This window comes from Allobosea sp. RIT-PG3_2 (assembly GCF_057321085.1).
In genome coordinates, this window is record NZ_JBXWCA010000002.1 from 228,726 (window position 1) to 285,256 (window position 56,531).

At 67.8% G+C, this 56,531-nt stretch carries 50 protein-coding genes and 1 riboswitch (2 of these 51 cut by a window edge); of the genes, 31 read left to right on the top strand and 19 right to left on the bottom strand.

Annotated elements, in window-relative coordinates:
- From AC2FAN_RS06830 to AC2FAN_RS06860, 7 genes are all read right to left on the bottom strand, one after another.
- A protein-coding gene (locus AC2FAN_RS06830; protein WP_265051617.1) for a Na/Pi cotransporter family protein crosses the window boundary here: on the bottom strand, positions 1 to 248 show its beginning. The gene continues 1,480 nt to the left of window position 1, outside the view; only the first 248 of its 1,728 coding nucleotides appear in the window; the start codon lies at positions 246 to 248; its stop codon lies off the left edge, out of view.
- Positions 249 to 411: 163 nt separating this feature from the next.
- Positions 412 to 1,479: an ABC transporter ATP-binding protein gene (locus tag AC2FAN_RS06835; protein WP_485173179.1), complete on the bottom strand. Its 1,068-nt coding sequence runs from the start codon at positions 1,477 to 1,479 to the stop codon at positions 412 to 414.
- Positions 1,476 to 3,692 carry an ABC transporter permease gene (locus tag AC2FAN_RS06840; RefSeq protein ID WP_485173180.1) on the bottom strand — a complete coding sequence of 739 codons (2,217 nt, stop codon included), beginning with the start codon at positions 3,690 to 3,692 and terminating at the stop codon, positions 1,476 to 1,478. Before AC2FAN_RS06840 ends, AC2FAN_RS06835 begins: the two co-directional genes overlap by 4 nt.
- A gap of 213 nt (positions 3,693 to 3,905) precedes the next feature.
- Positions 3,906 to 4,943 (bottom strand): ABC transporter substrate-binding protein, encoded by a 1,038-nt coding sequence (locus AC2FAN_RS06845; RefSeq protein WP_442864882.1) that lies wholly within the window; start codon positions 4,941 to 4,943, stop codon positions 3,906 to 3,908.
- An 89-nt stretch (positions 4,944 to 5,032) separates the two neighbouring features.
- Complete coding sequence (locus AC2FAN_RS06850) at positions 5,033 to 5,830, bottom strand: inositol monophosphatase family protein (protein ID WP_485173181.1); 798 nt, start codon at positions 5,828 to 5,830, stop codon at positions 5,033 to 5,035.
- Positions 5,830 to 6,852 (bottom strand): inositol 2-dehydrogenase, encoded by a 1,023-nt coding sequence (gene iolG, locus AC2FAN_RS06855; protein WP_485173182.1) that lies wholly within the window; start codon positions 6,850 to 6,852, stop codon positions 5,830 to 5,832. Before iolG ends, AC2FAN_RS06850 begins: the two co-directional genes overlap by 1 nt.
- A gap of 37 nt (positions 6,853 to 6,889) precedes the next feature.
- Positions 6,890 to 7,690, bottom strand: a complete 801-nt coding sequence (locus AC2FAN_RS06860; protein ID WP_485173183.1) for an SDR family oxidoreductase — start codon at positions 7,688 to 7,690, stop codon at positions 6,890 to 6,892.
- 355 nt (positions 7,691 to 8,045) lie between these two features.
- On the opposite strand from AC2FAN_RS06860, the gene purU reads away from it, so the two are divergent.
- The 7 genes from purU (at position 8,046) to AC2FAN_RS06895 (ending at position 17,344) form a co-directional block, all read left to right on the top strand.
- The gene (gene purU / locus AC2FAN_RS06865; RefSeq protein ID WP_265051611.1) at positions 8,046 to 8,909 is read left to right on the top strand and encodes a formyltetrahydrofolate deformylase; all 864 of its coding nucleotides are present in this window, start codon (positions 8,046 to 8,048) and stop codon (positions 8,907 to 8,909) included.
- A 209-nt stretch (positions 8,910 to 9,118) separates the two neighbouring features.
- On the top strand, positions 9,119 to 10,906 hold the full coding sequence (locus AC2FAN_RS06870; RefSeq protein ID WP_265051610.1) for a peptide ABC transporter substrate-binding protein: 1,788 nt from the start codon (positions 9,119 to 9,121) through the stop codon (positions 10,904 to 10,906).
- 154 nt (positions 10,907 to 11,060) lie between these two features.
- The gene (locus AC2FAN_RS06875) at positions 11,061 to 12,020 is read left to right on the top strand and encodes an ABC transporter permease (protein ID WP_265051609.1); all 960 of its coding nucleotides are present in this window, start codon (positions 11,061 to 11,063) and stop codon (positions 12,018 to 12,020) included.
- Entirely contained in the window at positions 11,986 to 12,927 is a 942-nt protein-coding gene (locus AC2FAN_RS06880) for an ABC transporter permease (protein ID WP_265051608.1), read from the top strand. Before AC2FAN_RS06875 ends, AC2FAN_RS06880 begins: the two co-directional genes overlap by 35 nt.
- An 18-nt stretch (positions 12,928 to 12,945) precedes the next feature.
- The gene (locus AC2FAN_RS06885; protein WP_485173184.1) at positions 12,946 to 14,796 is read left to right on the top strand and encodes an ABC transporter ATP-binding protein; all 1,851 of its coding nucleotides are present in this window, start codon (positions 12,946 to 12,948) and stop codon (positions 14,794 to 14,796) included.
- Between the two features lie 789 nt (positions 14,797 to 15,585).
- Positions 15,586 to 16,443: a flagellar motor stator protein MotA gene (motA, locus tag AC2FAN_RS06890; RefSeq protein ID WP_265051604.1), complete on the top strand. Its 858-nt coding sequence runs from the start codon at positions 15,586 to 15,588 to the stop codon at positions 16,441 to 16,443.
- 28 nt (positions 16,444 to 16,471) lie between these two features.
- Positions 16,472 to 17,344 (top strand): flagellar motor protein MotB, encoded by an 873-nt coding sequence (locus tag AC2FAN_RS06895; RefSeq protein ID WP_485173185.1) that lies wholly within the window; start codon positions 16,472 to 16,474, stop codon positions 17,342 to 17,344.
- 141 nt (positions 17,345 to 17,485) lie between these two features.
- Here the strand turns inward: AC2FAN_RS06895 and AC2FAN_RS06900 are convergent, their stop codons facing one another.
- The gene (locus tag AC2FAN_RS06900; protein ID WP_485173186.1) at positions 17,486 to 19,525 is read right to left on the bottom strand and encodes an NAD(+) synthase; all 2,040 of its coding nucleotides are present in this window, start codon (positions 19,523 to 19,525) and stop codon (positions 17,486 to 17,488) included.
- A 261-nt stretch (positions 19,526 to 19,786) separates the two neighbouring features.
- On the opposite strand from AC2FAN_RS06900, the gene AC2FAN_RS06905 reads away from it, so the two are divergent.
- Positions 19,787 to 21,451, top strand: a complete 1,665-nt coding sequence (locus AC2FAN_RS06905; RefSeq protein WP_485173187.1) for a GMC family oxidoreductase — start codon at positions 19,787 to 19,789, stop codon at positions 21,449 to 21,451.
- A 71-nt stretch (positions 21,452 to 21,522) separates the two neighbouring features.
- Positions 21,523 to 22,035 carry a hypothetical protein gene (locus tag AC2FAN_RS06910; protein ID WP_485173188.1) on the top strand — a complete coding sequence of 171 codons (513 nt, stop codon included), beginning with the start codon at positions 21,523 to 21,525 and terminating at the stop codon, positions 22,033 to 22,035.
- A 4-nt stretch (positions 22,036 to 22,039) separates the two neighbouring features.
- On the opposite strand, the gene AC2FAN_RS06915 is transcribed toward AC2FAN_RS06910, so the two are convergent.
- From AC2FAN_RS06915 to cobD, 3 genes are all read right to left on the bottom strand, one after another.
- The gene (locus AC2FAN_RS06915; protein WP_485173189.1) at positions 22,040 to 23,257 is read right to left on the bottom strand and encodes an MFS transporter; all 1,218 of its coding nucleotides are present in this window, start codon (positions 23,255 to 23,257) and stop codon (positions 22,040 to 22,042) included.
- Positions 23,258 to 23,275: 18 nt separating this feature from the next.
- Positions 23,276 to 24,247: a D-2-hydroxyacid dehydrogenase gene (locus AC2FAN_RS06920; RefSeq protein ID WP_485173190.1), complete on the bottom strand. Its 972-nt coding sequence runs from the start codon at positions 24,245 to 24,247 to the stop codon at positions 23,276 to 23,278.
- 79 nt (positions 24,248 to 24,326) lie between these two features.
- Positions 24,327 to 25,358, bottom strand: a complete 1,032-nt coding sequence (cobD, locus tag AC2FAN_RS06925) for a threonine-phosphate decarboxylase CobD (RefSeq protein WP_485173191.1) — start codon at positions 25,356 to 25,358, stop codon at positions 24,327 to 24,329.
- Here cobD and cbiB point away from each other — a divergent pair.
- Entirely contained in the window at positions 25,357 to 26,334 is a 978-nt protein-coding gene (cbiB, locus tag AC2FAN_RS06930; protein ID WP_485173192.1) for an adenosylcobinamide-phosphate synthase CbiB, read from the top strand. The genes cobD and cbiB overlap by 2 nt on opposite strands.
- 230 nt (positions 26,335 to 26,564) lie before the next feature.
- Here cbiB and AC2FAN_RS06935 read toward each other — a convergent pair whose 3' ends face one another.
- The 4 genes from AC2FAN_RS06935 to cobU all read right to left on the bottom strand — a co-directional run bounded on the left by AC2FAN_RS06935 (position 26,565) and on the right by cobU (position 30,321).
- Entirely contained in the window at positions 26,565 to 28,220 is a 1,656-nt protein-coding gene (locus AC2FAN_RS06935; protein ID WP_485173193.1) for an acyl-CoA dehydrogenase family protein, read from the bottom strand.
- Positions 28,217 to 28,837, bottom strand: coding sequence for a TetR/AcrR family transcriptional regulator (locus tag AC2FAN_RS06940; RefSeq protein WP_265051594.1), 621 nt, complete (start codon positions 28,835 to 28,837; stop codon positions 28,217 to 28,219). The genes AC2FAN_RS06935 and AC2FAN_RS06940 overlap by 4 nt, the downstream gene beginning before the upstream one ends.
- 344 nt (positions 28,838 to 29,181) lie before the next feature.
- Positions 29,182 to 29,799 carry a cob(I)yrinic acid a,c-diamide adenosyltransferase gene (gene cobO, locus AC2FAN_RS06945; protein ID WP_265051593.1) on the bottom strand — a complete coding sequence of 206 codons (618 nt, stop codon included), beginning with the start codon at positions 29,797 to 29,799 and terminating at the stop codon, positions 29,182 to 29,184.
- A gap of 9 nt (positions 29,800 to 29,808) precedes the next feature.
- Positions 29,809 to 30,321 (bottom strand): bifunctional adenosylcobinamide kinase/adenosylcobinamide-phosphate guanylyltransferase, encoded by a 513-nt coding sequence (gene cobU / locus AC2FAN_RS06950; RefSeq protein ID WP_485173194.1) that lies wholly within the window; start codon positions 30,319 to 30,321, stop codon positions 29,809 to 29,811.
- A 165-nt stretch (positions 30,322 to 30,486) separates the two neighbouring features.
- Positions 30,487 to 30,686, top strand: a riboswitch (cobalamin riboswitch).
- Positions 30,687 to 30,722: 36 nt separating this feature from the next.
- Here cobU and AC2FAN_RS06955 point away from each other — a divergent pair.
- The 9 genes from AC2FAN_RS06955 to cobJ all read left to right on the top strand — a co-directional run bounded on the left by AC2FAN_RS06955 (position 30,723) and on the right by cobJ (position 40,383).
- A complete protein-coding gene (locus tag AC2FAN_RS06955; protein ID WP_485173195.1) occupies positions 30,723 to 30,899 on the top strand; it encodes a CbtB domain-containing protein in 177 nt (58 codons plus the stop codon).
- A 12-nt stretch (positions 30,900 to 30,911) separates the two neighbouring features.
- On the top strand, positions 30,912 to 31,652 hold the full coding sequence (locus AC2FAN_RS06960; protein WP_485173196.1) for a CbtA family protein: 741 nt from the start codon (positions 30,912 to 30,914) through the stop codon (positions 31,650 to 31,652).
- A gap of 41 nt (positions 31,653 to 31,693) precedes the next feature.
- A complete protein-coding gene (locus AC2FAN_RS06965; RefSeq protein WP_265051589.1) occupies positions 31,694 to 32,083 on the top strand; it encodes a DUF1636 domain-containing protein in 390 nt (129 codons plus the stop codon).
- 4 nt (positions 32,084 to 32,087) lie between these two features.
- Entirely contained in the window at positions 32,088 to 33,143 is a 1,056-nt protein-coding gene (gene cobW / locus AC2FAN_RS06970) for a cobalamin biosynthesis protein CobW (RefSeq protein ID WP_485173197.1), read from the top strand.
- Positions 33,144 to 33,152: 9 nt separating this feature from the next.
- Complete coding sequence (locus tag AC2FAN_RS06975; protein WP_485173198.1) at positions 33,153 to 36,668, top strand: cobaltochelatase subunit CobN; 3,516 nt, start codon at positions 33,153 to 33,155, stop codon at positions 36,666 to 36,668.
- Positions 36,665 to 38,101, top strand: coding sequence for a hypothetical protein (locus tag AC2FAN_RS06980; RefSeq protein ID WP_485173199.1), 1,437 nt, complete (start codon positions 36,665 to 36,667; stop codon positions 38,099 to 38,101). The genes AC2FAN_RS06975 and AC2FAN_RS06980 overlap by 4 nt, the downstream gene beginning before the upstream one ends.
- Entirely contained in the window at positions 38,098 to 38,730 is a 633-nt protein-coding gene (locus AC2FAN_RS06985; RefSeq protein WP_485173200.1) for a precorrin-8X methylmutase, read from the top strand. The genes AC2FAN_RS06980 and AC2FAN_RS06985 overlap by 4 nt, the downstream gene beginning before the upstream one ends.
- Positions 38,705 to 39,475, top strand: coding sequence for a precorrin-2 C(20)-methyltransferase (locus AC2FAN_RS06990; protein ID WP_485173201.1), 771 nt, complete (start codon positions 38,705 to 38,707; stop codon positions 39,473 to 39,475). The genes AC2FAN_RS06985 and AC2FAN_RS06990 overlap by 26 nt, the downstream gene beginning before the upstream one ends.
- A 134-nt stretch (positions 39,476 to 39,609) precedes the next feature.
- Positions 39,610 to 40,383 (top strand): precorrin-3B C(17)-methyltransferase, encoded by a 774-nt coding sequence (gene cobJ, locus AC2FAN_RS06995; RefSeq protein WP_485173726.1) that lies wholly within the window; start codon positions 39,610 to 39,612, stop codon positions 40,381 to 40,383.
- Here the strand turns inward: cobJ and AC2FAN_RS07000 are convergent.
- Positions 40,326 to 41,090, bottom strand: coding sequence for a cobalt-precorrin-6A reductase (locus tag AC2FAN_RS07000; RefSeq protein ID WP_265051583.1), 765 nt, complete (start codon positions 41,088 to 41,090; stop codon positions 40,326 to 40,328). The two genes, cobJ and AC2FAN_RS07000, sit on opposite strands and share 58 nt — an antisense overlap.
- On the opposite strand from AC2FAN_RS07000, the gene cbiE reads away from it, so the two are divergent.
- Genes cbiE through bluB form a run of 5 tightly spaced genes read left to right on the top strand, consistent with a single transcriptional unit; the run spans position 41,089 to position 45,416 of the window.
- Entirely contained in the window at positions 41,089 to 42,339 is a 1,251-nt protein-coding gene (gene cbiE, locus AC2FAN_RS07005; protein ID WP_485173202.1) for a precorrin-6y C5,15-methyltransferase (decarboxylating) subunit CbiE, read from the top strand. The genes AC2FAN_RS07000 and cbiE overlap by 2 nt on opposite strands.
- The gene (locus AC2FAN_RS07010) at positions 42,336 to 42,728 is read left to right on the top strand and encodes a cobalamin biosynthesis protein (protein ID WP_485173203.1); all 393 of its coding nucleotides are present in this window, start codon (positions 42,336 to 42,338) and stop codon (positions 42,726 to 42,728) included. The genes cbiE and AC2FAN_RS07010 overlap by 4 nt, the downstream gene beginning before the upstream one ends.
- Entirely contained in the window at positions 42,725 to 43,489 is a 765-nt protein-coding gene (cobM, locus tag AC2FAN_RS07015; protein WP_485173204.1) for a precorrin-4 C(11)-methyltransferase, read from the top strand. Before AC2FAN_RS07010 ends, cobM begins: the two co-directional genes overlap by 4 nt.
- The gene (locus AC2FAN_RS07020; RefSeq protein WP_485173205.1) at positions 43,486 to 44,808 is read left to right on the top strand and encodes a cobyrinic acid a,c-diamide synthase CobB; all 1,323 of its coding nucleotides are present in this window, start codon (positions 43,486 to 43,488) and stop codon (positions 44,806 to 44,808) included. Before cobM ends, AC2FAN_RS07020 begins: the two co-directional genes overlap by 4 nt.
- Complete coding sequence (gene bluB / locus AC2FAN_RS07025; protein ID WP_485173206.1) at positions 44,805 to 45,416, top strand: 5,6-dimethylbenzimidazole synthase; 612 nt, start codon at positions 44,805 to 44,807, stop codon at positions 45,414 to 45,416. The genes AC2FAN_RS07020 and bluB overlap by 4 nt, the downstream gene beginning before the upstream one ends.
- Positions 45,417 to 45,419: 3 nt before the next feature.
- Here the strand turns inward: bluB and AC2FAN_RS07030 are convergent, their stop codons facing one another.
- The gene (locus AC2FAN_RS07030; RefSeq protein ID WP_485173207.1) at positions 45,420 to 46,661 is read right to left on the bottom strand and encodes an MFS transporter; all 1,242 of its coding nucleotides are present in this window, start codon (positions 46,659 to 46,661) and stop codon (positions 45,420 to 45,422) included.
- Between the two features lie 98 nt (positions 46,662 to 46,759).
- Here AC2FAN_RS07030 and AC2FAN_RS07035 point away from each other — a divergent pair, with 98 nt between their 5' ends.
- Positions 46,760 to 47,665, top strand: a complete 906-nt coding sequence (locus AC2FAN_RS07035; RefSeq protein WP_485173208.1) for a LysR family transcriptional regulator — start codon at positions 46,760 to 46,762, stop codon at positions 47,663 to 47,665.
- Positions 47,666 to 47,749: 84 nt separating this feature from the next.
- Here the strand turns inward: AC2FAN_RS07035 and AC2FAN_RS07040 are convergent, their stop codons facing one another.
- Positions 47,750 to 49,393 carry a caspase family protein gene (locus tag AC2FAN_RS07040; RefSeq protein WP_485173209.1) on the bottom strand — a complete coding sequence of 548 codons (1,644 nt, stop codon included), beginning with the start codon at positions 49,391 to 49,393 and terminating at the stop codon, positions 47,750 to 47,752.
- A gap of 408 nt (positions 49,394 to 49,801) precedes the next feature.
- On the opposite strand from AC2FAN_RS07040, the gene AC2FAN_RS07045 reads away from it, so the two are divergent.
- From AC2FAN_RS07045 to AC2FAN_RS07065, 5 genes are all read left to right on the top strand, one after another.
- Positions 49,802 to 50,569, top strand: coding sequence for an ABC transporter ATP-binding protein (locus tag AC2FAN_RS07045; protein ID WP_476805183.1), 768 nt, complete (start codon positions 49,802 to 49,804; stop codon positions 50,567 to 50,569).
- A complete protein-coding gene (locus tag AC2FAN_RS07050; RefSeq protein ID WP_485173210.1) occupies positions 50,556 to 51,302 on the top strand; it encodes an ABC transporter ATP-binding protein in 747 nt (248 codons plus the stop codon). Before AC2FAN_RS07045 ends, AC2FAN_RS07050 begins: the two co-directional genes overlap by 14 nt.
- 79 nt (positions 51,303 to 51,381) lie before the next feature.
- Complete coding sequence (locus tag AC2FAN_RS07055) at positions 51,382 to 52,587, top strand: ABC transporter substrate-binding protein (protein WP_485173211.1); 1,206 nt, start codon at positions 51,382 to 51,384, stop codon at positions 52,585 to 52,587.
- Positions 52,588 to 52,754: 167 nt separating this feature from the next.
- Positions 52,755 to 53,642 carry a branched-chain amino acid ABC transporter permease gene (locus AC2FAN_RS07060; protein ID WP_265051571.1) on the top strand — a complete coding sequence of 296 codons (888 nt, stop codon included), beginning with the start codon at positions 52,755 to 52,757 and terminating at the stop codon, positions 53,640 to 53,642.
- Between the two features lie 21 nt (positions 53,643 to 53,663).
- The gene (locus tag AC2FAN_RS07065; RefSeq protein WP_476805186.1) at positions 53,664 to 54,653 is read left to right on the top strand and encodes a branched-chain amino acid ABC transporter permease; all 990 of its coding nucleotides are present in this window, start codon (positions 53,664 to 53,666) and stop codon (positions 54,651 to 54,653) included.
- A gap of 16 nt (positions 54,654 to 54,669) precedes the next feature.
- Here the strand turns inward: AC2FAN_RS07065 and AC2FAN_RS07070 are convergent, their stop codons facing one another.
- Positions 54,670 to 55,200: an isochorismatase family protein gene (locus tag AC2FAN_RS07070; protein WP_485173212.1), complete on the bottom strand. Its 531-nt coding sequence runs from the start codon at positions 55,198 to 55,200 to the stop codon at positions 54,670 to 54,672.
- A 192-nt stretch (positions 55,201 to 55,392) separates the two neighbouring features.
- Between AC2FAN_RS07070 and AC2FAN_RS07075 the strand changes: the two genes are divergently transcribed.
- Positions 55,393 to 56,531, top strand: the 5' portion of a protein-coding gene (locus AC2FAN_RS07075; RefSeq protein ID WP_485173213.1) for an MDR family MFS transporter. The gene runs 355 nt beyond the window's last position; only the first 1,139 of its 1,494 coding nucleotides appear in the window; the start codon lies at positions 55,393 to 55,395; its stop codon lies off the right edge, out of view.

Below are 56,531 nucleotides of genomic sequence, written 5' to 3' on the forward strand. Positions count from 1 at the left end.
AAGGCCTGACCGGCGAAGGAGGAGACCAGCAGAGTCGTCGCCGTGGAACTCTGCAGCACCATGGTGACGACGATGCCGCTGCCGAAAGCGGCGAAACGATTGCGGGTGAAACTCTGCAGCGCATGCCTGAGCTGGGAGCCGAAGGCGCGCATCGCGCCCGTTCGGACCAGCCTGACCGCCCAGATCAGCAGCGCGACGCCGCCGGCGAGGTGGAGCAGGATGTTGGTAGCGCTTTCGCCCGTGGCCATTTCAGTGCGGTCTTTCCCCGTTTTGGGTGATCATGTGTCAGCAGAATCTATCATTTTTTGATTAGCCAACTCAACAGAAATAACGCCTGAAAGTGCCGAGAATGCGGCAGAACGCCCATTCGGATGGCATACGAACGTTGATTTTTATCGATCTTCGCCCGGCTCAGTTGGGCGGAATCAGCGTCACGCCCGATTTCGCAAAGGAAACCGCGACCGGCGCGCCCTGCTCCAGCAGATCGCGGGCGCCGTATTGCACCACGAAGAGCTCGCCGACCTCGGTTTCGACCATGATGTCGAGATGGTTGCCGAGATAGGCGCATTTGCGGATCGTGCCGGGCAGCGAGCCAGCCAGACCGGCCTCGCCGAGCAGCAGGGATTCAGGCCGGATCGCGACCTTGGCCGGGCCCGGTCCCAGTCCGCGCGCCGGCAGCGAGACGGTGGTCGAGCCGATGCCGACATCGGCGCGGCCATCGGCCACGGCCTTCACGGTGACATCCACCAGATTGGCGTCGCCAATGAAGTCGGCGACGAAGGCGTTGGAGGGCTGCTCGTAGAGGTCCCGCGGCGCGCCCTCCTGCGCGATCCGCGAATTCGACATCACGATGATGCGGTCGGAGACGGCCAGCGCTTCCTCCTGGTCATGGGTGACGTAGGCCACGGTCAGGTTGAGATCCTGCTGCAATTCGCGGATTTCCTCGCGGACGCGGCGGCGCAGCTTGGCGTCGAGGTTGGAGAGCGGCTCGTCGAAGAGCAGCACCTGCGGTTCCAGCACGAGGGCGCGCGCCACGGCGACGCGCTGCTGCTGGCCGCCGGAGAGCTCGGAGGGGTAGCGACTCTCGAAGCCCTTGAGGCCGACCAGCGCCAGCTTCTCCAGCGCCATCTGCTTCGCCTGCTCCTTGCCGAGCCCTTTCACTGTGGGGCCGTAGGCCGCGTTCTCCAGCACGCTCATATGCGGGAAGAGCGCATAGGACTGGAAGACCATGGAGACGTCGCGGTCGGCAGCGGACAGCTTGGTCACGTCATTGCCGCCGATCAGAATCTGGCCCTCACTGGCGATCTCGAGGCCGGCGATCATGCGCAAAGTCGTGGTCTTGCCGCAGCCGGAGGGCCCGAGCAGCGTGACGAGCTTGCCGGCTTCGATGGTGAAATTGACGTTGTCGACCGCCGTCACCGCGCCGTAGCGCATGGAGACGTTACGGAACTCGACAGAAGCGGGACCGGCCTTCGTCAACTTGTTGCTCCCTGGGTGATTGGGTCGGAGACCGAGCTGGATAGTGCCACGACCTTGCGGCGGCCGAGCTTGCGCTCGCCGACGCCGAACTGGATGAGGCCGATGCCGAGCGCCATGAAGACGATCAGCACAGAGGAATAGGCGATGGCGAGGCCGAACTCGCCGGCCTCCACACGGCCGACGATATAGGCGGTCGACAGGTTGTACTCGGCCGAGACCAGGAAGATCACGGCGCTGACCGCCGTCATCGAGCGCACGAAGGAATAGACCAGCGCCGAGACCAGCGCGGGCTTCAAGAGCGGCAGCACGACGCGCCAGAGCGTGGTGAAGCTGCGGGCGCGCAGCGTCGTCGAGGCCTCGTCCAGGCTCTTGTCGATCTGCGACAGGCCGGCGATGCCGGAGCGCACGCCGACCGGCATGTTGCGGAAGACGAAGGCGATGATGAGGATCAGCCCCGTGCCGGTGATCTCGACCGGCGGCACGTTGAAGGCGAGGATATAGGCGACGCCGAGCACCGTGCCGGGAATGGCGAAGGAGAGCATCGTCGCGAATTCCAGCCCGCCGCGGCCGCGGAAGCGCTGGCGGGTCAGCAGATAGGCGGTCAGCAGGCCGATGATCGCCGTCAGCGGCGCCGAGATCGCCGCGACCTTGATGGTGGTGAAGAAGGACGGCCAGGCCGAGCCCTGGAAATAGATGCCGTTGCTGAAGTCGATGGCGAACCCGGTCGTGTAATGCTGCAGGGTCGGCGTGAAATCCCGGCCCATGTTGCGGACGAAGCCGCCGACCAGGATGACGACGTAGATCACCAGCGTCAGCGCGACCCAGGGCACGATCACGGCCGCCGACAGCCAGGTGATGCGGCGCGGCAGCGGCGTCGGCAGGCCGGCATCGCCCTTGCCGGTCACGGTCGTATAGGATTTGCCGCCGAGCCAGCGCTGCTGCACCCAGAAGGCGCCGAGCGTGAAGGCGAGCAGCACGATGGCGAGCACCGCCGCCTGCCCCTGATTGTAGGAAGCGCCGACCACCGCGAAGAAGATCTTGGTGGAGAGCACCTCGAAATTGCCGCCGAGCACCAGCGGATTGCCGAAATCGGCCATGCTCTCGACGAAACCGAGCAGGAAGGCGTTGGCGATGCCGGGCTTGAGCAGCGGCCATGTCACGGTGCGGAAGGTCTGCCAGCGCTTGGCGCCGAGCGTCTGCGAGGCTTCCTCCAGGCTTGGGCTGATGCCCTGCACCACGCCGATCAGCACGAGGAAGGCGATCGGCGCGAAGGCGAGCACCTGGGCCAGCAGCACGCCCGGCAGGCCGTAGAGCCAGCGCGAGCGTGGGATGGCGAACCATTCGTAGAGCAGCGTCGAGATCGCGCCAGCGCGGCCGAAGAGCAGGATCAGCGCCAGGCCGATGACGAAGGGCGGCGTGATGATCGGCAGCACCGTCAGCGCGCGCATGATGCGCTTGCCCGGCATGCCGGTGCGCAGGATGAGAAGCGCGCAGGCAAGGCCAAGCAGGGTGGTGATGACGCCGCAGAGCACGGCGAGGACCAGCGTGTTCCAGGCGACGCCGCAATTGGTGTTGCTGGTGACGCAGCCCAGCCCCCAGATCGAGGAATCGAGGAAGCGCGCGATGAAGGCCGAGGGCGCGAAGGCGCCACTCTGGTCGACCAGGGCGCTCTTCAGGATGATCGCCACCGGGAAGAAGATGAAGATGCCGATCAGCAGGACGACGAGGCCGATCGTCGAGACGGTGAAGAGGTCGCCCCGGCAGACGCCGCGATAGGCGAGGCCGTGGCAGAGCAGGAAGAGCAGCGACAGCAGCGTCACGAAGGCGCCGCCGCCGATGCCGCGCTGGGCGGCGCCGGCCCCGCCGAGCAGCGCCGCGAGCCATGGAATGCCCTGGTCCTGCAGGACGATGGAGAAGGCCTGGGCGAAGAACAGGACCATGCCGAGCAGGCCCGCCCAGACCAGCACGCGGGCCGTGCGCTGCCGGTCATGGCTACCGACGAAGGCCGTCGCCGCTGCCAGCGCAATGCCGACCGGCAGGAGCCAGGGCGTCTGGCCCGAAAGAGCCAGCGCCAGCGCGCTGCCGGCCTTGCCGAACGGGTACTCGCCGAGCCAGCCCCAGCTCGTCAGGCTCATGCCCTCGACGAGATACCAGGGCATCAGCGCATAGCCGAGCCAGCCGATCAGCAGCACGAGTCGCGTCGCTGGCGCCATGGTTGCCCTGTCCCCTCACCTTGATTGCAGTCTGGCCAGTTGTTCTGGCCTAGTGACTGCGGAGCTTGTTCTGCATGGAACCGTCGCCGTCATCCCGGGCTCGGCCCGGGATCCATCGGAGGGCCGAAAGCTCTACGATGGATCCCGGATCTTCGCTTCGCTACGTCCGGGATGACGGCGTGGTTCAGGATGAAAGCCGTGCAGGCCTTCGCCTTACTTCGGCAGCGCCTTCACTTCCTTGTCCCACTTGGCGAGCAGGCGGTTGCGCTCGGCCGAGGAGCCGTATTTCACGAAGTCGTAGTTGATCAGCTTCATCTGATCCATCTTCGGCGACTGCGCCGGCACCGGCGAAGCCTTGTTCGACGGCACCTGATAGGACTTGGCCGGGGCGGCCAGCGCCTGGGCGGCCGGGGTCAGGGCCCAGTCGTAGAACTTCTTGGCGTTGTCGAGATTGCGCGCGCCCTTGACGATCGACATCGAGCCGATCTCGTAGCCCGTGCCCTCGCAGGGCGCGACCGGCTTGATCGGGTCGCCCTGCACGGCGAAGACCACCGCGTCATGGATGAAGACGATGCCGACGGCGGTCTCGCCGAGGCTCGCCGCCTTGGCCGGAGCGGCGCCCGACTTGGTGTACTGGCTGATGTTCTTGTGCAGGGCCTTGAGATACTCGAAGCCCTTCTCCTCGCCCATCAGCTGCACGACGGTGGCGAGCAGGTTGTAGGCGGTGCCGGACGAGTTGGGATCGGCGACCTGGACGTCGTCCTTGAGCTTGGCGTTGAGCAGGTCGGCCCAGCATTTCGGCTCGGGGATGCCCTTGGCCTTGATCTGCTCGGTGTTGAAGCCGAAGCCGAGCGCGCCGGCATAGATGCCGATGGAACGCTGCTTGGCGGCCTTCCACTGGTCTAGCGCCCAGCTGTTCAGCTCAGCGTTCTTGGGCGATTCATATTCGAGGGTCAGCCCCTCCTCCGCCGCCTGCAGATGCGGATCGCCGGTGCCGCCCCACCAGATGTCGCCGCGCGGATTGGAGGATTCGGCCTTGAGCTGGGCGTAGATCTCGCCCGCCGATTTGCGGGTCATCGCGACCTTGATGCCGGTGTCCTTCTCGAAGGCCGTCGACATGGCGCGGCACCATTCCTCCTGGACGCCGCAATACATGACGAGCGACCCTTGAGCGCGGGCCGGCGTGGCGGCGAAGGCCGCGGTGGCGAGCGCGGCGAAGAGCCCCGCCTTGAGCCAGGATTTCGACTGCATGGTAACCTCCCTGATCGGATCTCTTGTTTTTGTGGCTTGAGACGAAGCTGAGACGACTTCTCCGAAAGATCAATCAAATATCGTGCTGGCTAAACGATTCCGGTGATCTCCTTCAGCACCGGTGCCAGCTCCGGCGTGCAGCACAGGATCGGATTGCCCTTGGCGATCCCTTCGCCGGCGAAAAAATCATTGATGTGAGCGCCGGCCTCGCTGGCGATGACGATGCCCGCCGCGACGTCCCAGGCGTTGATGTGAAGTTCGGCATAGGCGTCGCTGCAACCGCCGGCGACATGGCAAAGGCCGAGGGTGCCGGAGCCGCCGCGCTTCATCGCCGCGCCCGCCGCATAGCCGCGCTCGATCACCTTCAGGTAGTTCTGCGCGGGAATGCGGGTCGACCAGCCGAGCTCGACGGAGGAGCGGGCGATGTCGGCCGCCCCTGAAACCTTGATCGGATCGCCATTCAGCGTGGCGCCGACACCGCGCCGCGCGGCATAGACCTCGCCGAGCGCCGGCGCCGCCACAACCCCGATCTCCGGCTGCCGCTGCGCGAGGAAGCCGATGGAGATGCACCAGTTGCGGTCGCCATGGGCGAAATTGGCTGTTCCGTCGATCGGATCGAGAATCCAGACGGCGTCGGAGGCCTCGCCGCCGCCTTCCTCGCCGATGACGGAATCGTTCGGGAACAGCGTGGAAAGCCGCTGGCGCAGGAAGTCCTCGACCTTGCCGTCGGCCACGGTCAGCCAGTCCTGTGCGCCCTTCATGGTGACGCCGAGCGACTCGCGCTTGTTGAAATAGCCCAGGGCCAGATGGCTCGCCTCGGCGGCGAGGCCGAGCGCCGCATAATAGCGCAGATCGCGTTCCGCCGGGCTCATCGCACCACCAGCCATCACTTGGCTCCCAGATCGACGCGGACCGGCTTGCCGGTCTGTGCCGATTCCGTCGCGGCATCGGCGAGGATCTGGGCCTTCAGCCCGTCGAGGCCGGTCGGCGACGCCATAGCCTTCCCGTTGCAGGCGGCGATGAAGGCGTCGAGCTCGGCGCGATAGGCGGCCGCATAGCGCTCGAGGAAGAAGTTCTGCACGGGATCGGCGCGGAAGCCCTGCCCCGTCGCGATCTCGACGGTCGTCTCGTGGATGTTGCCGGCACGCAGCATGCCCTTGGAGCCGTGGACCTCGATGCGCTGGTCATAGCCATAGGTCGCGCGGCGGGAATTCGAGATCTGGGCGATGCGGCCCGACGCCGTCTTCATGACGACGGCGGCGGTATCGACGTCGCCGGCCTCGCCGATCGCCTTGTCGACGAGGGCGGAGCCGAGCGCGAAGACCTCGACCGGCTCCTCTGCCAGAAGGAAGCGCGCCATGTCGAAATCATGGATCATCATGTCGCGGAAGAGCCCGCCCGAGCGCTTGACGTAGCCAACCGGCGGCGGCGAGGGATCGCGCGAGATCACGGTGACGATCTCGATCTCGCCGGCCTCGCCTGCCCGCAACCGCTTCTCCAGCGCGGCGAAATTCGGATCGAAGCGGCGGTTGAAGCCGATCATCAGCGGCTTGCCGGATTTGCCGACGATCTCCAGGCAACGGCGGATGCGGGCGGCGTCGAGATCGACCGGCTTCTCGCAGAACACGGCCTTGCCGGCGGAGACTGCCTGCTCGATCAAATCGGCATGGGTGTCGGTCGGGGTGCAGATCAGCACCGCGTCGATGGCGGTGTCAGCGAGGATCGCCTCGGTGCTCGCGGCCTTCGCGCCGGTGGCGGCGGCGAGCGAGGCGGCGGCCTCCGGCATCGCGTCGGTGACGGCGACCAACTCGGCATCGCCGCGCGCGGCGACGTTCAGCCCGTGGATGCGCCCGATGCGGCCGGCGCCCAGCAATCCGATCTTCATGGTCGTCTTCAGTCCCGTGGTCATGTCCGGCGGCCGTCCTGCCGCGATTGAGCTCGGCGCGCTAGTCGTGCGCGCCGAGAATGTTCTGGTCGAAATCGATGTTCGCGCCGGTCATCAGCCCCGACTCGGCGGCAGCGAGATAGGCGACCGCCTTGGCGACCTCGCGCGGATCGATCAGCCGGCCGAAAGGCTGGGAGGCGGCGGCCTCGTCGAGCCAGCCATCCCTGGCGTCGTGGCGCAGCTTCATGATGGCGTCCTCACCCGGGGTCGCCATCCAGCCGATGTTCAGGCCGTTGACGCGGATGCGATGCTTGATGAGGCCGTAGGCGACGTTCTTGGTCAGCACCGCCAGCGCGCCCTTCGAGACGCTGTAGGCGGAGAGGAAAGGCTGGCCGCCATGGGCCGACATCGACTGGATGTTGACGATGGCGCCAGCGATGCCCTGTCGCTGCATCAGCTCGGCCGCGCCCTGGATCAGGAAGAAGGGCGCGCGCAGGTTCACGGCCATGATGCGCTCGTAGAGCTCCGGCGAGGTGTCGAAGATCGTGCCGCGATCGGTGTCTCCGGCGGCGTTGACGAGAATGTCGAGGCGGCCGAAGGCCTTCTCCGCCGCCGGGACGATCTGCCTGACGGCGTCGAGATCGGCGAGATCGACCTGATGGAAACGAGCGTCGCAGCCCCCGGTGCGCAGGCTCTCCGCCACCGCCTCGCCGCGCGCCGCATTGCGCCCGGTCAGCAGCACGGCCTGCAGGCCGCGTGTAGCGAATTCGCGCGCGATCGCCTCGCCAAGCCCCTGGCTGGCACCAGTGACGACGGCGACCTTGCCGTGGAGATCACGGCTGAACACGCTGGCTTGCGGCAAGGAAGCTGCCTCCCGGAAAACGGCAGGAATTTTTTAGGCTTCCCGCTTATTGGAATAAATATTCCATTCTCGGCACGAACAAGTCAAGGCGCTCCAGCCGGCCGCGTTGACAAAAGCCGCCGGGGGCGGTGTTTGATCCGGCATGGTCCAGCCGACCAATGAGCCAGGACAGCCCGGACGATCATGAGGACAGCGAGACCGAAGCGCCTTTCCCGGCCGCAACGTCGCTCACCGGCGGCAGCTTTCCGGCGCCCGGCCGGCCGAGGTTGACCGCAGCGCGTCGCGCGCAGCCGGCTCCTCGCTTCATGTCTTCATCTCTATCGTGAAAGGGCCGCCCCGGCGGGCGGCGCCAGCCATGCTCGATCTCAGCTCGACCCTGACCCTCTCCTGCCCGAACCGCCCCGGCATCGTCGCCGCCGTCTCCACCCTGCTGTTCGAGGCCGGCTGCAACATCCTCGACGCACAGCAATTCGACGACACCGAGTCCGACCGGTTCTTCATGCGCGTCGTCTTCAACCGGCTTGACGGCAGCCAGCCGCACGCGGCCATCGCGGAATCGCTCGCGGCGCTCGGCCGGCGCTTCGGCATGGAGCTCAGCCTGCACGAGGCCAGCCGCCGCAAGCGCGTCATGCTTCTGGTCTCGAAATTCGACCATTGCCTGGCCGACCTGATCTATCGCTGGCGGATCGGCGAATTGCCGATGGAGATCACCGGCATCGTCTCGAATCACGCGCGCGAGCATTTCGCCTCGACCGATCTGGGCGAGCTGCCCTTCCACCACCTGCCGGTCACCCGCCAGACCAAGATGGAGCAGGAGGCCGAGATCTGGCGGCGGATCCAGGACAGCCGGACCGATCTCGTGGTGCTCGCGCGCTACATGCAGGTCCTGTCCGACGGGCTTTCGGCCAAGCTCGCCGGGCGCTGCATCAATATTCACCATTCCTTCCTGCCCGGCTTCAAAGGCGCCAAGCCCTATCACCAGGCGCATGAGCGCGGCGTGAAGCTGATCGGCGCCACCGCCCATTACGTGACCTCGGATCTCGACGAAGGCCCGATCATTGAGCAGGACGTCGAGCGCATCTCGCACCGGGACACGCCTGACGATCTCGTCCGCAGGGGGCGCGACATCGAGCGGCGCGTGCTGGCGCGCGCCGTCCGCCATCACCTCGAGGACCGCATCATTCTCAACGGAAAGAAAACTGTCGTCTTTACGGATTGACCCGCATAAAATTGCAGCAAGATGCAGGCGCAAGGCACATTCATGCATACGCTCCCGCTTCCAGCCATCCGAGACCGTCACAGGGACATACCAGTCCCGCGCTGCACAGTTGACGCTTTCGTTGGCACATGCCTTGCTGAGGCCATCAACGAAAACACGGCGCGAAAGCGCCGGGGGATAATTTATTGTTTAAAGGTGGAGGCAATCCGATGAAAGAGCAGGAAATCCGCGGCCTCGTCGCGGATGTGAAGGAAGGCACGCTTTCGCGACGCTCCTTCATGCAAAAGATGGCGGCGGTGGGTATCGCCGCGCCGATCGCAAGCCAGATCCTCGTCTGGAACGATGTCGCGATGGCGAACGCCACGCTCGAATACAAGCCGACCAAGGCCGGTGGCGGCGGGCCGCTGAAGATCCTGCTCTGGCAGGCCGCGACCCTGCTCAACCCGCATTTCGCCTCCGGCACCAAGGACCAGATCGCCTCGCGCATCTTCTACGAGCCGCTCGCCGGCTGGGACAAGGAAGGCAACCTCATCCCCTGCCTCGCCGCCGAGGTGCCCACGAAGGCCAATGGCGGGCTCTCGGCCGACGGCACGGTCGTGACCTGGAAGCTGAAGCCCGGCGTGAAGTGGCATGACGGCAAGCCCTTCACCGCCGACGACGTGGTCTTCACCTGGGAATACGCCAAGGATCCGGCGACGGCCGCCTACACCACCGGCTCCTATACCAACATCAAGGTCGAGAAGGTCGACGACCTCACCGTCAAGGTCATCTTCCAGCAGCCGACGCCGTTCTGGGCCGACCCCTTCGTCGGCACCGTCGGCCAGATCCTGCCCAAGCACCGGTTCGGCGACTATGTCGGCGCCAAGTCGCGCGAGGCGCCGGACAACCTGAAGCCGATCGGCACCGGCCCCTACAAGTTCGTCGAGTTCAAGCCCGGCGACGTCCTGACCGGCGAGCGTTTCGTCGACTATCACATCAAGAACCAGCCCGCCTTCGACACGCTCGAGGTCAAGGGCGGCGGCGACGCAGTCTCGGCGGCGCGCGCCGTGCTGCAGACCGGCGAATATGACTATGCCTGGAACCTGCAGGTCGAGGACGAGGTCCTCAAGCGCATGGAGACCGGCGGTCGCGGCAAGATCAGCGCGGTCGCCTCGGGCGACATCGAGTTCATCATCCTGAACCCGACCGATCCGTGGACGGAAGTCGACGGCGAGCGCTCGAGCATCAAGACCAAGCACCCGACGCTGTCGGATCCGAAGGTGCGTGAGGCGATCAACCTCCTGATCGATCGCGACTCGATCCAGAAGTTCATCTATGGCCGCGGCGGCATCGCGACGGCGAGCTTCGTCAACGAGCCCAAGCAGTTCAAGTCGCAGAAGCTGAAATACGAGTTCAGCGTCGACAAGGCCAACAAGATCCTCGACGACGCCGGCTGGAAGAAGGGTGCCGACGGCATCCGCGAGAAGGACGGCAAGAAGCTCAAATACGTCTACCAGACCTCGATCAACGCCCCGCGCCAGAAGACCCAGGCCATCATCAAGCAGGCCTGCCAGCGCGCCGGCATCGATCTCGAGCTCAAGTCGGTCACGGCCTCGGTGTTCTTCTCGTCGGACGTCGCCAATCCCGACACCTACACCAAGCTCTATGTCGACATGGAGATGTACACGACGACCCAGCCCCAGCCCGATCCGGAGCGCTTCCTCAACCAGTTCGTCTCCTGGGAGGTCGCGACCAAGGAGAACAAGTGGCTCGGCCGCAACGTCTCGCGCTACACCGATCCGGCTGCCGACGAGGCCTACAAGGCCGCTCAGAAGGAGCTCGACCCGGCCAAGCGCGCCGCGCTGCTGATCAAGGTCAACGAGATCTTCTGCGAGGCCAACATCATCCTGCCGCTGCTGTCCCGCACCCGCGTGGCCGCATCGCTGAACAACCTTTCCCACGACCATTCCGGCTGGGACGTCGATACCTGGAACCTCGCGGCCTGGTATCGCAGCTAAGAGCCAGGCGGCCCCTCGCGGAGAGATTCGTCTCCGCGAGGGGCCGCTTTTGTACCCGGCCCATCCTTTCGGCTGCGGCAAGCCGCAAGGATGGGCCGGTTGCAATCGGCGTTCAGTCCGCGGCGGTGCCGCGCACGCAAAGAGAAGAAACTATATGGCGACCTATCTCATACGGCGGCTGTTGATCGCCATTCCAAGTCTTCTCGGAATCAGCGTGATCCTGTTCACGGTGCTTGCATTGGCGCCGGGCGATCCGTTCTCCGAAATGGCGACCAATCCCAACGTGCCGCCCGAGGTGCGCGAAGCCATCCGCGCCAGCTTCGGCCTGAACGACCCGATCATGGTGCGCTATCTGCGCTGGCTCGGCGCCATGGCCCAGGGCGACTGGGGCTTCTCCTTCGCCAGCCGCATCAATGTCGACAAGCTCATCCTGCAGCGCGTGCCGACGACGCTGTTCGTGGTCGGCTCCTCGCAGATCCTGGCGCTGTGCATCGCCCTGCCGGTCGGCATCTACGCGGCGACGCGGCCCTATTCGATCTTCGATCAGATCGCCAACACGCTGGCATTCGTCGGCTTCTCGCTGCCGACCTTCTTCACCGGCCTGCTCTTCATCCTGATCTTCTCGGTCTCGCTGGACTGGTTCCCCTTCGTCTATCGTTCCGACGTCGCCGCGACCGGCTGGCGCTGGTACTGGGAGATGTTCCGCCAGGCGATCATGCCGATCATGGTGCTCGGCCTGTTCCAGGCGGCCTCCTATACGCGCTATGTCCGCTCGGCCGTGCTCGACGTCATCCGGCTCGACTATGTCACCACCGCGCGCGCCAAGGGCCTCAGCGAGCGCAAGGTCACGCTGCGGCACATCACGCGCAACGCGCTGATCCCGGTGGTGACGCTGGTCGCGCTGCAGATGCCCGCCGTGTTCGGCGGCGCCATCGTGACCGAGCAGATCTTCCGAATCCCCGGCATCGGCTCGCTTCTGATCGACGCGATCCTCGCCAACGACACACCTGTGATCATGGCGGTGACCTTCGTCTTCGCTTGCCTGGTGGTCATGTTCAATCTCATTGCGGATGTCCTTTATGGCTGGCTCGACCCTCGCATCTCCTTCAGCTGATCCGATCGTGACGGCCGCAGCCGCCACCGTCGCGGTCTCGCCGGGGCGCGAGACGTGGCGCCGGTTCCGCCGGCACAAGCTCGCCATGGCCAGCGCCGTCGTGCTCGCCTTCCTGATCCTCAGCGTCGTCGTCGGCCCGTGGTTCTGGCCGGTCGCGATCAACGACATCGACTTCTCGGCGCAGTTGCAGGGGCCGTCCTGGGCGCACCCGCTCGGCACCGACGACCTCGGCCAGGATATTCTGGCGCGCATGATGTATGGCGGACGCATCTCGCTCGCCGTAGGCCTTGCCGCGATGATCGTCGCGACGACCGTCGGCGTCATCATCGGCGCCTTCGCCGGCATGTCGCGCAAGGTCGCCGACCCTGTGCTGATGTGGGTGACGGACCTGTTCCTGTCGCTGCCGCAGCTGCCGCTGCTGCTGCTGATCATCTATCTGTTCCGCGAGCAGCTGAAGGCCTTGTTCGGGGTGGAGGGCGGCGTCTTCGTGCTGATCGTCGTCGTCATCGGCGGGTTGCGCTGGATGCCGGTGGCCCGGCTGGTGCGCGCGCAATTCCTCTCGCTGCGCGAGAAGGAGTTCGTCGAGGCCGCCCGCGCCCAGGGCGCGACCAAGCTGCGCCAGATGACCCGCCACATCCTGCCGAACGCGCTCGGCCCGGTGATCGTCGCCTCCACCATCGAGGTGTCCTCGGCCATCATCGCGGAATCGACGCTCTCCTTCCTTGGCCTCGGCTTCCCGCCTGATATCCCGACCTGGGGTCGCCTGCTGTTCGACGCCAAGGACCATCTCGACTCCGCGCCGCACTGGGCACTGTTCCCCGGCGCTGCAATCTTCCTCACCGTGTTGTCGATCAACTTCATCGGCGACGGCCTGCGCGATGCGCTCGACCCGCGCCGCGTGATCTGATCCAGAGAAGGACCTGAGATGACCTCCCCGATCCTGTCCGTTTCGAACCTCACGACCTCCTTCCGAGTGGAAGGCCATTGGAAATCGGTCGTCCGCAACATCTCCTTCGACATCAAGCCGAAGGAAACGCTGGCGGTCGTCGGTGAATCCGGCTCCGGCAAGAGCGTGACCGCGCTCTCGATCATGCGGCTGACCCCGCCCGGCTCGAGCAAGATCGAAGGCTCGATCAAGCTCAACGGCAAGGAGCTGCTGACGCTGCCGGATTCCGACATGCGGCACATCCGCGGCAACGAGATCGCGATGATCTTCCAGGAGCCGATGACCTCGCTGAACCCGGTGCTGACCATCGGCTTCCAGATCGCCGAAGCGCTGATCCTGCATCGCGGCCTGTCGCGCTCCGAGGCCGAGGCCGAGACCATCCGCCTGCTGGAGAAGGTCCGCATTCCCGCCGCGAAGTCGCGCTTCCACGAGTACCCGCACCGCTTCTCGGGCGGCATGCGCCAGCGCGTGATGATCGCGATGGCGCTGGCCTGCAAGCCGAAGCTGCTGATCGCCGACGAGCCGACAACCGCCCTCGACGTGACGATCCAGGCGCAGATCCTCGAACTGATCAAGACGCTGCAGGACGAGGAGGGCATGTCCGTCCTCTTCATCACCCACGACATGGGCGTCGTCGCCGAGATCGCCGACCGCACGGTCGTCATGTACAACGGTGACGAGATCGAGACCGGCAACACCGAGGACATCTTCGCCAGGCCGCAGAAGCCCTACACCAAGTCGCTGCTCTCGGCCGTGCCGAAGCTCGGCTCGATGGAAGGCCGCCGCCGGCCGATGCGCTTCCCGGTCGTCGACCGCGCCACCGGCGATTCCGACGTGCCGACCGAAGTGCCCGATACCGTCCAGGCGGCCGAGCGCCCGGTGCTCGAAGTCTCCGGCCTGACCACCCGCTTCGAAATTCGCGGCGGCCTGCTGAGCTCCGTCAGGGGCCGGGTGCATGCTGTCGAGAACGTCTCCTTCAGCCTCAAGGCCGGCGAAACGCTGGCGCTGGTCGGCGAATCCGGCTGCGGCAAGTCCACCACCGGCCGCTCGGTGATGCGCCTGATCGAGCCGCTGGCGGGCTCCGTGCTGCTCGACGGCGTCGACGTGCTCAAGCTCAACCAGCATGACCTGCGCGAACAGCGCAAGCGCATGCAGATGATCTTCCAGGACCCGTTCGCGTCGCTCAACCCGCGCATGAACATCGGCACCGCCGTCGCCGAGCCGCTGCTGATCAACAATCTCGCCACCCGTTCGGAAGCCCGCGACAAGGTCGCCGACCTGCTCAAGCGCGTCGGCCTGCTGCCGGAAATGGCGAACCGCTTCCCGCACGAGTTCTCGGGCGGCCAGCGCCAGCGCATCTGCATCGCGCGGGCCCTCGCGGTCGAGCCGCGGCTGATCGTGGCGGACGAGGCCGTCTCGGCGCTCGACGTCTCGGTCAAGGCGCAGGTGGTGAACCTGATGCTCGACCTGCAGGCCCGCATGGGGCTGGGCTATCTCTTCATCTCGCACGACATGGCGGTGGTGGAGCGCGTCAGCCATCGCGTGGCGGTGATGTATCTCGGCGAGATCGTCGAGATCGGCCCGCGCGAGGCGATCTTCCAGAACCCGCAGCACCCCTACACCAAGCGGCTGCTGGCGGCGGTGCCGATCGCCGATCCGACCCGGCGCTCCGAGAAGCGCCCCGTCACCAACGACGAGATCAAGAGCCCGGTGCGGGCGCCCGATTACGTCGTTCCGGTGCGCCAGTATCGCGAGGTCTCGCCGGGACACGCCGTGATGATCTGGGGCGAGGAATGGGAGAAGAAGGAGCCGGCCGCCGTCGCGGCCTGAGGCCTTCGAAGCGTAAAACGATCAGCCCGCGGCGCGAGCCGCGGGTTTTTTGTTGGGCTGCAGGGAATGCTCTATTTGGGTGGATAGCCGAACTTCGCGACCGGCGCCGCAAACGACCTGATCGCGCCACAACCGGACATTGGGAAATCGCCCAAATCCGGACACTCCTCGTTACGCCAGTGCTAGTTGTGATCCCAAGCGGACGTGAAAGTTCTGTTCTGCGGCACTCGGCAAGCATCGGCTAAAAGTCCGATATGCGGTCAACCTTCTTGGTCAGCTTTCCAGCGACTCGATACGTTGTCCGGAGGGTTGGATTGGCGCCGGCGAGAGAACGCAATCAGAGGCATGCCAGATGGTCCACGGAACCGAGGGGGAGCCGTCGCCTTGGCGTGCGTGACGTAGCGTTCGGCAAGCCTGGCGTTCGGCTCCTTGTAGCTTGCGAAGCGCTGCGTCGGCGCGAGGAAGCGCTTGCACACGTTGCCCACCTGGCTCTCACCCGCGCCATCCTCAGCCTCGCCGGGCCACAGCAAAGCGGCGCAGCGTAGACCCCGGGAAACGGTCCCCTATTGGACGCCGATCACCGGGATTGGCGGAGCTCATCGCACCCCGATTTCCTCCCGTGGGCCGACCCTGCCGCCCCAAGCCTCAAAGCCGTGGCCGGAGGACGACGACGCTTACAAACCCGCGGGCCAATGGCTGTAAACCCGCCATTAACCTTGATCGGTCATTTCGTCGGACCAGTAGTGGCTTCGCGTGGCTGTACCTGCTGCGGTGCGAGGGTGGCAAACCATGCGGCTGATCGTCGGCACAATCATCGTCTTCGTCTGCGTCTTCGGCAGCTACGCGGCGATGGGTGGCCACCTTGAGGTCCTTTGGCAGCCGTTCGAGTTCGTCATCATCCTCGGTGCAGCGATCGGTGCCTTCGTCATCGGCAACCCCGCGCCGGTGCTCAAGGCCGTGCCCGCCATGCTCGGCACGCTCATGAAGGGCCCCAAGTACAAGCAGGAATGCTATGTCGAACTGCTGGGGATGCAGTATTCATTGTACAAATTTGTGAAGCAGAAGGGCATGCTCGCGGTCGAGGAGCACATCGATAATCCGAGCGAGTCCACGCTGTTCAACGCCTTCCCGACTTTTGCAGCGAACCATCATGCGGTCGAGTTCGTCTGCGACTACATGCGGATGTTGACGATGGGCGCCAACAACGTCCACGAGATGGACGCTCTCATGGACGAGGAACTGGAGACGCACCACCAGGAGCAGGAGCGTGTCGTTGCGGCCATGCAGTCGCTCGCCGACGGAACACCGGCGCTCGGCATCGTCGCCGCCGTGCTCGGCGTGATCAAGACGATGGGGGCGATCACCGAGCCGCCGGAGGTGCTGGGACATCTGATCGGCGGCGCGCTCGTCGGCACCTTCTTCGGCGTCTTCGTCGCCTACGGCTTCTTCGGGCCCATGGCGCAGTCGCTCAAGGGCATCTACGAGGCGGAATCCAAATACTACCTTTCACTCAAGGCGGGTCTCCTCGCCCATATCAGCGGCCAGCCGCCGGTGATGGCGGTAGAATTTGCCCGCAAGGCTCTGATGAGCGACGTCCGCCCGACCTTCAGTGAAGTGGAAGCGGCAACCGCCGATCTGCCTGCCTAGATCTGACCCAATCTCCAATAGGGACTCGATGACCAAGCCCACCCAGCCGATCATCATCAAGAAGGTCAAGAAGGCCGCTCATGCGCACCATGGCGGGGCCTGGAAGATCGCCTATGCGGACTTCGTGACCGCCATGATGGCGTTCTTTCTGCTGATGTGGCTGATCAGCATGACGACGCAGGAGCAGAAGATCGGCTTGGCGGAATACTTCGCGCCGGCGGCTCCGAGTCCTACAACCAGTGGCGCTGGCGGCGTCCTGATGGGCACCGTCCTAGACAAGTCAGGCAACAAGCCGTCGGCGCCCCGCGACGCGGCGAGGGGCACTACCGGGCAAGACGACAAAGCGCGCCCAACAAACTCGGGCCGCGCCAGCGACCGCGAGGTCAGCCGCCCGGCCGCCGGCGTGCAGGCCAACTACAGCGCCATAGCCAGCCTCCGGCAGGCGCTCCAGAAGATGCCCGAAATTGCCGAGCTGTCGCGCAACATCGTGATCGAGCCGACCAAGGAGGGGTTGAACGTTTCCCTCGTGGACGAGTACGGCCGCACCATGTTCCCCGAGGGCTCGGTCCAGCCCTACGAGCGCACTCGTCTCGTGCTGGAGGCGCTCGCGCCCACCCTGCGCCGGCTGCCCAACCAACTGTCTGTCGCCGGCCATACGGCCGCCGCGCGCCCGGGCTCGGTGCAGGCCGTCGATTCCTGGAGCCTCACCGCCGGGCGAGCGCTCGCCGTGCGCGAGATACTGTCGGGCGCCGGGCTCCCCAGCAACCGCTTCGTTTCCGTGGTGGGACGAGCGGACACCGAGCCGCTCTTCGTCGACAATCCCTACACCCCGCCGAACCGACGGGTGACGATCACGCTGCTCAATGCGGAGCCGCCGCTACCCCCGGGCGTCATTCCCTGACGACAGGGCGCCTCGGCGGCCTCAGAGTCGTTTGAGAATGAGCTCAATGGCTGACACGACGTAAGAGGGTGACCATTGCGACGACGTACCGAAATCCGTCGTTTGCGCCGGGATCGAACCCAATAACCTAAGCCCCTCCCTTCAATCCGGAATCCTCTCCCAATCCTTCAACCACGGCGCAGCCGAAGCGTCGCTCGGGGCGCGCCAGTCGCCGCGGGGCGAGAGCGAGCCGCCGGAGGAGACCTTGGGACCGTTCGGCATGGCCGAGCGCTTGAACTGGCTGGTCTCGAAGAAGCGCCGGATGAAGACGCCGAGCCAGCGCTTGATCACCGGTAAATCATAGGCGACGCGCTTGGCCGCCTCCATGTTCGGCGGCCAGTCGCCGGCGGTCGCGTCGCGCCAGGCATGCTCGGCCAGGAAGGCGATCTTGCTGGGCTTGAAGCCGTAGCGCGTGGTGTAAAACAGGTTGAAGTCCTGCAGCGCATAGGGGCCGACGAAATCCTCGGTCTTCTGGGCCGGCTTGTCGCCATCGCCCGGCACCAGCTCGGGGGAAATCTCGGTGGCGAGGATGTCGAGCATCACAGCCGAGGCTTCCGCACCGAAGCGGCCGGATTGCGCCACCCAGCGGATCAGATGCTGGATCAACGTCTTCGGCACGGAGCCGTTGACGTTGTAATGCGACATGTGATCGCCGACGCCATAGGTGCACCAACCGAGCGCCAGCTCCGAAAGGTCGCCGGTGCCCATCACCAGCGCGTTGTGCCGATTGGCGAGGCGGAACAGCACGGAGGTGCGCGCACCCGCCTGCACGTTCTCGAAGGTGATGTCGTAGACCGGCTCGCCCTTGGCGAAAGGGTGGCCGATATCCACCAGCATCTGCCGGCAGGCCGGCGTCATGTCGATCTCCTCGGCGCTGACGCCGAGCGAGCGCATCAACCGCCAGGCATTGTCCTTGGTGTCCTTGCTCGTGGCGAAGGCCGGCAGCGTATAGGCGAGGATGTTCTGCCGGGGGAGGCCGAGCGCATCGAAGGTATGGGCCGCGACGATCAGCGCCTGCGTGGAATCGAGGCCGCCGGAGACGCCGATCACAACCTTGTCGAGCCGCGTGCTCTCCAGCCGCTTGCGCAGACCGTGCGACTGGATGTTGTAGGCCTCGAAGCAAAGCTCGTTCAGCCGGGCATCGTCATTCGGCACGAAGGGGAAGCGCTCGACCGTGCGAGCGAGGCCCAGATCCGAGCCGCGGTCCGGATCGAGCGCGAAGTCGATACGGCGGAAGCCGAGCCTGTCGCGATGCATGTCGGCGCTGTCGCCGAAGGTGTTCTGGCGGATGCGGTCCATCGCCAGCCGCTCGAGGTCGATATCGGCGAGGATGAGCTGCGGCTCGGCGGCGAAGCGCTCGGCCTCGGCCAGCAGCGCGCCATTCTCGTAGATCATCGCCTGCCCGTCCCAGGCGAGATCGGTGGTCGATTCGCCGGTGCCGGCGGCGGAGTAGGCATAGGCGGCGATGCAGCGCCCTGAATGCGCTTTGCAAAGAGAGTGGCGCCAGTCCGACTTGCCGATGGTGACGTTGCTGGCCGAGAGGTTGAGCAGCACGGTCGCGCCGGCGAGCGCGGCGAAGGAGCTCGGCGGGATCGGCGTCCAGACGTCCTCGCAGATCTCCATATGGACGACGAGATCGGGGATGTCGGAAGCGGCGAGCAGAATGTCCGTGCCGAAAGGCACCTCCTGGCCGCAGAGATCGATATAGAGCGCACCGGCGCGCTCGCCCGAGGCGAACTGCCGGCGCTCGTAGAATTCGCGGTAGTTCGGCAGATAGGTCTTCGGCACGGCGGCGAGGATGCGGCCGCGATGGATCGTGACGGCGCAGTTGAACAGCCGCCCCTCGACACGCAGGGGCGCGCCGACGACCGCGACGCAGCGCAGGCTCCGGCTTTCCTCGACGAGCCGCGACAGGGCCTCACGCACCGCGTCGAGCAGCGCGTTCTGCTGCAGCAGGTCGTCAATCGCATAGGCGCTGATGCCGAGTTCCGGAAACAGGCAGAGCGAGGCGCCGCCTTCATCGGCCCGGCGCAGCAGCGCGATGGTCTCCGCCACATTGAAGGCGGGATCGGCCACCTTCAGCCGCGGCGCGGCGCATGCGATCCGGACGAGACCGTGGGCGTGGATGTTGCGGAAGCTCATCGTCACTCCGTCGGGCCGACAGGCAGCGAGCCGGCCTGCACCGCTTATCGCGCAGGCGCGAGGCGGTAAGCAAGCCGGGCGCCGGCAGGGGTGCGCCGATGCGGCGACATGGAAGGTCGAGCGCGCCGAACCGGGCGCTCCGTCCCATCCGCAGATGGGCCGAACGTCGCAAGCCCCTGCGATTGCCGGCCGGCATGGCGCACAGTATCCCTCAGGGATCGAAGAGCGGACATCGCAGCCGCCGCACCCCCGGGAAACGCCATGTCCGACGCCGTGCCTTCCGACCGCCGCCTGATCGGCAGCTTCGACTACGTGGTCATCGGCGCGGGCTCGGCCGGCTGCGTCGTCGCCAACCGCCTCGCGGCCGATCCGGACACCAACGTCCTCGTGCTGGAAGCGGGCGGGCTGGACGACTGGATCTGGTTCCACATCCCGGTCGGCTATCTCTTCGCCATCGGCAATCCCCGCGCCGACTGGCTGTTCCAGACCGAGCCCCAGCCCGGCCTCGGCGGGCGGGCGCTGGCCTATCCGCGCGGCAAGGTCGTAGGCGGCTCCTCGGCGATCAACGCCATGGTCTATATGCGCGGCCAGGCGGCCGATTATGACGGCTGGCGCCAGCTCGGGCTCACCGGCTGGGGCTGGGACGAGGTGCTGCCCTATTTCCTCAGGCATGAGGACCATATCGCGCCGCCGCCCGGCGGGCTGCACAAGGCCGGCGGGGAATGGCGCGTCGAGCATCCGCGCGTGCGCTGGGCGATCCTCGACGCCATCCGCGACGCGGCCGAGGCTACCGGCATCGCCAAGATCCCGGATTTCAACACCGGCGACAACGAGGGATCATCCTATTTCCAGGTGAACCAGCGGCGCGGGCGCCGCTTGAGCGCCTATCGCGCCTTCCTGAAGCCGCTGCTGGAACAGCGCGACCGCACCAACCTGCGGCTGGAGACGCGCGTCCATGTCGAGCGCATCGTCTTCGAGAACGGCCGGGCCAAGGCGGTCGAATTCACCCATGGCCTGGGAACACCCAGCGAGGAGAAGCTGAGGGTCGAGGTCAGCGGCGAGGTCGTGCTCTCGGCCGGCGCGATCGCCTCCCCGCTGCTGCTCGAACGCTCCGGTATCGGCAATGGCACGCGGCTGCAGGGCCTCGGGCTGGAGACGCTGGTGGATGCGCCCGGCGTCGGCGAGAACCTGCAGGACCATCTCCAGATCCGGCCGGTCTACAAGGTCCAGGGCGTCAAGACGCTGAACAGCGACTATGCCAAGGTGTGGCGGCGCCCGCTGATGGCGCTGCAATGGGCGGCGCTGCGCTCCGGCCCGCTGACGATGGCGCCCTCGCAGGTCGGCGCCTTCGCCAAATCCGCGCCGCATTATGCGACGGCCAATCTCCAGTACCATTTCCAGCCGCTCTCGCTCGACAGCTGGGGTTCGGGCTTGCACCCCTTCGACGCGTTCACGGCGAGCGTCTGCAATCTCAGGCCGACCAGCCGCGGCAGTGTCCATCTGCGCTCCGCCGACGTGCACGACACGCCGGTGATCTCCCCGAACTATTTGGACACCGAGGATGACCGACAGGTCGCGATCGACGCGCTGAAGCTGACCCGCCGGATCGTGGCGCAGGCACCGTTGGCACGCTTCCGGCCGGAGGAATATTTGCCGGGTGCGGAGGCCGACTCGGACGAAGCGCTGCTGGATGCCGCCGCAAAGCTCGGCACCACGATCTTCCACCCGGTCGGCACGGCGAGGATGGGACGCGACGACGATCCCGGCGCCGTGCTGGACGAGCGCCTGCGCGTGCGCGGCGTCACGGGCCTGCGCGTCATCGACGCCTCGGTGATGCCGGCCATCACCTCGGGCAACACCGCCAACCCGACCATGATGATCGCCGAGAAGGGCGTGGCGATGCTCAAGGAGGACGCGCGCGGTTGAGTTGCACCGCCGTGGCTTCGAAACGCCACAAAGCCCGGCTTATGAAGGCGGACCTGATGCCGGATCACGCCATGCCCCCAGTTTCGCCCGACAGGAGCCTGCCCAAGCGCCTCGCGCTCGGGATTGTCCGCGCGGTCCTGACGGTATTCATCATCATCGACGAGGTCGCGCGGCCGCTCTACCGGCCGCTGATCCGCTGGTTTTCATCGCTGCGGCTGGTCCACCGCCTGGAGGAAGCCGTGGCCGGGCTACCGCGCCCGCTCGTGCTGCTGGCGCTCGCCGTGCCCTTCGCCATCGCCGAGCCGCTGAAGCTGCTCGGCCTCGTCATGATGGCGCGCGGCGCCTTCTGGCCGGGGCTGATCGTGCTCGGCCTCGCCCATCTCGCCAGCTTCCTGATCGTCGAGCGCATCTATCATGCCGGGCGCGAGAAGCTGATGAGCTATGGCTGGTTCGCAGGGGTCATGGGGATCGTGATCCGCCTGCGCGACCAGGTCCTGGGTTGGGTGCGGGCATCGGCCGCCTATGCCTTCGCCATCCGGACGCGCGATGCCGCCCGGCGCTGGTGGCAGGGGCTGCTGGCCTGAAAGCTCAGCGCCGGCTGCGTGCCAGCAGGAAGAGCGCGACGGCAGCCAGGGCCGAGAAGGCGATCAGCAGCAGCGTCGAGACCGTCACGCCGCCGCGCTCCAGCGCCACGGCGAAGGCCAGCGGCGCCGCCGCCTTGATGACGAGGCCGGGCGCCGAGAGCTTGCCCATCGTCGCGCCGAAGCCGACCGGCCCGAACAGTTGCAACGGCACCGTGCCGCGCACGATCGAGCTCAGCCCCATGCTGATGCCGAAAGCGACGGCGAAGAGGCCGGCGACCACCGGCAGCGACCCGCCGACCAGCAGCAGCGCAAGGCCAAGCGGCATCAGGCAGGCGGAAACCCAGGCGGTGGTGACCGGCGAGACGGCGCGGCCGAACAGCATCTCGACCAATCGCCCCGCCACCTGAGAGGGCCCGAGCATCGCGCCGATGCCGACCGCGACCGCAGCGCCGAGGCCGAAGCCGCGCAGCAGCGTCAGCAGGTGGATCGCCATGGCCGAGACGACGAAGCCCTGCAGCGAAAAGGCCAGCGCCAGCCACAGGAAGGCGCGGCGGCGGGCATCGCCCGTGAGATAGGCCGTTTCGGGTTCCGCCGGGGCCGATGCGGCTGCGCCCGAGGCATGCGCCGCCACTGGCCGCTTCACCCGCCCCGGCAGGAAGAGGAGGTGCAATGGCATGCAGACCAGGATCTGCGACAGGCCGTAGAGCCTGTAGACGCCGCGCCAGTCGAGGACCGCCAGCAAGCTGCTGGTCAACGGCCAGAACAGCGTCGAGGCGAAGCCACCGATCAGGGTGAGCTGGCTGATGGCGCGCCGTGCCTGGCCGCCGCGCGCCTGCGTCAGCGCAGCGAAGGCCGCATCGTAGAAGACCGCGGTGGTCACCGCCTGCAGCGCGACCATGGCCACGACGTAGCTGACGATGCCGCGCGCCTCCGCCAGCCCCAGCAGGGACAGCCCGGCCAGGGCCGATCCCACCGTCATCACCAGCCGCGTGCCGTAGCGGTCTATCAGGCTGCCGGTCACCGGGGCGACGGCGCCGCCGAGGAAGAGCCCGGCCGCCAGACCGCCATAGGTCCATTCCGGCGGCCAGCCGAAGCTTTCGGTGATGCGCGGCGCCAGCACGGTGAAGGCGTAGTAGAGCGCGCCATAGCCGAAGACCTGCGTGACGCCGAGCGCGACGATGAGCGACGGCCCGCCGGGCCGAAGAAATCTGGACGAAGCCATGGCCGTCATCTGCCCCGGTCAGACGATCTGGTTGCGCAGGCCTGCGTCGCCGCGTGCGAGACGATCCAGATTGTCGATGAGGATATCGATGACATTGCCCTCATAGGCGCGGGTCTCGCCGGCGCTGTGCGGGGTGACGATGACCTGCGGCAGGCGCCAGAACGGCGAGGCCGCCGGCAGCGGCTCGTCATGGAAGCAATCGAGCCCGGCACCGGCGATCCCGCCATTGCCGAGGGCATCCAACAACGCGGCTTCGTCGACCACGCGGCCACGCGCGACATTGATCAGGTAGGCGGAGGGCTTCATCGCCGCGAGGATGCGGGCGTCGACCAGCCCTTCCGTCTCGGGGGTCAGCGGGCAGGTCAGCGCGACGAAATCCGCCTGCGCGACTGTTTCCGCGAGCTTGTCGGGATGGACGATGGCTTCGACATGCGGCTGCGGCTCGGGGCTGCGGCGCACGCCGATGACGCGCATGTCGAACGCGGCCGCGAGCTTCGCCAGCCTCAGGCCGATGCGGCCGAGCCCGACGACGACCAGCGTCTTGCCGCCGAGCTCGTCCTCGCGGAGCGCGCGATCGCCGATCATCGGCCGCCAGGACTGCTTTGCCTGATTGTCCCGGGCGAAATGGATCTGCCGGGTCAGCGCCAGGATCAGCGACATCGCGTGTTCGGCCACCGCGCGCTCGTTGCCGCCCTGCGCACTGGCGAGACGGACACCGGCCGCGCCGAGCGCCGCCTTGTCGAACTGGTCGGTGCCGGCGCTGACCGACTGGATGAAGCGCAGCTTCGGCAGCCTCGGCAACAGCTCGTTACGCCACATGCCGGAGACGACGATGATATCCGCCTCCGGCCCGCGCTCGCGCAATTCGTCGAGGCTGCGGACCTCGAAGCTGCGGGCGGCGCGATTGTGGCGGGCGAATTCGTCCCGGAGCTGATAGGCGGCGTGCGCGAAGCCTATCGTCAGTTCGCCTTCCGGCGGCAGCAATGCCATGCGTCGTCTCTCCCCGAATCCGTCAGTGGACGTTAGCCGCCGCGCCGGCTTCTGTCCCCGCGCTCGCCGCATGCAAGCTTCACGCTGGTGGCGATGTTTCGGGCGCATCGACGGTGAGCGCCGCCTGCAAGCGCGACCACGCGGCCTCGTCGCCGGGGAGGCCGAAGCGCAAACGGTCGGGTGCGCTCTGAAAGCGGCGGACATAGATACCGTGGCGGCCTAGGCGGTCGAAGAGTGCCGATGCAGTCGGCGTCTCGAGCAGGCGGAACAGGCTGGTGCCGCCCACGATGCGGCCATACGGCGCGAGCAGCGCGTCCAGGCTTGCGGCATCACGGCTACGATCTGCGCCGGCCCTGGCGAGCCAATCGCGATCCGCGAGGGCCTGCGCGCCGATGTGCAGGGCAGGTCCCGCCACCGACCAGGGCCCGAGCGATGCTCGGAGCCGCGCCATCAGATCGGCAGAGCCGATGACGAAGCCGAGACGCAGCCCCGCGAGCCCATAGGTCTTGCCGAAGGAACGCAGGACGAGCGCGCCAGCGGGCAAATCCGGCACGAGGCTCGTCTCCGGCGTGAAATCGGCGAAAGCCTCGTCGACGACCAGCAGGCCGCCGCGCGCGGCGCAGCGGGCGGCGAGGACTGCGAGTTCAGCTCGCGAGAGCACGCGGCCATCGGGGTTGTTGGGATTGACCACGACGATCGTCACAGCCGCCTCGGAGGGCGACGCCGCTTCCGTCACCGTGAAGCCCGCCTTGCGCCAGGCATGGGCGTGTTCCGCATAGGTCGGACCGAGGATGGCGACGGGCCCGGCCGGCGCGAGATGCGGCAGCAGCTCGATCAGGATTTGCGTGCCGGGCGCCGCGACGATGCCTGCGCCGTCCGGCACCCGGTAGGCCGCGCGGGCGGCGGCGATGAGCGCGGCCTCGTCATCGGCGCCGGGCAGGCGCGTCCAGAGGCTTAACGGCAGCGCCGGAAGCGGATAGGGGATCGGATTGATCCCGGTGGAGAGATCGATCCACGGTTGCGGCGCATCCGGAAAGAGCGCGCGGGCCGTGGCGAGATCGCCGCCATGCCAGATGTCGTCCTCAGCCACGATCGCGCCCGCGCCCCGCATGAACCTCTCCGCCAGCCTGCCGCTGCTCGTGCTCGCGCTTACGATCGAGGCGGCGTTCGGCTATCCCGAGCGCTTCTATGCCGCAATCGGCCATCCCGTCACCTGGATCGGGCGATTGATTGGAGCGCTGGACCGGGCGCTGAACCGCGAGGCCTCGTCCTTCGTCACCCGCAAGGCCATGGGCGTGCTGGCGCTGGCGCTGCTGCTCGCGGCCACGATCGCTCCCGCGTTGCTGCTCCAGCGCTTCTGCCTGGCCTTCTGGCCGCTCGGCCTCATCCCGCTCGCGCTCGTCGCCTCGACGCTGATCGCCCAGCGCAGCCTTTACGAACACGTCGCCCGCGTGGCCGAGGGGCTGGAGCGCGAGGGCCTGGAAGGCGGCCGGAAGGCCGTCTCGATGATCGTCGGGCGCAATCCGAACACGCTGGACGAGGCCGGGGTGGCGCGCGCCGCCATCGAGAGTCTCGCGGAGAACTTCTCCGACGGCATCACCGCGCCGGCCTTCTGGCTCGGCATCGGAGGCCTGCCGGGTATCGCCGCCTACAAGGCGATCAACACGGCCGATTCGATGATCGGCCATCGCACGCCGCGTCACCTCGCCTTCGGCTGGGCCGCGGCGCGGCTCGACGACCTCGTCAACCTGCCGGCCTCGCGATTGACGGCGCTGCTGCTGATCGTTGCGGCGGCACTCGATCGGACGATGGATGCCGGCGGTGCCTGGCGAGCCCTGCGGCGTGACGCCGGCAAGCACCGCTCGCCCAATGCCGGCTGGCCGGAGGCGGCCATGGCCGGTGCGCTCGGGCTGCGGCTGGCGGGCCCGCGCGTCTATGGCGATACCCGCATCGACGATCACTGGATGGGCGATGGTCGGGCCGATGCGAACGCTGCCGACATCAGGCGCGCGCTTGCGCTGTACCGGCGCGCCTGCGGGTTGCTGTGGGGACTGGCGGCAGGGCTGACGGCCGCCGCTCTGCTCTGACTCCGACGATCAACTTGCTCCGGAAACACACCGTCATTCCGGGGCATCGCGCAGCGATGAGCCTGGAACCCATGGACACAGGGTTTTCGGGAGAAGGCGCCGACACTCCGGCATGACGTCCATCGGACGGTGTTCATGGGTTCCGCGCTCGGGCCTTCGGCCCGCCCCGGAATGACGGCGCGGTTCTCGTAAAACCCGTTAGCGGCGAATGCCGTTCGTCGCCCCGGACTTCACTCCGGCAACGGCACGGCGCGGCGCGCTATCGCCTGAAGATCGGCTCCCACGGGCAGCGAGCCGAAATGGCCCGACCAGCCACCCGCCAGTCGCGAGGCGACGAAGGCGTCGGCCACCGCATGCGGCGCGTGGCGGATCAGCAGCGAGGCCGACAAGCCAAGCGCCATGCGCTCGACGAAGCGCCGCGCCAGATGCTCGTGGCGGAGCACATCGACGAGATCGGTCGCCAATTCGGCGAGGAAAGCGTCATAGCGCGGATCGTTGCCGCGCGCGGCGCGCAATTCGTCGAGCAGGGCCGGCACGCAATCGGGATAGCGGCGGATCGAGCGGAGCACGTCGAGGCAAACGACATTGCCCGTACCTTCCCAGATGCCGTTGAGCGGCGCCTCGCGATAGAGCCGCGCCATCAGATGGTCCTCGACGAAGCCGTTGCCGCCATGGCATTCCAGCGCCTCGACCACCACCGGCGTGGCGCGCTTGCAGTTCCAGTATTTGGCGATTGGCGCGCCGATGCGGCCGATGAGCTTCTCCGCCTCGCTCCCGCCCTCGCGATCGAGCGCATGGACAAAGCGGAAGGCGAGCCAGGCGGCGGCTTCGGCCTCCAGAGCGAGGTCGGCGATCACATTGGTCATGATCGGCTGGTCGATCAGCGCCTTCTGGAAGGCGCGGCGATGGGCGGTGTGATGCGCCGCCTGCGCGACCGCATGGCGCATCAGCCCGGCCGAGCCGACGGCGAAATCGAGCCTCGTGTAGTGGTTCATCTCCAGCCCGGCGCGGATGCCATGGCCGGGCTCGCCGATGAGATGAGCGATGACGCCGCGGAATTCGACCTCGGAGGAGGCGTTCGACTTGTTGCCGCACTTGTCCTTGAGCCGCTGGATCTGCAGCCGGTTGCGCGAACCGTCCGGCAGCCAGCCCGGCACGACGAAGCAGGAGACGCCCTCCTCGGTCCGCGCCAGCGTCAGGAACACATCCGAATGCGGGACGGAGAAGAACCATTTATGCCCGGTGAGAGAATAGGTGCCGTCGGCGTTGCGCGTGGCGACGGTCTGGGTCTGGCGCAGGTCGGAGCCGCCCTGCTTCTCGGTCATCGCCATGCCGACCGTGCCGCCGCGCTTCTGCGCTGCCGGCAGCGGACGCTGATCGTAGTCGGAGGAGGTGATCAGCTTGCCGAACTCGGCCCAGCGCGCGGGGTCGCGCTGCAGGACGGGGATCGCCGAATAGGTCATGCCGAGCGGGCAGCAGATGCCGTTCTCGCCCTGGTTCCAGAGATAGGAGACCGCGGCGCGCGCCACCTGCGCGCCGGAGCGCGGCTTGGTCCAGCAGAGCGAATGGAACTCGTCGCGCATGGCGAGCCCCATCAGCTCATGCCAGGCGGGGTGGAATTCGATCTGGTCGACGCGCCGGCCCCAGCGATCATGCGTCCGCAGTTCCGGCAGGCTGCGATTGGCCTGCCGCGCCAGATCCTGCACGCGTTGCGAGCCGACATGGCCGCCGACCACGCTCGCCTGCTCGCGGAACCAGCCGGCGCCGAACATGTCGAGGATGCGTCCGAGCGCGGGGTCCGCCGCGTAGGCGTCGTAATCCGCCAGCGCCGGGGCCTGGTTCAGCACCTCGTGGGTGTCGTAGCCGTATGCATCGAGAGCGGTCATGCGGCCTGTCCTTCACGGGAGATCAGCGCGGCGAGGGAGAGATCGGCGAGCGCGGCAGCGATCTCGCGGCCGCGTTCGGCGGTGATCGGCCGCTCGGGCGAAAGCGGGCCGATCAGCGCTTCCATGAAGCCGCCGACGATCATCGCCGCGGCGGCGTCGGGATCGACGGGACGGAAAGCGCCCTGCCCTTCGCCTTCCACGACAAGTGCGCGGAAGATGCCGGCGATCTCACGGCGATAGTCGAGCCGCGTCGCATCGACGGCCGGATCGGCGGGTTCGGCGATCATCGACCAGGCGAGACGGCGATTGGCGAAGGCGCGCCGGGCGAAAGCTTCGACTGCCGACGTCAGGCGCTCGGTGACCGGCGCATCGCTCGCGGCGATCTCGCGCAGCACGGCGAGTTCTCGCGAGGACACCGCCGCGACGATCTGGGCCATCAGCTCGGCCTTGGAGGAGAAATACGAATAGACGCTGCCGGTGGAGACGCCGCTGGCGGAGGCCACTGCGGCAATCGATGTTTCCTGGAAGCCGACCTCCGAGACGATCCGGCGCGCGGCGGAGAGGATCGCCTCACGCTTGCCCGCCTTGCGCGGTTGTTTCGGGGTTCCATCGACCATGCACGATCTCGAAATTGAATCTGAATTCAAATTCAATATGAAGAGGAACCCCATTCCGTCAAGTGTCCGCCAGCAAGGGTAATCGATCGGGCAATGGAGGCGCGGGAACCCTCTCCTGGAAGGAGCGGGCAGGATGAGGTGGAGGCCGCTGGACCAGGGACGCGAGTGCTCACGGCGCGGTTGGGCTCGGGCTAGCGATGCCCCTCCAAACAGCTCACCCCTCCGCTCTCCTTACAGGAGAGGGGTTCCCGCGCTCTCCTACCCGTCTTCGTCTGCTGGAATGGGTTGGGTCGATTTACCCCGAGAAAGACGGCAAGCTTCTTTCTGCGCCCCCCGAAAGAGGCTCAGAACTCGATACCTTGCTGCGCCTTCACGCCGGCGGCGAAGTGATGCTTCACCAGCGTCATCTCGGTGACGAGGTCGGCGGCCTCGATCAGTTCCGGCTTGGCGTTGCGACCGGTGACGACGACGTGGAGGTCGGGCCGGCGAGCCTTGAGCGTCGCCACGACATCGGCGAGCGGCAGGTAATCGTAGCGCAAGGCGATATTGAGCTCGTCCAGCACCAGCAGCCTGATCTCCGGATCGGCCATCAATTCCCTCGCCTTGGCGAAGGCCCGCTCGGCGGCGGCGATGTCGCGGGCCTTGTCCTGCGTTTCCCAGGTGAAGCCCTCGCCCATGCTGTGCCAGCTGACCTGATCGCCGAAGGCTTCGAGCGCCTTGCGCTCGCCGGTCGACCAGGCGCCCTTGATGAACTGCACCACGCCGATGCGCCAGCCATGGCCGAGCGCCCTCAGGATCAGGCCGAAGGCCGCCGTCGACTTGCCCTTGCCGGGACCGGTATTGACGATGAGCAGGCCCTTCTCGACCGTCTTGGAGGCGATTTCGGCGTCCTGAACCGCCTTGCGCTTCTCCATCTTCGCCTTGTGGCGGGCGGCTTCGTCAGCGTCGATATCCCGCGTCATGTCTTCGGCTCACTTCACTCGCATCGGCAATCCGGCGACCATGAAGACCACGCGGCCGGCGCGTGCCGCAAGCGCCTGATGCAGCCGCCCGGCCTCGTCGCGGAAGCGCCGGGCGAGCGCGTTCTCGGGCACGATGCCGAGGCCGACTTCGTTGGAGACCAGCACGATGGGGCCGGAAGCCTGCTCGCATGCACTGATAAGCGCGGCCCCGGCAACAGCGGTATCGCGTTCGGCGAGGATCAGGTTGGTCAGCCAAAGCGTCAGGCAATCCACGAGGATCGGCTGCCCGGCCGGCTGTTCGGCGATCGCTTCCGCCAGATCGAGCGGCGCATCGACCGTCAGCCAGCCCGGGGGCCGGCGCATCCGATGCTCGGCGATGCGCTCGCGCATCTCGTCGTCATAGGCCTGGGCGGTCGCGATGTAGGTCCAGGGCGCCGGCAAAGCCTCGATCAGCGACTCGGCATGGCGGCTCTTGCCGGAGCGGGCGCCACCGAGGATGAGGGAGAGATGGGGCAAGTCCATGGGCAGGTCCTTCGGCGCCGCCCCCTGTCGTCATGCCCGGGCTTGACCCGGGCATCCCACCCCGAAGGAGGCGCGCGAGCCTCTTCCTGCATGAGATTCTCGGGTCAAGGCCGAGAATGACGCGCTTGCGGCGCACCCTGCATTGCACAGCAGCATCCCGAAGGCTAATGATCGTCGCTGACGGTGCCTCCGCGAGGAGGTGAAAAGGGAACGCGGTGCGGGCTTGCTCTGCCCAAAGCCGCGGCTGCCCCCGCAACTGTAAGCGGGTGTCCTTCGCCATCGGCCACTGGAGCCAACGCTCCGGGAAGGCGGCGCAGGACGTCTAACCCGCGAGCCAGGAGACCTGCCGTCGACCCGCAAAGATCCAACCAGCTGCCGGCGGGGCGGCTACGGAGAGCATGATGAACACGGTTTCGGTTTCCACCATACAGCTCAGCGTTTCCGAACGCGTCAAGGCGGTTGCCGCCGCGCTCGTGATCGGCGTCGCGCTGATCTACACGACCGGCTTCGCGGCCTCGACCAATGTCCATAACGCCGCGCACGATACCCGTCACGGCCTCGCCTTTCCCTGCCACTGAGGGAAAGCCATCATGGTCACGCGTGTTCTCACGGTCAGCATCCTGGCCGGGCTTCTGGCTGGCTTGATCGTCGCCGCCCTGCAGCATGTCACCACCACCCCGCTTATCCTCAAGGCCGAGACCTATGAGGCGGCGCTCGCGCTGAAAGCGCCGACGCTCGCCGCTTTCGATGGCGAGGCGAAAATCATCCTCGCGCATGGCCCGGCGGGCGATGCGCCCGGCCATGAGCATGCCGAATGGAAGCCGCAGGACGGCCTCCAGCGCACGCTCTTCACCAGCTCGGTCACGATCGCGACCGCCATCGGCTTCGCCGCGCTGCTGCTCGCCGGCATGATCGCGGCCGGGGACACGATCGACCAGCGCCGCGCCCTGATCTGGGGCGCCTGCGGCTTCCTCGCCTTCGGCCTCGTGCCGGCGATGGGGCTGGCGCCGGAGCTGCCGGGCGCGGCATCCGCCGCGCTGGAACAGCGCCAGCTCTGGTGGCTCGCAACCGCGATCGCCACGGCTATCGGGCTATTCGTGTTCCTGCGCTTCGACGCGCCCTGGCTCAAGCTGCTCGCCGTCGTCGTGATCCTGCTGCCGCACATCGTCGGTGCGCCACATCCAGCCGCGCCGGAGAGCAAGGTCCCGGCCGAGGTCGCGGCGCATTTCGCGGCGCTCTCGCTCGGCATCCAGGCCGCGCTCTGGCTCGCGACCGGCTTCATGGTCGGCGTGCTCTGGCCCTGGGGGAGCCGCCGCGCCGCCGCGGCCTGAGGATAGCGGCGCCTTCGGGCTCCGCGCGAAAGGCAAGCCACATGTCCGAGGGCGACCTCACCATCCATGTCTGCACGGTTTGCAGACGGGCGCGCGCCGACCTCCCGGAGGGTTACGACCAGCCGGGGCTGGCGCTCGCCGAAGCGCTGGCCGCGCAGCTCGCAGCCAAGGGCAGCGCCATTCCGGTGGTGCCCGTCGAATGCCTCGCCGTCTGCAAGCGGCCCTGTACCGTCGCCTTCGCGGCCGACGGCAAATGGACCTATCTGATCGGCGACCTGGATACAGAAACCCATCTCGACGAGATCGTCGGCGCGGCGGAGGCCTATGCCGCCAGCGCCAACGGCATCGTTCCCTGGAAAGAGCGGCCCCAGTCCTTCCGCAAGGGCGTGGTCGCACGCGTGCCGCCCATGCCGGCGCGCCAGCAAGGATAAACCTATGAACGCTCCTCAGACCGCCAACCTCGGCAAGACGCCCTGCACGATCATCACCGGCTTCCTCGGCGCCGGAAAGACCACGCTGGTGCGCCATCTCCTCGAGAACGCGCAGGGCAAGAAGCTCGCCGTGCTCGTCAACGAATTCGGCGATCTCGGCTTCGACGGCGAATTCCTGAAAGGCTGCGGCATCGCCGGCTGCAGCGACGAGGACGTGGTCGAGCTGCCCAACGGCTGCATCTGCTGCACCGTCGCGGACGATTTCGTGCCGGCGCTGGAAAAGCTGCTGAACCGGCCGAACCCGCCCGAGCACATCCTGATCGAGACCTCCGGCCTCGCCCTGCCGAAGCCGCTGGTGCAGGCCTTCAACTGGCCGGCGATCCGCGCCCGCGTCACGGTCGACGGCGTCATCGCCGTGGTGGACGGCCCGGCGGTGGCCGAGGGCCAGTTCGCCGACGATCCGGAGGCGCTGGCGGCGCAGAAGGCGGCCGACGCCTCGGTCGAGCATGACAACCCGCTGGAAGAGGTGTTCGAGGACCAGATCCTCTGCGCCGATCTCATTCTGCTCAACAAGAGCGACCTCGTCGACGAAGCCGGCCGCGCCCGCGTCAAGGCCGAGATCGCCGAGCATCTGCCTAAGGCGATCAAGATCGTCGAGACCATCAATGGCAAGGTCGAGCCGGCGCTGATCGTGGGCTTGAGCGCCGCCGCCGAAAACGATCTCGCCGCCCGTCCCTCGCATCACGGCGAGGGCGAGCACGATCACGACCATGACGATTTCGACTCCATCGCCCTGCCGCTGCCGGCGGGCCTGTCGCCGGAGGAGTTGTCGGCGCGCGTCGCCAGAGCGGCCGAGGCCGAAGGCGTGCTGCGGCTCAAGGGCTTCACCGCCGTGCCGGGCAAGCCGATGCGGTTGGTCGTGCAGGGCGTCGGACGGCGCGTCGGGCATCATTTCGACCGGCCCTGGGGCGCTGGCGAGGCCCGCGACGGGCGGCTGACCGTGATCGGGCTCAAGGGCTTCGATCTCAAGGCCGTGGAAGCGGCCCTCGCGGGGGCGTAACATCGGGCGATGCACCTTCTCCCGACCAGCGAGATCAGGCTCGACGACGGCGGGGACGCCGTCGATCTCGCCCTGCCGCCGGGAGACGTGCTCGTGCTCTCCTTCACCGACAGCGACCTCTCGGCGCTGGCGGTGGCGGCCGCTGATAGCAAGCTGTCACTGCGGCTCGCGCCCTTGCGGCGGCTGAAGCACCCGCTCTCCGTCGATTTCCTGATCGAGAAGACCGCGGCGCAGTGCCGCTTCGTGCTGGTGCGCTGCCTCGGCGGGCTCGATTACTGGCGCTACGGCATCGAGCGGCTGGGCGCGGCCTGCCGCGAGCACGGCATTCCGCTCGCGATCCTGCCGGGCGACGAGCGCGACGATCCGCGACTGGCCGAGCATGCCACGGTGTCCGTGGAGCTTGCGGAAGGGCTTCTGGCCTATTTCCAGGCCGGCGGCGGCGCCGAGAACATGCGCCGGCTGCTGGGGCGGATCGAAGGATATCTGACGGCGCTTCGACCCTCATCCGACCCGGCTTCGCCGGGCCACCTTCTCCCCCGAGGGGAGAAGGATGAAGCGGCGGCAATCGCGCCCTTCTCCCCTCGGGGGAGAAGGTGCCGGCAGGCGGATGAGGGCCGGCGGGACGCCGCCGACCTTGCACCCATCGCCCTGCCATCCTTCTTCGCATTGAGCGAAGGCGGTGCGCCCCTGCCTTGGCGGGACGCGCTCGCCGCAATCCCGGCCGACCGGCCGCTGGTCCCGATCCTGCTCTACCGCTCCGGCGTCGCGGCGGGCGACACCGCCATGGGCGAGGCCATCGCCGCTGAACTGGCCGGCCGCGGCCTGGCGGCACTGCCGCTCGCGCTGACGAGCCTGAAGGACCCGGCCGTTACAGCCGAGCTCGCGGCACTGATCGCACTGCGCAAGCCGGCGCTGATCGTCACCACCACAGCCTTCTCGGCGCGCGAGGGCGACGACTTCGTGCTCGATGCCGCCGCCTGTCCGATCCTGCAGGCCGTGCCGGTCGGCAGCCCACGCGAGGCCTGGGACGCATCGCCGCGTGGCCTCTCGGCTGCCGATCTCGCCATGCAGGTGGCGCTAACGGAATTCGACGGCCGCATCGGCGCTATCCCCGTCGCCTTTAAGGCGGAGGCGACCGATCCGGCGACCGGCCTCGCCACGCGCCGGCTCGAGCCCCACGCGGAGGGCATCGCCGCGCTCGCCGATCTCGCTGCCGGCTGGGTTGCGCTGGCACGGAAGCCACCGGCAGAGCGCAGGCTGGCGTTGGTGATGTCCGATTATCCTGCTCGCGGCGGGCGGGCCGGCTTCGCCGTCGGCCTGGACACGCCCGCCAGCGTGACGGCGATCCGGAAGCTGCTGGCCGGAGCGGGGTATTCCGTCGATATCCCCTCCTCGGTCATCCCGGGCGACCAGAGGGAGACCCGGAATCCCGGATCGGCGCCGCTATCGCGGCTTGTCCGGGATGACAGCGCAGATTTGGATGAGGGGGCCAGCTTGATGGCAGCCCTTACCGCAGGCCCGGCCGAGCTGAGCGTCTCGCTTGCCGGCTATCGCGACTGGCTCGCCACCATCCCCGCCACAGCGCGCGAGGCTCTTCTGGCGAGCCATGGCGCGCCCGAGGCCGATCCGACCTGCCGCGACGGCGCTTTCCGCTTCCGCGCCGTGCGCTACGGCAAGCTCACTGTCGCATTGCAGCCGCCGCGCGACGCCACGCCAGACCGCAAGGCGCGCTATCACGACCCCGACGCACCGCCCGGCCATGGCTATCTCGCCTTCTACCTCGCACTCCGCCAAGCCGAGGCCGTCGACGCGCTGATCCATCTCGGCACCCACGGCACCACGGAATGGCTGCCGGGCAAGGCGGTCGCGCTCTCCGCCGGCTGCTGGCCGCGCCTTGCCGTCGGCGGGCTGCCGGTGATCTACCCCTATGTCGTCGACGATCCCGGCGAAGCCGCGCCGGCCAAGCGGCGGCTCTCGGCCATCACCCTCGGCCATCTGCCACCACCGCTGGCGGATTCCAAGCCCGAAGGGGAAGTCGCCCTGCTGCGCGATCTCGTCGAGGAATTCTCGCAGGCGCAGGTGCTCGACCCGCGTCGCGCCGACATCGTCGCTGCCGAGATTCGCGCCCGTGCCGAGGCGAGCGGACTGGCAGCCTCCTGCGGCGTCATGCCCGACATGGAGATGAACGAGGCGCTGACGCGGCTCGACGCGCATCTCTGCGACATCGCCGAATTGCCCTTCCGCGACGGCTTGCATGTCTTCGGGCAATCCGAGATCGACCCAGCTTCGGCCCGCAACGAGCGCGAGAACCTGCTCGCCGCCCTCGACGGCCGCTTCGTGCCGCCCGGCCCGGCCGGCGCGCCGCATCGCGGCCGGCCCGACGTGCTGCCGACCGGGCGCAATCTCTCGACGCTCGATCCGCGCGCCATTCCGACGCGCGCCGCAGCAAGGCTCGGCAAGGTGGCCGCGCAGGCGGTGGTGTCGCGCCACCTGCAGGATCACGGCGACTATCCGCGCCGGATCGTGATGGACCTGTGGGCCTCGCCGACGTTGCGCTCGGGCGGCGAGGATATCGCCCATGCGCTGGCGCTGATGGGCGTGGAGCCGCTCTGGGACAATGCCTCCACCCGCGTCACCGGCTTCAGCATCGTCCCTCAGCCGAAGCTCGCCTTTCCGCGCCTGGATGTGACGGTGCGGATATCCGGCACCTTCCGCGACACCTTTCCCGGCCAGATCGCCTTGATCGATCAGGCGACGCGGGCCGTGGCCGCGCTGGACGAGCCCGACGACTGGAACGAGCCCGCCGCCGCCCGCCGGCGCGGCGAGCACGGCGCGCGCATCTACGGCGCCGCGCCCGGCCGCTACGGCGCGGCGATGGCCGACCGCGCGTTGGACGGCGACTGGACGCATCGCGAAGAGCTGGGCGCCGCCTATCTCGCGGCTTCCGACCATGCCTATGGCGGGCCTGAGGGCCTCGCGACGGCCGATTCCGGCTTCGCCCACCGCATCCGCAGCTCCGATGCCTTCATCCATGTCAGCGACACCGCCGGGCGCGATATCCTGGAAGCGAGCAGCGCGGCCGATGTCATCGGCGGTCTCGCGGCTGCAGCCAAGGCGCTCGGCGCCGACCCGGCGCTCTACAGCCTCGACAGCGCGAACCCAGCAGCACCGAAGGTGCGCACGCTGGCCGAGGACATCGCCCGCATCGTCCATGGCCGGCTGACGCATCCGCGCTGGGTCGCTTCGCAGCTCGCCCATGGCTGGCGCGGCGCGGCGGAGCTGGCCGAGGCGGTCGATACGCTCTTCGTTTTCGCTGCGAGCACGGACGCCGTCGCGGACGGGCTGTTCGACGCCGTCTTCCAGGCCTATTGCGCCGATCCGCAAATCTGGACGGCGCTGGAAGCCGCCAATGCCCCGGCGGCCGCCTCGATCCGCTCGCGCCTCGCCGAGGCGGCGCGGCGCGGCCTGTGGACCAGCCGGCGCAATTCGGTCGGGGCCTTCCTGGCGCGGGAGGCGGCGGAATGAGTGCACTTCCGAAAGAGGCGCTGCGGCGCGGCTGGTGCCCGAGCACGCTGAGGCCAATGGAGACCGGCGATGGCTGGCTGGTGCGCCTGCATCCGCCCGGCGCGCAACTGACGCCCCCGCAATTGCGGCGGATCGCGGCGCTGGCGGCGGAGCACGGCAACGGGCTCGTAGAAATCTCGGCTCGGGCCAATCTGCAGATCAGGGGCGTGACGCCGGCAAGCCATCCGATGCTGGTCGAGCGGCTGCTGGCGGAACGCCTCGTCGACGAGCATGAGGGCGACGGCCCGCAGCGGCTGACGCTGGTTTCGCCGCTGGCAGGCGCCTGCCGTCATTCCGGGGCTTCGCGCAGCGAAGAGCCCGGAATCCATGAACACAGCCGGGATCGACGAAGCGCGGGCGATTCCAGCGCCCCGACGATTGGCGACGAAGTTCAAGGTTTGCAGGCTCTCGGCGTTGCCGCGCCCCGGAATGACGGACAGGGCTTGATCGACGCCGCGGCTTTATCGGCGGCGATCGAGGAACGGGTGCGAAGCATTGCCGGCCTGCCAGCAAAGCTCTGCGTCATCGTCGATGATGGCGGTCGACAGGCGCTGGACGGCTTTGCCTGCGACATACGGCTCGTCGCCGTCGCATCCGGCCGGGTGGTCGTCGGGCTCGCCGACACGATCTGGCGCGGCCCGGTTTCAGAGGTCGATGCACCCGCCATCGTGGAAACCGTCCTGCGCGGGTTCGCACGCGCACGCAGCGCCGCTCCAGAGCGCATCCGCCGCCTGCGCGACCTCTCCGCCGCGGCATTGTCCGGCCTCAGCGGACTGGCTGAAACGGCTGCCCCAGCGCCCCGCCCGGCCCCTCGACGCGCCGGGCTTTTCGCCTTGGCGGGTGATCGCTTCGCGGCGCTCGTCAACCTGCCATTTGGCCGCTGCGATGCGGCGACGCTCGATAGGCTCGGTGCCGGCGTTGGAACGCAGCAGGCCGATATCCGGCTCTCGCCCTGGCGGGGCTTGGCCTTCCGCAATCTCAGCAATGTCGATGCCGAGGCCATGCTCGTCCTCGCGAACGACCTCGGATTGATCACGCGTGACGACGATCCGCGCCTGTCGGTGCAGGCTTGCGCCGGGAGCCCGGCCTGCTCGCGGGCGGAAGCTCCGGCCATGGCGGACGCCGCGAAACTGGCCGAAGCCGCCAGCGACTTGCTCGCTCGGGGTGCCACATTGCATGTCTCGGGCTGCATAAAATCCTGCGCGCATCCGGCCAGTGCCGACCTTACCCTGGTCGGTCGAGAAGGACGTTACGAGGTCGTGCTCGGCGGCACAGCGCGGGACAAGCCGCTCGCGACGCTTGACCTTTCGACGCTCATGGCGCGATTGCAGCCCGGAGAAGAGATTCACGCGCGGCTCACCAATGCGGCGCGTATAACGGGACCGCGCGGTTGAGCAGGGCTTACGATTACATCCAGGACGGCGCGGCGATCTACGAGCGCTCCTTCGCGATCATCCGTGCGGAAGCTGATCTTGCCCGCTTCAGCGGCGCGGCCGAGCGCGTCGTCGTGCGCATGATCCATGCCTGCGGCATGACCGACCTGCCCGGTGACGTCGAGATGTCCGTCGACTTCGCCGAAGCCGCCCGCACCGCGCTCAAGAGCAGCGGGCCGATCCTGTGCGACGCCAAGATGGTCGCCAACGGCGTGACCCGCGCCCGGCTGCCGGCCGGCAACGAGGTGATCTGCACGCTGGACGACCCGCAGGTCCCCGCGCTCGCGGCCAGGATGGGCACGACCCGCTCCGCCGCCGCGATGGAATTATGGAGGCCACGGCTCGCTGGCTCCATCGTCGTGATCGGCAATGCGCCGACCTCGCTGTTCCGGCTGCTGGAAATGCTCGATGCCGGTGCGCCCAGGCCCGCTGCGGTGATCGGCATCCCCGTCGGCTTCGTCGGCGCGGCGGAATCCAAGGCGGCTCTGGCGAAGGACGGACGCGTGCCCTTCCTCGTCGTCCATGGCCGGCGCGGCGGCTCGGCCATGGCAGCTGCCGCCGTCAATGCGCTGGCGCAGGACAAGGAATAGCGGCGTGAGCGGGACAGAAAAGACCCTGCTCTACGGCGTCGGCCTCGGCCCCGGCGCGCCGGATTTGATGACCGTCCGGGCGCGGGACATCATCCTCTCGGCCGACCGTCTCGTGCATTTCTGCAAGCGTGGCCGGCGCGGCAACGCCCGCTCCACGGCCGACGCCATCATCGCGCCCGACGCCGGCCGTGAGATCGAACTCGCCTTCCCCGTCACGACCGAGGCCAGCGTCGGCGAACCCGATTATGACGGGCCGATCGCGGCCTTCTACGAGGAAGCCGCCGAGCGCCTCGCAGCGGAGATGCAGGCCGGGCGCAGCCTCGCCGTACTCTGCGACGGCGATCCATTCTTCTATGGCTCCTTCATGCATCTGTGGCGGCGCCTGAGCCAGCGCTTCCCGACCGAAATCGTGCCCGGCGTCACCGGCATGACCGGCGCCTGGGCCGAGGCCGGTGCGCCGATCACCTGGGGCGACGACGTCATGACCGTTCTGCCCGGCACGCTGCCGGAGGCGGAGCTGGCGCGACGACTGGCCGACACGGATGCCGCCGTCATCATGAAGCTCGGCCGCAACCTGCCGAAGGTGCGCCGCGCGCTCGTGGCGGCCGGGCTGGAAGGGCGCGCGATCTATGTCGAGCGCGCGACCATGGAGCGGCAGGTGGTGGCCCGCCTCGTCGACAAGGCCGATGACGAGGCGCCCTATTTCGCCATGGTGCTGGTGCCCGGCGAGGGGCGCCGGCTGTGAGCGACGGTCCTTCGCATTCTGTTTCACCGCCGCCGTCATCCCGGACAAGCGGCGCAGCCGCGCCGATCCGGGATGACGGCGCGGAGCGGGACAAGGCAGAGAAAAAGGCCACGACCGCGACAGGCTCCCTCACCATCGTCGGCCTCGGCCCCGGCACGCCGGAATGGATCACTCCGGCCGCGCAGGCCGCGCTTGATGCCGCCAGCGATCTCATCGGCTACGGCCCCTATCTCGACCGCGTGCCGGAACGGAGCGGCCGGACCAAGCATGCCTCCGATAATCGCGTCGAAGTCGAGCGCGCCGCCCACGCGCTGAAGCTGGCTGCCGAGGGCCGAAAGGTCGCGGTCGTCTCGGGTGGCGATCCCGGCGTCTTCGCCATGGCGGCGGCGGTGTTCGAGGCGCTGGAAGCCGGGCCGGCGGAGTGGCTGGTCATCCCGATCACGGTGGAGCCCGGCATCACCGCGATGCTGGCGGCGGCGGCGCGGGCTGGAGCACCGCTCGGCGGCGATTTCTGCGCGCTCTCGCTCTCGGACAACCTGAAGCCTTGGGAAGTTGTGACGGCGCGTCTGACGGCGGCCCTCGCCGCCGATTTCGTGATCTGCCTGTACAACCCGATCTCGAAGGCGCGGCCCTGGCAGCTCGGCGCGGCGCTGGAGCTGGCGGCCGAGCACCGCGCGGCTGAAACGCCCGTGCTCTTCGCCCGCGCCGTCGGGCGGCCGGACGAGATCCTGCGCGTTCTTACGCTCGCTGAGGCGATCGCGACAGCCGGCACGGCCGATATGGCGACGCTGGTGATGATCGGGGCATCGAGCACGCGGCTGATCGCCCGCGAGGGCGCCGCGCCTTACGTCTACACCCCGCGCTCGGTGACGAAGAGCCCCTGCGCCACCAGCCAGGGCAGGACCTGATCGATATGATCGACGGTCTCGACATCGGGCTTGGGCGGCCGCTCGACCATCACCACCGGCAGGGAGAGCCGGCGCGCCGCCGCGAGCTTGCCGACCGTCGCCGGGCCACCCGAATTCTTGCTGACCAGGATCTCCACGCCCTCGCGGCGCATCAGATCCTCCTCGTCGTCAGTGTCGAACGGCCCGCGCTGCTGGATGACATCGACATGCGGCACCGGCAGCCGGTCGCCGATCGGCTCGATGACGCGCACGAGGTAGCGATGCTGGGGAGCATCGGCGAAAGCCGGCAGTTCGAGGCGGCCCACGGTGAGGAAGACCCGGCGCGACGCCTCGCCGAGGGCCTGCACGGCGGCATCGATATCCGGCACCGATTTCCAGCGGTCGCCGGCGCGCGGCGCCCAGGATTCGCGCCGGATCGCCAACAGCGGCACGCCTTCCGCCTTGCAGGCGTGCTCGGCGTTGAAGGGCATGATCGCGGCGAAGGGATGGGTCGCATCGACGACCGCGACGATGCCCTGCTCGACGAGATATTGTCTCAAGCCGTCGATGCCGCCGAAGCCGCCGACGCGCACCGGCAGATTCGTCGGCCGGGGATCGACGGTGTGCCCCGCCAGCGAGATAATGGCACGGATTTCCGGAGCTTGATCAGCCAGAAGCTGATCAAGCGCAGCAGCTTCGCTCGTTCCGCCAAGGATGAGGACGGTCATGTCGGCAGTCTTACGTGAATCGGATGCCCTGTCGAGCCGCGAGGCGCCGACGCCCTGGCTCTCGCTGGTCGGGCTGGGGGAAGACGGCCCCGCAGGCCTCAGCCGCGAGGCGCTCTCTGCGCTGAACGAGGCCGAGATCGTCTTTGGTGGCGAGCGGCACATCGCGCTCGTCGGCTCCGTGCCGGGCGAGCTCAGGCCCTGGCCGCAGCCCTTCCGCAACGCGCTGCCGCAGATCCTGGCCGAGCGCGGCCGCAAGGTCTGCGTGCTCGCGACCAGCGACCCCTTTCATTACGGCATCGGCAACAGCCTGAGCCGCGCCATCCCGGCCGCGGAAATGCGGATCATTCCGCAGCTCTCCTCCTTTTCGATGGCCTGCACGCGGATGCGCTGGCCGCAGGAGGAATGCGCGCTGGTCTCGCTGCATGGGCGCACGCTCTATCGGATCGTGCCGCATCTGCAGCCGGGCGCGCGCATCCTCGCCCTGTCGTGGGACGAGACGACGCCGCGCGCCGTCGCCGAGCTGATGCGCGCGCGCGGCCTCGGCGCCAGCCGTCTCGTCGTGATGGAGCAGCTTGGCGGCCCGCAGGAGCGCGTGCGCGAGACGCGGGCCGATGCCTTCGCCTTCGACGACATCGTGCCGCTGAACATGATCGCGGTCGATGTCGTGGCCGGGCGCGATGCCCATATTCTGCCGCTCACGCCCGGTCTCGACGAGGATTGGTTCGCCCATGACGGGCAGATCACCAAATCGGAAATCCGCGCCATCACCCTATCTGCCCTGGCGCCGCGCGCCGGGGAACTGCTCTGGGATGTCGGAGCGGGCTCCGGTTCCATCGCCGTCGAATGGTGCCAGCGCCATGTCCGCAACCGGGCGGTCGCCTTCGAGGCGAAGCCGGAACGCGCCGAGCGTATCGCGCGCAACAGGCTCGAGCTCGGCGGGCTCTCCGTCGATGTCTTCGGCGAAGCGCCCGCAGGCTTCGTCGGGCGCGAGGCGCCGGATGTGATCTTCATCGGCGGCGGACTGACGGAGGACGGGCTGTTCGACGCCGCCTGGGCGGCGCTGAAGCCCGGTGGCCGGCTCGTCGCCAATGTCGTGACGATCGAAGGCGAGGCGAAGCTCGCGGCGCTGCATGCCGAGCATGGCGGCTCGCTCAGGCGCATTTCGATCGACCGGCTGGCACCCGTCGGCGGCAAGCATGGCTGGCGGCCAGCGATGCCGGTGACGCAATGGCGGGTCGAGAAGCCTTGAGCGGCGGCCGCCTCGTCGCCGGCATCGGCATCCGGCCCGGAACGGGGGCTGCCGACATCCTCGCCTGCCTCGACGAGGCGCTGGCGATCGCCGGCCTTGCGGGCAGCGAGACCGCGCGTTTCGCCACGCTGGCGAGCCGCGTCGCGGAGGCCGGCATGATCGCCGCCGCCGCCGACAGGTCTGCCGAGCTCGTCGCCATTCCCGACGAGGCGCTGAAGGGTTTCGAGGCCGCCTGCGCGACGCGCTCGACCCGCATCGCCTCGCTCTATGGTGTCGGTTCGGTCGCCGAGGCTGCGGCGCTCGCGGCGGCGGGTCCGGGGGGCTCGCTGGTGCAGCCGCGCATCGCGACCGCGCGCGTCACCTGCGCGCTGGCGCGGAGCGCGTCGTGACCATCCATTTCATCGGCGCCGGACCGGGCGCGCCGGACCTCATCACCCTGCGCGGCCGCGATCTCATCGCCGCCTGCCCAATCTGCCTCTATGCCGGCTCGCTGATCCCGAAGGCGATGCTGGACTGGTGCCCGCCGGGCGCGCGTATCGTCGACACCGCCCCGCTTGATCTCGACGCGATCATCGCCGAGATGGAGGCAGCACATCTCGCCGGGCAGGATGTGGCGCGGCTGCATTCCGGCGATCTCTCGATCTGGAGCGCCTGTGGCGAACAGATGCGCCGGCTCGACCGGCTTGGCATTCCCTACAGCGTGACGCCGGGCGTGCCGGCCTTCGCCGCCGCCGCCGCCGTGCTGAAGCGCGAGCTCACCCTGCCGGGCGTCGCGCAATCGCTGGTGCTGACGCGCACCTCGGGGCGCGCCTCGGCCATGCCACCGAAGGAGACGCTCGCGACCTTCGCCGCATCCGCCGCGACGCTCGCCATCCATCTCTCGATCCATGTGATCGAGCAGCTCGTGGCGGAGCTGACCCCGTTCTATGGCGCGGCATGCCCGGTCGCGGTGGTGTTCCGCGCGACATGGCCGGACGAGACCGTGCTGCGCGGCACGCTCGCCGACATCGCCGGACAGGTTCGCGAGAGCGCTCTCGAACGCACGGCGCTGATCCTCGTCGGCCCGGCGCTGGCGGCAGATGATTTCGGCGAGAGCGCGCTCTATTCCGTCGATTACGACCGCCGCTTCCGGCCTCGGGGCGGCCCATGAGCGCGCGCGGCCTGCTCATCGCCGCCCCGCGCTCGGGCTCGGGCAAGACGACGATCACCCTGGGCTTGCAGCGTGCGCTCGTCCGGCGCGGCCTCACCGTGCGCGGCCTGAAATGCGGGCCTGATTACATCGACCCGGCCTTCCACGCCGCAGCGACCGGCGCGCCCAGCGCCAATCTCGATTCCTATGCCATGCCGGACGGCCTGCTCGGGCGCATCGCCGCAGATGCGATCGAAGCCGCCGATCTCGTCATCGCCGAGGGCTCCATGGGGCTGTTCGATGCCGTGCCGGGGCCGGAGGGCCATACCGGCGCCAGCGCCGACATCGCCGCCCTGACCGGCTGGCCGGTCCTGCTCGTCATCGACGTCTCCGGCCAGGCTCAATCGGCAGCGGCGGTCGCGCTCGGCTGCCGGGTTTACGATCCGCGCATTCGCGTGGCCGGCGTGATCCTCAACAAGGTCGCCAGCGCGCGCCATGAACGCCTCGCCCGGCAGGGCATGGAGCGCATCGGGATGCCCGTCCTCGGTGCCCTGCCGCGCGAAGCGAGCCTGATCCTGCCCGAGCGGCATCTCGGGCTGGTGCAGGCGGGCGAGACGGCCGATCTGCATGCGCGACTCGATGCGCTGGCGGAGGCCGTGGCGGCCGCCGTCGACCTCGATGCGGTGATTGCAGCCGCCGGCGAGACGAGGTTGCCACCCGCCCACGACACCCCGCCCCTGCCGGCTCCGGGCCGGCGGATCGCCATCGCGCGCGATGCGGCCTTCTCGTTCGTCTATCTGCATGTCGAGGCAGGATGGCGGGCGGCAGGCGCCGAACTCGTGCCGTTCTCGCCGCTGCAGGACGAGGCGCCGCCGGAGCACTGCGACGCCTGCTGGCTGCCGGGCGGTTATCCCGAACTCCACGCCGCGACGATCGCGGCGGCAGCACGTTTCCTCGGCGGCCTGCGCAGCTTCGCCCAGACCCGGCCGGTGCATGGCGAGTGCGGCGGCTACATGGTGCTCGGCCGCAGCCTGACGGATGCGGACGGCGTTTCGCATGGCATGGCAGGGCTGCTCTCGGTCGAGACCTCCTTCGCCAAACGCAAGATGAATCTCGGCTATCGCCGCGCCGTGCTGCAGGCCGACGGCCCGCTCGGGTTGGCCGGTGCGACCCTGACGGGCCATGAGTTCCACTATGCCAGCATCGTCGCGCAGGGTGAGGATCCGCCCTTCGCCGTGGTCGGCGACCCGCATGGCTCCGCTCCGGCCCCGGCCGGCAGCAGGCGCGGGCTGGTGACCGGCTCGTTCTTCCATGCCATTGCGACGGCGCCGTCCGCGTGACCGGCGCCCCGGTCTTCGACGCGGCGTTCGCCCGACAGTTCGGAGAACTGCTGCGCTGGCGTCGCGATGTCCGGCGCTTCAGGCGCGACCCGGTGCCGGCCACGCTGATCGAAGAGCTGCTCGCCCAGACACAGCTCTCGCCCTCGGTCGGACATTCGCAACCCTGGCGCTGGCTCACGGTCGATGGGCCGCAGCAGCGCGAGGCCGTGCAGGCCAGCTTCAGCCGCTGCAACGCTGATGCGTTGGCGTCCTACGACGGCGAACAGGCCGCGCTCTATGCCCGCCTCAAGCTTGAGGGCCTGCGTGAAGCGCCGATGCAACTCGCCGTCTTCTGCGATCACGGAACAGGACGTGGCCATGGCCTCGGCCGGCGGACCATGCCGGAGATGCTGGACTATTCGGTCGTCGCGGCGATCACGCAGTTCTGGCTGGCGGCACGCGTGCATGGGCTCGGCGTCGGGTGGGTCTCGATCCTCGAACCGGATGTGATCGCGGCGGCAGTGGATGCGCAGCCCGGCTGGAAGCTGATCGCCTATCTCTGCGTCGGCTGGCCGGAGGACGAATCCGACCTACCCGAACTCGTCAGGGCCGGCTGGGAACAGGGCTGACGGTCAGCCCCCCGCCCGCGCGAGGCGCGCGACATCACGGCGCAAGGCCAGCGACGTCGCCATCGCCAGAAGGGCGAGGATTGCGACGAGCCCCGCCGCACCCGACCAGCCAATCCCGGAAATCACCAGGCCCACCACGGCAGGCCCCAGCACCTGGCCGAGATTGCTGCCCTGCATCAGCAGGCCGATCGCGGTCGGGACCAGGTTGGGGCGTGGCGCGATCGCGGCGGCCGTCGAGAGCAGGGTCGCGGGGATGAAGCCGCCCGCCATCGCGAATAGGACACCGCAGAGGAAGGCGCCTGCCGCCGGCAGTAGCGGCAGGAAGACGAAGAGCGCGGCGAGGCCCATGGCGCCGCTGGCTGCGGCGAGGAGCAACGCGCGGTTCACCCGGCGCCGCAGCAGGACGCCGGCCAACAGGTTGCCGAGGATGTTGCCGGCCGTGGCCAGGCCGCTGAGCAGGCCTGCCAGCGCAAGCGAGCTGCCCATGCGCTCGATCAGCAGGACGGGCAGGAAGCTGAGCACCGCGAAGAACATCATCGCATAGAGCGCAAAGCAGAGCGCCAGCAGGACCGGCCCGCGAGCGAGAAACATGTTGCCGGCATCGGCCGCGAGGCCGCGCCACGATATCTTTGCGCCGCCGACACCAGCCGGCACCCGCAGCAGCACCGCCAGGGCGGCGAGGAGCGCGAAGGCGGCGCCCGCCAGCCAGATCGCGCGCCAGCTGCCGAACAGCGGACCCAGCAACATCGCCAGCGCCATTCCCGCCGGCATGAAGCAGCTCCACAGGGCCATCGCGATCTCCCGATCGCGCTCCGCCACGCAGCGGCGCAGCAGCGCCGGACCGGAGACGCTGACCATCAGGAAGCCGGTGCCCTCGATGAGCCGGCAAGCCAGAAGCGGCGCGAAGCCGGACGTGCCGGCGCCGAGCGCGCTGCCGAAGGCGAGCAGCGCCAGACCGAGCAGCAAGATGCGCCGGTCGCCGAAGCGCGTGGCGAGGGCGCCAACCGCAACGCCGCCGAACAGGCCGAGGACGGCGAAGATCGAGCTGACCCAGCCGAGCACGGCCAGATCGTAGCCCGTCTCCGCCTGCAGCAGCGGGATCGCGATAGCCGCCTTGCCGATCTGGAGCGAGGCGGCGATGCCGGCGGTAACGACGAAGGCGACGAGCCACCAATCGGTCGTGGGCGACGCACCGATACGGTTCGTGCCCGCCGCGCCGCCCGCTGTTTCCTCAATTCCGCGCAAGACGGCCCACCTCGTTGAGAACCCTGTGCTGTGATGGACCTTCTGCTTCATCGACGGAAGTGAGATAATCCGCATCAACTCGATCTATGGAATCGATCATGCTCGACAGCCTGTCGCTCGACCAGATGCGGATGTTCCTGACGGTGGCGGAAGCTGGCAGCTTTCGCGCCGCGGCCGCCCGGCTCGGCCGGGTGCAGTCTGCCGTCAGCCACGCCGTCGCAAAGCTCGAGGACGAACTCGGCATCGCCCTGTTCGATCGTTCGGGGCACAGGCCCGCCCTGACATCGGAAGGGCAGGCGCTGCTCAGCAATGTCCGCGACGTGCTGCTGCGGGTCGACGCGATGCGGGCACGGGCACGAGGATTGCGCGACGGGGTAGAGCTGGAATTGTCGCTGACCGTCGACGTGCTGTTCCCGCCCCTGCTTGTCGGCGCCGCCCTGGCCGAGATGAGCCAGACCTATCCGTCGGTCGCGATACGGCTCTCGGCCGAGGCGCTCGGCGGGCCGATCACGGCGCTGCTGGACAAGCGCAGCCAGCTCTCGATCATCGTCGGCGAGAGCTTTCGCGACCCCCGCATTGCGGTGGACGCCCTGACCGCGATCGAGATGATCGCCGTGGTCGCGGCTGCGCATCCACTCGCGCAACAGGCGGGGCCGCTCGATGCCGCCGCGCTCGCCGATCATCTCCAGATCGTGCAGTTCGACCGGTCGCCGTTGACGGATCAGCGCGATATCGGCGTGATCTCGCCGCGAACCTGCCGCGTCGGCGGGCAGGACATCAAGCACGCCATGATCCTGGCCGGTCTGGGCTGGGGCCGATTGCCGGGCTGGCTTGCGGCCGAGGATCTTGCGAATGGCCGGCTCGCGCGCGTCGAGACCGGCGTTCTCGGCCGCCGCGCGCAACTCCCGGCGGAGGCCTATGTCGGGCATCGCCTCGATGCGCCGCTCGGGCCCGCGGCCCGCAGCTTCGCCGCCGCGCTCGCGCGTCTTTGCGCCGAGCCATAGCAAAGCGCCGGCGGATCGCAGCCCCTGCAAAAACAAAGAGCCGGCCCATGCGGCCGGCTCTTCTGTTTCGTCTTCCGCTTTGGCTCAGCGTCCGCGCAGGATGCCGCCCATGATGGCACCGCCGAGGATCGAGCCGATGGCTGCGGCACCGCCGGTATCCGGGGCGGGCTCGCGCGTGCGCACCTGTCCGCGATAGGCACCGGCCGTGCCGCGCTGCGAGGTCGTGCCCGAGCCTTCCTGAGCGACGCCGCGCTCGCGGGCCATGTCGCGCCGGTACATCTCGTCGCCCTCATAGGTGACGTTGCGGGTGGCGCGTCCGCCCTGCGGACGCTCCGCAACAGCCTTCCTGGTCTTCTTCTCGGCCGCGGCCTTCTCTTCCTGGGCGAGCATCTGCTGGTAGGCCGGCTCGCTCTGGGCCCGCAATGCCGTCGCCTGCATCGCGGTCAAGAAGCCGGTCTCGGGGATGCCGCGGCTCTTCTGCCACTCCTGGATCGCCTTGCGCTGGCTCGGGCCGAAATTGGCGGCGATCTTGCCAGGCTGGAGGCCGCTGAGACGCAACCGGTTCTGCAATTCGCGCCGCTCCGGAGCCGAGAGCTTCATGGCCGTTTCGCTCTGCGCGGTGCCGATCTCCTTCTTCAGCGCCTCGTCGGTGACGCCGGGCGGTGTCGCCAGGAAGCCGGCGGCGGGCTTGGCCGCCTCGAGGCTGGCGAGACGGTTGCGGGCGAAGGTGGCGAACTGGCCGGACGGGAACGCGTCGAGATAGGCGCGGTAGTCCGGTGCGGAATTGCCGCGCTCGGCCACTTCCCAGGTCTTCACATCGAGCTGGGCGCGATCGAGCGAGGAGGCGACCGGCATGGCCGGAATCGGCACAGCGGCGTCGATGGCCTTGGTCGCTGCGGCGCTCGGATCGACCGAAGCCAGCTTCAGCGTCGGGTTGAGCCTGAACTCGCCGATGATCGAGGAATTCGTCCAGGGCTTCTGCTTCTTGCCGGTGGTTTCCCAGACATCGGCCCGCACGCGATCCATCACGGTGGTGATCGAGACCTCGGGAGTCTCGATGTGCTTGAGCAGCGCGGAGGTGAACGGGCTGTTGCCGTCACGTTCGCCATCCAGCGCGGTGGCGCGCGGATCGGTCGCGAAGGCGATCAGGATGCCGGAGGCGGACTGGGTCTCGATCGCCGTCAGGCCGCGCGTGACGGCACGCGATTTCGCCGCGAGCTGAGTGGCGAAGGGATTGTCGCGGCAGGCGTCGAGGATGACGATGTTGACGCGCTCGTCGCGCTGCATCTGGCGCAGCACCAGCTGGACGTTGACCGCGCGGAAATCGAGGTCCGCCTCGGAACGGAGCGAGGCGTCGACCGGGATCAGGTAGTTCTCGTCGCCGACCGCGATGCCGTGGCCGGCATAGTAGACGAGGCCGGCCTTGGCGCCGTCGAGCTTCTGCGCGAACTCGCGCACGACGCCCGTCATCTCGTCCATCTTCAGGTCATAGCCTTCGACGACGTCGAAGCCGAGGCGCTTGAGCGCCGCCGCCATGCCCCTGGCGTCGCGCTGCGGGTTGGCGAGCGGTGGCACCGCCGTATAGGCGCTGTTACCGATCACCAGCGCGACGCGCCGCTCCGGCACGGCCGCGGAGCCGGGCGAGGCGAACGCCACGGCCCAGAGCACCAGCGCAAAGGCCGCAGCCATCCGGGCTTGGAACACCGAAACCAGAGACGTCAAGCTCACGACAACCTCCCCTGCTGCTGCGGCACATATCTTCTGGCCGCGAAAGGCCCGACAAAGGGCACTGCACGATGATAAACGGACGACGATAGACGAAGGCCAACAGACATTTTTACCGCAACACTTCCCGACGGTAAACCAGAATACCCGTTGGTCGCGCCTCCCTCGTCCCAGGTTCAAACGGAATTTCGGAGCCTTGCTCCGAAGGGCCACCATCGCGCGACGTGGCCGATCGCGGCATCCTCCATTTGCAGGAGAGAGGCGGTATAAGACCAAGGGATGAGAAGCCCGCTCCGCGAGCCGCTTCCAGCCCTGGGATCGTTGACTTATGTTCCCGGCGCGGTGCAGCATGACATGCAAGGGGAACCGCTCAAACAAGAAAGACAAAGCTGATGAGGGCTGGCAATCGGCATGCCTGAGGACAATATTCTTTCGACGTCAGGTCTAACCAAAGAATTTGCCGGCTTTACAGCTGTGAACGGCGTCGACCTCAATGTCCGGCGCGGTTCGATTCATGCATTGATCGGGCCGAATGGCGCGGGCAAGACGACCTGCTTCAACCTGCTGACGAAATTCTTGCCGCCGACGCGCGGGACCATTCTCTATAATGGCCGTGACATCACGCGGGAGAAGCCGGCCGAGATCGCGCGGCTCGGGCTCGTCCGCTCTTTCCAGATCTCGGCAGTGTTTCCGCAGCTCTCCGTGCTGACCAACGTCCGGATCGCGCTGCAGCGCAAGCGCGGCGATTCGTTCGACTTCTGGCGCTCGGAGCGCACGCTGAAGAGCCTGGACGACGAGGCGAGGAACCTCGTCGACGCTGTCGGCCTCACGCCCTTCCTGTCGCTCACGGCAGGCGAGCTCAGCTACGGCCGCAAGCGGGCGCTGGAGATCGCGACGACACTGGCGCTCGATCCCGAGATGCTGCTGCTCGACGAGCCGATGGCCGGCATGGGCCGCGAGGATGTCGAGCGCATCGAGGCGCTGATCCGCAAGGTCTCGAAGAACCGCACCATCCTGATGGTCGAGCACAACCTCTCGGTCGTCGCCTCGCTGTCGGACCGCATCACCGTGCTGGCGCGCGGCCAGGTCCTGGCCGAGGGCGACTATGCCACGGTCTCGAAGGACCCGCGCGTGATCGAGGCCTATATCGGTTCGGGAGGCGGCCATGGCCACCATTGAGGCCCTGAAGGCGCCGGCAGCAGCCACGGGCACCGCGCCTTTGCTGAAAGTGCGCGGGCTCGAGGCCTGGTACGGGGAATCCCATGTGCTGCATGGCGTCGACCTCGATGTCGCGCCGGGCGAGGTGGTGACGCTGCTCGGCCGCAACGGCGCCGGCAAGACCACGACTCTGAAGTCGATCATGGGCGTGATCGGCAAGCGCAAGGGCTCGGTGGTGCTGGAAGGCACCGAGACGATCGGGCTGCCCTCGCGGGCGATCGCCCGGCTCGGCATCGGCTTCGTGCCGGAGGAGCGCGGCATCTATTCCTCGCTCAGCGTCGAGGAAAACCTGATACTGCCGCCGCAGGTCCGCCCCGGCGGGCTCTCGCTCGAGGCGATCTTCACGCTCTTCCCCAACATCAAGGAGCGGCTGAAGAGCCAGGGCACCAAGCTCTCCGGCGGCGAGCAGCAGATGCTGGCGATCGGGCGCATCCTGCGCACCGGCGCGCATCTGCTCCTGCTCGACGAGCCGACCGAGGGGCTGGCGCCGGTCATCATCGAGCAGATCGGCCGCACCATCGCCAGGCTCAAGCAGGACGGCTTCACCATCATCCTGGTCGAGCAGAACTTCCGCTTCGCCCAGACGGTCGCCGACCGGCACTATGTCGTCGAGCAGGGCAAGGTCATCGATATGATCCCGAACGCCGAACTCGACGCCAATATCGACAAGCTGCACAGATATCTCGGAGTCTGACGGGCTTTTTGCCCGGGCGCCGGCATCGCGCGGCCAAGAACACGGCGAAACGCCGACAACCACAGCAGGGAGAACAACGATGAAGCTCAAGACCATTCTCGCAACGACCGCGCTCGCCGCCCTGATGGCGAGCCCGGCACTGGCCCAGCAGATCTCGGTCAAGGCCGGCGTGCTCAACGACCGCTCAGGGCTCTATGCCGACCTTTCGGGCGAGGGCTCGGTGATCGCCGCGCGCATGGCGGTCGAGGACTTCAAGGCCGCCGACAAGGGCATCAAGGTCGAGATCGTCTCGGCCGACCACCAGAACAAGCCGGATGTCGGCTCGACCATCGCCCGGCAATGGTACGATCAGGACGGCGTCGACCTGATCCTCGACGTACCGACCTCCTCGGTCGCGCTGGCGGTGAGCCAGATTACCAAGGAGAAGAACAAGATCCACATCAACTCCGGCGCCGGCAGCTCGGACCTGACCGGCAAGGCCTGCAGCCCCAACACCGTACACTGGACCTACGACACCTATGCGCTGGCCCAGGGCACGGGCGGCGCCATGGTGAAGGCCGGCGGCGACAGCTGGTTCTTCCTGACCGCCGACTACGCCTTCGGCCATGCACTGGAGCGTGACGCCAGCGCCACCGTCACCAAGAACGGCGGCAAGGTCGTCGGCGCGGTTCGCACCCCATTCCCCGGAACCGACTTCTCCTCCTTCCTGCTGCAAGCGCAGGCTTCCAAGGCGAAGGTCATCGGCCTCGCCAATGCCGGCAGCGACACCACCAACGCGATCAAGCAGGCGGGCGAGTTCGGCATCGTCGCCGGCGGGCAGAAGCTCGCAGGGCTCCTCGTCTTCATCAGCGACGTCCATGCGCTCGGCCTGCAGGCGGCGCAGGGGCTGGTCCTGACGGAGTCGTTCTACTGGGACAAGGACGACCAGACCCGCGCCTGGTCGGAGCGCTTCGCCAAGCTCAACGGCGGCAAGAAGCCGACCATGGTCCATGCCGGCGTCTATTCCGGGCTGCTGCACTATCTCAAGGCGGTCGAGGCCGCGAAGAGCAAGGACAGCGCCGCCGTCATGGCCAAGATGAAAGAGACGCCAACCGACGACCCGCTCTTCGGCAAGGGCACGATCCGCGTCAACGGCCGCAAGGTGCATGACATGTATCTCTACGAGGTCAAGAAGCCGTCCGAGTCGAAGGCCCCGTGGGACTACTACAAGCAGATCGCCGTGCTGCCGGGCGAGCAGGCCTTCCAGCCGCTCGCCGAGAGCGAGTGCCCGCTCGTCAAGAAGTGACGGTCGCGGTTTAGCGCTCGTCATCCCGGACAAGCGGCCGCAAGGCCGCGCCGATCCGGGATCCATCCAAGGGCTCGGCGCTCTGTGATGGATCCCGGATCTTCGCTTCGCTCCGTCCGGGATGACGCGAGCGAAGTCACTCAGAAGACAAAAGCGAAGAGCCCCTCATGTTCGAGCTTCTCGGAATTCCGCCCCAGGCGTTGTTCGGCCAGGTCCTTCTCGGCCTGATCAACGGCTCGTTCTATGCGATCCTCAGCCTTGGGCTGGCGGTGATCTTCGGGCTCCTGAACATCATCAACTTCAGCCATGGCGCGCAGTACATGATGGGCGCTTTCGTGGCCTGGATGTGCCTGAACTATCTCGGCCTCAATTACTGGGTGGCGCTGCTGCTGGCGCCGATCATCGTCGGTGCGACCGGCATCGCGATCGAGCGGCTGCTGCTCAAGCGCATCGCCCATCTCGACCATCTCTACGGGCTGCTGCTGACCTTCGGCCTGGCGCTGATCATCCAGGGCCTGTTCCGCAACCAGTACGGCTCGTCCGGCCTGCCTTACGCCATCCCGCCGCAGCTCTCGGGCGGCCAGAATCTCGGCTTCATGTTCCTGCCGAACTATCGCGCCTGGGTGATCTTCGCCTCGCTCGTCGTCTGCCTCGGCACCTGGTTCCTGATCGAGAAGACCAAGCTCGGCTCCTATCTGCGCGCCGCGACCGAGAACCCGACCCTGACCCAGGCCTTCGGCATCAACGTGCCGCTGCTTGTGACGCTGACCTACGGCTTCGGCGTCGCGCTCGCGGCCTTCGCCGGCGTGCTCGCCGCGCCGATCTACTCGGTCAATCCGAACATGGGTGGCGACCTGATCATCGTCGTCTTCGCCGTCGTCGTCATCGGCGGCATGGGCTCGATCATGGGCGCCATCGTCACCGGCTTCTCGCTCGGCCTGATCGAGGGGCTGACCAAGGTGTTCTACCCGGAAGCGGCGGCGACCGTGATCTTCATCATCATGGTGCTGGTGCTGCTGGTGAAGCCCGCCGGCCTGTTCGGCCGCCAGGCCTGACGCAAGCAAGGATCCGACGACATGACCGACCTTGCCTCGACCGACACCCCGGCCGCCACCGTCCTCACCGAGACCGACGACAGCACGGCCCGCCTGCATCGCAACCTGTTCATCGCCATCGCGGCGCTGCTGGTGATCGCGCCCTTCGTCGCCTATCCGGTCTTCGTGATGAAGGTGCTGTGCTTCGCGCTGTTCGCGCTCGCCTTCAACCTCCTGCTTGGCTATGGCGGGCTCCTGTCCTTCGGCCATGCCGCCTATTTCGGGATGGCGAGCTATGTCAGCGCCTACACCGCCAAGAACTGGGGCCTGACGCCGGAATTGGCGATCCTGCTCGGAACGGCCGTCGCTGCCCTGCTCGGCACCGTCTTCGGCGCGCTCGCCATCCGCCGCCAGGGCATCTACTTCGCCATGATCACGCTGGCGCTGGCCCAGATGGTGTTCTTCTTCTCGCTGCAGACGCCGCGCTTCACCGGCGGCGAGGACGGCATCCAGGCCGTGCCGCGCGGCAAGCTGTTCGGCCTGATCAGCCTCGCCGACGACCGCGCCCTCTACTGGCTGGTGGCCGCGATCTTCATGGCCGGCCTCCTGCTGATCTACCGCATCATCCACTCGCCCTTCGGCCAGGTCTGCAAGGCGATCCGCGACAACGAGCCCCGCGCCATCTCGCTCGGCTATCGCGCCAACCAGTACAAGCTGATGGTGTTCGTGCTCTCCGCCACGCTCGCCGGCCTCGCCGGCGCGACCAAGGCCATCGTCTTCCAGCTCGCTTCGCTCACCGACGTCTACTGGTCGATGTCGGGCGAAGTCGTGCTGATGACGCTGGTCGGAGGCCTCGGCACCGTCTTCGGCCCGATCGTCGGCGCGCTCGTCATCGTCTCCATGCAGAACTACCTGGCGACGCTGGGCGCCTGGGTCACCGTCGTCCAGGGCGTGATCTTCGTGCTCTGCGTCCTGCTCTTCCGCGAGGGCATCGTCGGCGTCATCGCCAAAGCCATCAAGAAGCCGCTCTAGCGGCGGCCGGCGGGCTCTAGCGGATCAGCTTCGAGACCGGCCTGAACTGCGGGTGCTCGGCCGTCCGCAGCCATTCGAACAGCACCATTTCGGTGGTGACGATCTCGGCGCCGTGCCCCGCCATGCGGCGCAGCGCGATCTCGCGCGATTCCGGGGCCCGCGAACCGATCGCATCGGCGACCACGATCACCCGCCGACGATGCTCGAGCAGGGTCAGCACCGTCTGGCCGACGCAGACATGCGCCTCGCAGCCGCAGACCACCAGCTCGCGATCGCCCGCGACGGCATTGAGGAAAGCGGGTTCGGCGCAGGCGTCGAAGCTCATCTTGGTGACGACCGGCCCGGCCCCGGCCAGTTCCGGCACTGTCGCGCCGAGACCACGCGGATTCTGCTCGGTCAGGATCGTGGATATGTCGAGCAGGCGCGCCGCCTCGACGAGACGCCCGGCATTGAGCAGCGCCTTGTCGCCGGCATGAATCGCGGGCATCAAACGCGCCTGGAAATCGATGATGACCAGCATCGCGTTCCCGGCGGACAGCAGCGGCATACCAGCTCCCTTCTCGCTTTCCCGCCAGCCTAGCATGACAAGCGCCGGAGAAACCCATGGTGGCGAAGGCCGTCAACTCTCGACCTGCCCCGCCCTGGTCGCAAGGCCGCTCCCACGACGCGCCTCTGGCGCATGGCAAGAGCTGACATTAAGTTCCAGCATTCCCAAGACGCAGATACGATCGCGGTTTTTATGGACAAGCGGCTCGACACACAGATTCCTGCCGCGCCGCTGACGCCTGCGGATATCCGCTCGATCCTGATCGGCATCATGCTGGCCATGTTCCTGGCCGCGCTCGACCAGACGATCGTCGCGACCGCGCTGCCGACGATCGGCCGTGAACTCAACGACGTGACGCATCTGTCCTGGATCGTGACGATCTACCTGCTCGCCGCGACAGCCGTCACGCCGCTCTACGGCAAGCTCGCCGACATCCATGGGCGTCGCGTGGTGCTGCTTTCTGGCATCGTCGTCTTCGTGATCGGGTCGATCGCCTGCGCGCTGGCGCCTTCGCTCTGGCTGCTCGTGCTGGCGCGCTTCATTCAGGGCCTCGGCGGCGGCGGGCTGATCGCGCTCGCGCAGACCATCGTTGCCGATATGGTGCCCCCCAAGGAGCGCGGGCGCTATCAGGTCTATTTCGCCAGCGTCTTCATGTCGTCCTCGCTGCTTGGGCCCGTTCTCGGCGGCGTCCTGGCGGAGCAATTGCATTGGTCGGTGATCTTCTGGATCAACCTGCCGCTCGGCCTCGGCGCCTACTGGATGACGAGCGGGGCGTTGAAACGCCTGCCGCGCCACGAGCACCCCCACAAGCTCGACGTGATCGGCGCCGTGCTGATGATGCTGGCGACGGTGTCGCTTCTGCTCGCCCTGTCCTGGGGCGGCACCGCCTATCCCTGGCGCTCCCTGCCGATCGCAACGTTGATCGGCGTCTCGCTGCTGCTGTGGGCGCTGTTTGCCTGGCGATTGCGCACAGCCTCCGAACCGCTGATCCCGCTCGACCTGCTCGGCAACCGCGTCGTGCGCCGGGGCACGCTGGCGGCCGGCTTCGGCATGGGCACCTTCATCGGCCTCACCATCTATCTCCCGCTCTATTTCGAGACCGTGATGGGGCTGAGCGCCACCCATTCCGGCCTCGGCCTGCTGCCTCTGACCTGCGGCACCGTCGTCGGTGCGACCAGTTCCGGCCGGGCGATGTCTCATCTCACCCATTACAAGCGCGTTCCGATGGTCGGGCTGTTCGTGGCGCTTACCGGCACGGCCGTGCTCGCCGCGTTCTCGGGGCAGCTCGCGCTGCTGCCCTTCTCCGTGCTGCTCGCCATCGTCAGCATCGG

What these genes read in the sequence shown, in the direction of transcription:
- cobO (WP_265051593.1), bottom strand. Translation starts at nt 29,799, where the DNA reads ATGACGCGGGATATCGACGCTGACGAAGCCGCCCGCCACAAGGCGAAG.
- iolG (WP_485173182.1), bottom strand. Translation starts at nt 6,852, where the DNA reads ATGACCACGGGACTGAAGACGACCATGAAGATCGGATTGCTGGGCGCC.
- AC2FAN_RS06875 (WP_265051609.1), top strand. Translation starts at nt 11,061, where the DNA reads ATGGCGACCTATCTCATACGGCGGCTGTTGATCGCCATTCCAAGTCTT.
- AC2FAN_RS07000 (WP_265051583.1), bottom strand. Translation starts at nt 41,090, where the DNA reads ATGACCGTCCTCATCCTTGGCGGAACGAGCGAAGCTGCTGCGCTTGAT.
- AC2FAN_RS07050 (WP_485173210.1), top strand. Translation starts at nt 50,556, where the DNA reads ATGGCCACCATTGAGGCCCTGAAGGCGCCGGCAGCAGCCACGGGCACC.
- AC2FAN_RS06915 (WP_485173189.1), bottom strand. Translation starts at nt 23,257, where the DNA reads ATGGCTTCGTCCAGATTTCTTCGGCCCGGCGGGCCGTCGCTCATCGTC.
- cbiE (WP_485173202.1), top strand. Translation starts at nt 41,089, where the DNA reads ATGTCGGCAGTCTTACGTGAATCGGATGCCCTGTCGAGCCGCGAGGCG.
- AC2FAN_RS06955 (WP_485173195.1), top strand. Translation starts at nt 30,723, where the DNA reads ATGAACACGGTTTCGGTTTCCACCATACAGCTCAGCGTTTCCGAACGC.
- motA (WP_265051604.1), top strand. Translation starts at nt 15,586, where the DNA reads ATGCGGCTGATCGTCGGCACAATCATCGTCTTCGTCTGCGTCTTCGGC.
- AC2FAN_RS06885 (WP_485173184.1), top strand. Translation starts at nt 12,946, where the DNA reads ATGACCTCCCCGATCCTGTCCGTTTCGAACCTCACGACCTCCTTCCGA.
- AC2FAN_RS07055 (WP_485173211.1), top strand. Translation starts at nt 51,382, where the DNA reads ATGAAGCTCAAGACCATTCTCGCAACGACCGCGCTCGCCGCCCTGATG.
- AC2FAN_RS06900 (WP_485173186.1), bottom strand. Translation starts at nt 19,525, where the DNA reads ATGAGCTTCCGCAACATCCACGCCCACGGTCTCGTCCGGATCGCATGC.
- AC2FAN_RS06870 (WP_265051610.1), top strand. Translation starts at nt 9,119, where the DNA reads ATGAAAGAGCAGGAAATCCGCGGCCTCGTCGCGGATGTGAAGGAAGGC.
- AC2FAN_RS06850 (WP_485173181.1), bottom strand. Translation starts at nt 5,830, where the DNA reads ATGGCTGGTGGTGCGATGAGCCCGGCGGAACGCGATCTGCGCTATTAT.
- AC2FAN_RS06845 (WP_442864882.1), bottom strand. Translation starts at nt 4,943, where the DNA reads ATGCAGTCGAAATCCTGGCTCAAGGCGGGGCTCTTCGCCGCGCTCGCC.
- AC2FAN_RS06910 (WP_485173188.1), top strand. Translation starts at nt 21,523, where the DNA reads ATGCCCCCAGTTTCGCCCGACAGGAGCCTGCCCAAGCGCCTCGCGCTC.
- AC2FAN_RS07060 (WP_265051571.1), top strand. Translation starts at nt 52,755, where the DNA reads ATGTTCGAGCTTCTCGGAATTCCGCCCCAGGCGTTGTTCGGCCAGGTC.
- AC2FAN_RS06920 (WP_485173190.1), bottom strand. Translation starts at nt 24,247, where the DNA reads ATGGCATTGCTGCCGCCGGAAGGCGAACTGACGATAGGCTTCGCGCAC.
- AC2FAN_RS06990 (WP_485173201.1), top strand. Translation starts at nt 38,705, where the DNA reads ATGCGCTGGCGCAGGACAAGGAATAGCGGCGTGAGCGGGACAGAAAAG.
- AC2FAN_RS07070 (WP_485173212.1), bottom strand. Translation starts at nt 55,200, where the DNA reads ATGCCGCTGCTGTCCGCCGGGAACGCGATGCTGGTCATCATCGATTTC.
- AC2FAN_RS07020 (WP_485173205.1), top strand. Translation starts at nt 43,486, where the DNA reads ATGAGCGCGCGCGGCCTGCTCATCGCCGCCCCGCGCTCGGGCTCGGGC.
- cobW (WP_485173197.1), top strand. Translation starts at nt 32,088, where the DNA reads ATGAACGCTCCTCAGACCGCCAACCTCGGCAAGACGCCCTGCACGATC.
- AC2FAN_RS06960 (WP_485173196.1), top strand. Translation starts at nt 30,912, where the DNA reads ATGGTCACGCGTGTTCTCACGGTCAGCATCCTGGCCGGGCTTCTGGCT.
- cobU (WP_485173194.1), bottom strand. Translation starts at nt 30,321, where the DNA reads ATGGACTTGCCCCATCTCTCCCTCATCCTCGGTGGCGCCCGCTCCGGC.
- purU (WP_265051611.1), top strand. Translation starts at nt 8,046, where the DNA reads ATGCTCGATCTCAGCTCGACCCTGACCCTCTCCTGCCCGAACCGCCCC.
- AC2FAN_RS06935 (WP_485173193.1), bottom strand. Translation starts at nt 28,220, where the DNA reads ATGACCGCTCTCGATGCATACGGCTACGACACCCACGAGGTGCTGAAC.
- AC2FAN_RS07035 (WP_485173208.1), top strand. Translation starts at nt 46,760, where the DNA reads ATGCTCGACAGCCTGTCGCTCGACCAGATGCGGATGTTCCTGACGGTG.
- AC2FAN_RS06840 (WP_485173180.1), bottom strand. Translation starts at nt 3,692, where the DNA reads ATGGCGCCAGCGACGCGACTCGTGCTGCTGATCGGCTGGCTCGGCTAT.
- AC2FAN_RS06880 (WP_265051608.1), top strand. Translation starts at nt 11,986, where the DNA reads ATGGCTGGCTCGACCCTCGCATCTCCTTCAGCTGATCCGATCGTGACG.
- cobD (WP_485173191.1), bottom strand. Translation starts at nt 25,358, where the DNA reads ATGCGGGGCGCGGGCGCGATCGTGGCTGAGGACGACATCTGGCATGGC.
- AC2FAN_RS06895 (WP_485173185.1), top strand. Translation starts at nt 16,472, where the DNA reads ATGACCAAGCCCACCCAGCCGATCATCATCAAGAAGGTCAAGAAGGCC.
- AC2FAN_RS07045 (WP_476805183.1), top strand. Translation starts at nt 49,802, where the DNA reads ATGCCTGAGGACAATATTCTTTCGACGTCAGGTCTAACCAAAGAATTT.
- AC2FAN_RS06905 (WP_485173187.1), top strand. Translation starts at nt 19,787, where the DNA reads ATGTCCGACGCCGTGCCTTCCGACCGCCGCCTGATCGGCAGCTTCGAC.
- AC2FAN_RS06980 (WP_485173199.1), top strand. Translation starts at nt 36,665, where the DNA reads ATGAGTGCACTTCCGAAAGAGGCGCTGCGGCGCGGCTGGTGCCCGAGC.
- AC2FAN_RS07065 (WP_476805186.1), top strand. Translation starts at nt 53,664, where the DNA reads ATGACCGACCTTGCCTCGACCGACACCCCGGCCGCCACCGTCCTCACC.
- cbiB (WP_485173192.1), top strand. Translation starts at nt 25,357, where the DNA reads ATGAACCTCTCCGCCAGCCTGCCGCTGCTCGTGCTCGCGCTTACGATC.
- AC2FAN_RS06965 (WP_265051589.1), top strand. Translation starts at nt 31,694, where the DNA reads ATGTCCGAGGGCGACCTCACCATCCATGTCTGCACGGTTTGCAGACGG.
- AC2FAN_RS06975 (WP_485173198.1), top strand. Translation starts at nt 33,153, where the DNA reads ATGCACCTTCTCCCGACCAGCGAGATCAGGCTCGACGACGGCGGGGAC.
- AC2FAN_RS06940 (WP_265051594.1), bottom strand. Translation starts at nt 28,837, where the DNA reads ATGGTCGATGGAACCCCGAAACAACCGCGCAAGGCGGGCAAGCGTGAG.